This is a genomic window from Mesorhizobium sp. CNPSo 4684, from assembly GCF_057784315.1.
The window spans coordinates 171,638-228,165 of the sequence record NZ_JBWLUX010000002.1; the positions used below are offsets into that span (position 1 = coordinate 171,638).

Below are 56,528 nucleotides of genomic sequence, written 5' to 3' on the forward strand. Positions count from 1 at the left end.
TTCTCGATCTGCTTTTCTGCGTAATAAATGTCGCGCAGCGTGTGCACGAAGAGATCGTCAAGTGTTTTGATGTCCTTCGAAAAAAAGCCCATGGCCTTGCCTTTCATTGCGTTCAATGTGCATTTCGGCGGCGAGTTTTTGCCTGCCACCCGCGAAGGCCGGGACCGGACCCCGGCTTGCCTTGGTCAACGTGCCGATACCGGAGGAGTTCCTGATTTCCGGGGTGGAACCGTCACCCCTTTTTGGAAATCCTGCGATCCCGCCGAGGAGCCTTTGGCTCAATCATACGTTCTGACCGGAGCGCGAACCGGAACGGTGAAAGGTCGGGCAGAATGTATTTCATTGCGTTGGCGACGGACTATGACGGCACATTGGCTCATGACGGAACCGTCACCACGAAAACGCTCGCTGCCCTTGAGCGGTTCAAAAAAACCGGGCGCAAGATGGTTCTCGTCACCGGGCGCGAACTGCCCGATTTGAAGCGCGTCTTTCCCGACATCGGCCTGTTCGACAAGGTCGTCGCCGAGAATGGGGCGCTGATCTACACACCAGCGAGTGAGGAAGAACGGGCCATCGCCCCATCGCCTGAGCCCAAATTCGTCGCTAGGCTGAAGAAGCAGGGCGTCAAGCCGTTATCGGTCGGACAGTCGATTGTCGCGACCTGGGAACCCCATCAGACCAAGGTGCTCGAGGTCATCAAGGAGCTTGGGCTGTAGCTGGAAATCATCTTCAACAAGGGCGCGGTGATGATCCTGCCGAGTGGCATCAACAAGGCTACCGGACTGACTGCCGCACTTCAGGACCTTCGGCTTTCGCCACACAATGTCGTTGGTGTCGGCGACGCCGAGAACGACCATGCCTTCCTGCAGGCATGTGGCTGCAGCGTCGCCGTGGATAATGCAATTCCCGCAGTCAAGACCACAGCCGATCTGGTCATGCGTGGCGCCCGCGGGAAGGGCGTGGAGGAACTGATCGACAAACTGATCAAGCGCGATCATGAGATCGTGCCGAGACGCCATGACGGCATCGTTCTCGGATCAGCCGGCGGCGACGAGATCTATTTGTCGCCGACCGATACGGTCCTCATCGCCGGCAGTTCGGGCATCGGCAAATCCACCTTGGCCACGGCGCTGACGGAACGCTTCGTCGAGAGCGGCTTCCAGTTCTGCGTCTTCGATCCCGAGGGCGACTATGACGGTCTCGAAGGCGCCGTTCGCCTGGGAGACGGCTCAAGCGCGCCGACAAAAGATCAAGTGCTGGATCTGATCGCCAAGGCCGACAGCAATGTCGTCGTCAATGGACTGGCCCTGCGCGTCAATGAGCGACCGGATTTCTTTGCCGACCTGCTGCCTGGCCTCAGTAGTTTCCGCCGTCGCACCGCGAGACCGCATTGGCTCGTCATCGACGAAGCGCACCATCTCCTGCCCAAGCGGCGCGACGATACGCGCGCGGTTCTGTCATTGGAATTGCCAGGCACGATCTTGATCACTGTCCACCCGGAAGCGATCTCGACCGACGTCTTGCGCCTGGTGACGGCTATCATCGCGCTTGGCCCCAAGGCGAAGGACGTCGTGAAGGTCTTCTGCCGCGAGACTGGCATCGAGCCGCCAAAGGAAATTTCCTCACCCAAGGGCGAGCGCGTGTTGTTCTGGCGACCACAGAAACGCAAGAAACTTGCCATGGTCAAAGTCATCGAGCCACGCCAGTCGCTCAAGCGACACAGCCGCAAATATGCCGAGGGGCAGCTCGATGAAGCCGGCAGCTTCTATTTCCACGGTCCTGACGATGCGATGAACCTCAGGGCCCACAATCTGATGATTTTCGCCCAGATGGCTGAAGGCATAGACGACAAGACCTGGGAGTTTCATTTGCGCGCCGGCGACTATTCCAAATGGTTCCGCCATCAGATCAGGGACAAGGACCTGGCACGCGAAACGGCCGAGGCGGAACAGGACCAAACGCTTTCAGCCGAGGAAAGCCGCAAGCGCGTGCTCGACGCGGTTCGGCGGCGATATACGGCACCCGCCACGGCGCCGGAATGAGGTGGAACGACCAGGCCCGGCGCTGCTTCTGCACGTGGAAACTCTTCTCAGTCCGAAGACTGCCCTATTCCATGACATGTGGCGTGTGCCGTTTGTCCTCCAACGGGTCGACGTCGATGCGCGCCTTTTTCGGATCAAAAGCGCCATGGCGTGCGATGGCCCGTGCTGCCGCATCCGGCGTCTCGTATGCCCACATGAAGTCATCGGCCGAGCCACCGACAGCATGGACACGCCAATAGCTCGCTGTCCCCTTCAACGGAGACTTGCTTGTCGTGTTTGTCTTTTCGAAAAGCTCGAAATAGATGTCCTCGAAAGGGATATAGAACACTGGCTCATGTCCCTCTTCCCTGAGTACCTTCGCGCGCTCCGTGGCCGCGACTATGGCGTCGGAGAATCGCACCGTTACCGTGCCGGCAAACGGTTCTATGGTTAGTGGGTGGTGGTGTTCTGGAGTTGCGACTGGAGTTTGCATTAAGATTCTCCCTGGCTGGCGATTGATCGGGACCATGGAGACGAAATGCGCGGCGATGCATCAGGTTCCAGCTTGTCCGATGAAGCCGAATGACTGCCGAGCCAGGCGCTTTATCGCCTGCCGTAACTGTGGAGAAAGCTCGCCAACAGCCCAGAAACCTCTTGTGGGGCCTCACGTGTTGGGAAGTGCCCGACCGCATCCAGGACCACTCGTTTGTAGGGCCCGGTGAAATGCTCCTCCAGCCCTTCCGACGATGCGGTCAACACAACACGGTCATCGCCACCATGAAGCGTCAAGGTCGGCACGGTGATGATGTTGACCGATGCTTGCCGGGCGGCCAGCTCCGCGTAGCGGGGATCGGGCTCCGCCTCCCCCCAGCGAACCCGATAGGAATGCATTGTCACCTCAGGCCAATCCCGATTTTCGAAGGAGGCAGCCACTTCATCGAAAGTGGCATCGTCGAACCAGCCCAATGGGCTCCAGCTGTCCCATTGGAATCTGGCGAATTCCTTGCGGTTCTTTCTCACGAACTCGGCGCCGCGCGCCGTCGCCATGAACCATTGATACCAGAATGCTTTCGCCTGCTCAGGTGCTGGCGTTGCCGGCTTGCCGGGTTGCCAGCCAAGCGATAGCGCAGCACAGCAATTGATGCGATCCGGGAAAACCGACGCCAGGAGGTAGGAGATCCGTGCACCCCAGTCGTGCCCGACGACCGCAAAGCGGCTGAGGCCAAGGGCATCGGCAAAATCCAGTACGTCCTGCGCCATTGCGGCAATCTCGCCTGACCGCATGGTTTCCTTTGACAGGAACGATGTCCGTCCGAAACCTCGCAGCCACGGCGAAAACGTCCGAAAGCCCGCGTCATGAAGGACCGGCGAAATATGCGCGTAAGTGGCCGCATCGTCCGGACAACCGTGGAGCAGGACAACGGGCGGACCGTTTTCTGGCCCGGCTTCGAGATAAGCGATGCGCAGCAGTGGCGTATCGCAAGATGAGACGGGGTTCATTAGTTCTCCGACGCTGTAACCGGCTGAGGAGAACAGCTAGGGCAATCGACACCGTTGAAAAGGTCGTCCGAATTGTGCGGCCAAGCCCGATTTACCCGCAACCCTGTGAGCATAAGCGCCGCAATCACCCAAGGCACAGCGACCACCACATCATTTCCGCAGTCCACCAGTAGGAAGCGTTCCGGCCTCAGGGCACATGCTATTGGGACCTGAGGCTGCCTTGGGTCGACTGTGACGACGACCTGCCGCGTATCGACCGATATTCCAGAAAGCGCGATGCGGAATTCGGCAATCCGCGTGACAGGTAGTGAGTGGCGATGAAAACCGGCTGTCCGCAGTGGAACCGGACAATCCCCAGCGGGTTTTGTCCGAGCGACATCGGGTGCCGACATGCCATCGACTGTAATCCGCAACACGAACTACGACCCGGCGACCAGGATCCTCTCCGTCTGGTTCGTGCCGAGCGGTATTCGCTATGACTATGAGGACGTGGCACCGGCAACCTACGCCGCTTTCAGAAAGGCTTCATCCAAAGGCCGTTTCTTCAATGAATTCATTCGTGATCGTCACAAATATCACCGCTTTGGGGAACGGCAGGCCGTCGGGAAATGAAGTGCTTGGTCGCGGGCCGTGCGGGGTCACTGTCCTGACAGCTTCTGCTTGATTTTCTTTATCACGCCGTCGCGAGATTGATCCATGAAACGGTTCTCGATCCCGGCCTATTCAGACATGCGCACGATGTCCTCGAAGCCCGCGAGGTCGACGCTTGCTTCCGGCACCAGTGGCTTGCCTTGCCGCAAATCGTCGAGCGCCTGCTGCAGGGCATGGACAGCGCGGAACAAAAGCGTCGTCGGATAAAGGATCATGTCGTAGCCCATTTCATGCAACTCGGCAGGCGGTTGCCAGGGCGTGGCAGGTAACGGGCGGCGCTTCACCTCAGTGGAAGATCTTTAGTCGGGTTGCAAGCCGCGCCGGTTCAGCGCAATTCGTCCGAACCGTCAGCGACACCCACGCGATGCCGATAGACCATTTCCCATCCCTTCCAGCCTGTAAACAGCAAGATGAGAACCACTATCAACGAGAGGATCAGGCCAGTGGGAACCACAGCCGCCTCCCCATGTTCGTATCGGGAATACCAGTTGTAGAGTTCGATCAGGACGACGAGTATATTTCCCCCTGCATGAAGCCATGCCGTCGTGAGATTGCGAATCTGAACATCGCCCAGAACGTCGGTCAAGCCGGCAAGAGCGGCCAGGGCCGCCATTATCAGGCCCGCTCCGAGAAGCCACAGTGAACCGGTGACCCATCCCGGATTGCCTGTTCGCCAGAAGATCAAGTCGCAAACGAAGGTAGCTACAAAAAAAGCGATAGGGAATGGAATCAACATGGGATGAATTGGATGGCCGGCGACGCTGGCTGTGCTGTGCGGGTTGTGGGTCATCGTGATGCCTCCAAACAAATGTGGCGCGTGACGATCATAAAGCTCCGCTAAGCAATTGAGGCAAATAGCCTCAAAACCTTGGTAAAACGCTGGTTCCGATGGAATGTTCCATAACCTTGCTCGGACAATGCCGCGCGGATCACCCAAGACCGGGGATCGCCCTCGTCTTGCCGCTCATATGCGCGCCCAGTGTCAGTGCTCGCGGAAAATTCCGGACAGCCGCGCCTATCAATACCGCGCCTCCGGGACGCAGGGCCATTCCGGCGAGAGCCGCGGCCGCGTAGACACGCGTCGAAAACAGTCCTCTCCAGGCGGCCTGGTAGCGTCTGCCGGTACCTTCGCGCCCTGCCCGGTCGCTTGGCGCATCAGCGAGTTCCGTGGCTAGCAGCCAGCTGGACTGAAGTGCCATCGAGATGCCTTCGGCGATGATTGGATGAGACTCCCCGGCGGCATTGCCGACACGGAAGATATCGTTTTCATAACAGGCGCGGATGCCAGGCCGGATCGGTCCCGCTGCAAGCCACGGACCGTCGAGGCGGGCTCCGTCCAGAGCATCGCTCACCCCCCGGCAGGAAGTCATGAGATGGCGAAAGACCGCGTCAGCGGCCGACGGATGGCCATCCTGCCTAGGGTCATCAGGTTCGGAGCCACGGGTCTTGCGCAGCCGCGCGAGCATGTCACGCCTTATGCAGCACGAGATCGACAGCCGGCCATGATCGGCCAGGACCATGCCGCCATAACCGCCGGGAAATATCAGCAGAGACATCAGATCAGGCGCGAGTGATGCCCCGGTGAAGTGCGCCTTGAAGCCGAGCAAGTCCGACGGGTGGCAGACCTTTCCGAGCTGGCTTGGCAGCTGTCCCGGTTCCCAGGAGCCATGCGCGGCGACGACCACCGGAGCCCGCAAGAATGTCGTCCCGCCCCCGGAATTCTCGTCTTTTGCCTGAATTCTCACCGCTTGCATGCCGCCGTCCTGATCAATGGCGACAGCGCGGCAAGGTTGGAAGATTTCGGCGCCCGCCGATCGCGCCGCCTGCAGCAGTAAAAAATCCAGCATGTCCCGGCCCAGCGCCCGGCCGAAGGCGTCTTTTACAGGAGGCTCGTATTTTGCACGCGGCATCGGCGCCTCGATGCAAGTCGCGCCGGAAAAGAAGCCGACGCGGCGGATTTCGGGGCCGGCATTGGCGCGCCACGCCGCGCCGATCTCCAGCCGGTCGAGAAGCGCTAGATTGCTTGCCGAGATGAATTCGCCGCACACCTTGCGGCGCGGGAACATTTTTTTTTCCACAATCGCCACGGCCCACCCGCGTCGGGCCAGCAGCAGCGCCAGTGAGCTGCCCGCCGGCCCGGCGCCGACAACAATCGCATCGTGGGTGGATGGTCGCCTCATCGTCATCCCCAGCCGGCATGGGCGCCGGCGCCGCCGAAGACGTGCGAAAAGGGACCGGCACGCCGCTCCTCGAGTGGCCTGCCGCCGGCCGCAAGCCAGAGGTCGGAAAGCTCCTTGCCACGGAAGCCGGCGCGCACGCTTTGAGCCGCGTCATGTCGCGTGACGTCGTTGGCGCCGATCGCCGGGAGAAGACGGGTCGCGGCCAGCGCGAACCTTGCCCTCAGCGGTTCCGTCGCCAGGAGCAGCGGGGCTTTCCACGTCAGCAGTGAAAACAGACGCACGAGTTCGGCGTCATCGAAATGATGCAGGAACAGATTGACGGTGATCGCGTCGAACCGCTCGCCCCCGGTCCCTTCGGCCCAGTCGAAGACGTCAGCGGTGATGACTTCGGTGCTCCATCCCAGCCTGTTGAATTCGGCGAGGATTCCGGTGCTGGCAAGGCCGACGCGGTCGAGCAAGGTCAGTTCTACCTCGGGCCAGTGCCGTGCCAATCGCCTTCCGAGCTTGAGCATGAAGGTGCCGTCGCCGGCCCCGATCTCCAATATGCGGTGAGGCGGTCTCGGCAGGAATTTCCTGAGCAAAGACGCCATGATCGGCGCCTGAAACATCAACGCGTTGATCCATCGTAGGTCGCGGCGCGAGGCGAGCGCCCGCGGATCGTCGGCCGCAAGCCCGTCAAGGATTTCCGGGACGAGGCTGCGGTGACTGAGCGCGTTCATGACACGGTTCGAAAAAGCATGGTTTCGGCCGTCAGTCCGGGCCCGAACGACATACCGCAGCCGAGCAGTCCGGATGGGGCCTTCAGCATTTCTTCCATCACGAACATGACCGTCGCCGACGACATGTTGCCGTTTCGGCGCAGCACCTCGCGCGACGGCGTGAGCGCGGCGGGCGCGAGTTTCAGCGCCCTCTCGACGGCATCGAGGACCGAACGTCCGCCGGGATGCACGGCCCAGAGGTCGATCGCGTCCGGTGGCCGGTCGCCGAGAAAGGCGTCCTGGTTGCTTCGCAACACATCTTGGATCGCCGTCGGCACCTGGCCGGAGAGAACCATGTCGAAGCCGTGGTCGCGAATATCCCATCTCATCAGGTCGCGCCGCTCATCCGCGACCATGCAATGAAAGCTGTCGAGTTCAATGCCGGGCGGCTCGGCGGTGACAAGAGTTGCCGCGCAGCCATCCCCCCAGAGGCAGAAGGACAGCAGCTTTTCCAGTTCGGGGCTTTCCCTGAGATGCAAGGTACAGAGCTCGATATTGACCAGCAGGACCTTGGCCCGCGGATCCGACCTGACGATGTGGCGGGCAAGCTTGAGGCCGTTGATCGCCGCGTAGCAGCCCATGAACCCGATCATCGTGCGTTCGATGCCGTCCGGCAGGCCGCAGCGTTTGACCAGGTCCAAGTCGATGCCGGGCGCGGAAAATCCGGTGCAGGTGGTGACGATGAGATGGGTGATACGCGACGCCTCGTCGCCAAGGTGCAGCCCGTCGACGGCTTTTTGCGCCAGCACAGGGGCGGCTTCACCGAACATCGCCATTCTCGCGGCCGTTCCTGGAAACGCGCCGCGAATGAAGGTTCCGCTAAGGTCGGCGGATGGCCCTTCCGGGTCGAGAGCAGGTGCAAAGCAGGAATAGCGGCTCTCGATGCCGGCGAGGCCGGCCATGCGTTCGAATACCCTGCGGTGATTGGCGGCGAGCATGGAGGCCGCGAACCGCAGATAGAACCGATGAACCTCATGTTCAGGAACCGCTGTCGCAATCCGGTTGATATAGGCGCTAGCGGGCATTTCCGTCTCCCAGGGCTCCGCGCGCTGCATGGCGGATGCCCGAGTGGTCTTGCTCAATGGCACCAGTGTTAGCGCGCCTGGTTTGAGTTGCCTGTTCCATGAACGCTTCATAGAGCCGATTTCATCCCGGGCGGCCGCACCCGCCGCGGACACCATATTGGTCTCGCAATCGGGGACCGTGCGCTTCCATGTCGGTGTCGCGGCTGGCGAACGCTACTGCGGCCGCGTGTCGCCAGAGTCCGCCATCTCGTCCTTCAAGTTAACTTTCGTGCCCTTCTGCACCATCGCAGCGAGGTCTTCGACATCCCAGTTGGTCAGCCGGATGCAGCCATGCGAGAAGGTCGTGCCGAACTTGCCGGGTTCGGGCGTGCTGTGAATGCCGTAGCTTTCCATAGAGAGATCAATCCAGATCGATCCCACGGGATTGTTAGGCCCCGCAGCGATGGTGAAAGGCCGCTTGGTCCTCACTCCCTTGAAGAACGGCAAGGCTGGTCCCAAGGTGAGCAGAAGCCGGCTCGCTCGCCTTAAGTTGCGGATCCGACCTGCATCACCGCGCGGCTATGGCGCGCGATGACGCTTTCCTCGTCAGTCGCAATCACACGCACTTCCACCTTGCTGTCCGGGCGGCTGACGATCTCGGCGTGGGCGTCGTTGGCCAGCTCGTCGAGCGCCACGCCGAGCCAAGTCAATTTTTCGCACATCGACTTGCGGATGGACGATGACCGTTCGCCGATGCCGGCTGTGAACACGAGGCATTCGAAACCCCCCATGGTGTTTGCGAGCGCTGCTGCTTCCCGCGCGGCGCGGAAGGCGAAAAGCTCGATCGCCTCGCGGGCGCGGGGGTCGCTGCTTGCCTCCAGCATGCGCATGTCGCCCGAAATGCCGGATACCCCGAGCAGTCCGGATCTCTCGTAGAGCATTGTCTGCAACTCGTCTGCCGCCATGCCCCTTTCCAGCAGGAAGTACAACAGCACGCCGGGATCGATGGCGCCGCACCGCGTACCCATGACAAGACCATCCAGTGCCGAAAAGCCCATCGTCGTATCGACGCTTTTTCCCTCGCGCACAGCGCAAAGGCTTGCCCCATTGCCGAGATGAGCGACGATTGTCCGTTTCGCCGCGAGCGCGGGCGATATCTCGCTCAGCCGCCCAGCAATGTATTCATAGGAGAGGCCATGAAATCCGTAGCGCCGCAGCCCCTCCCGTTCATATTTTTGCGGCAGGGCAAAGCGCCGCACAAGCGGATCGATCGTGTGGTGGAACGCGGTATCGAAACATCCGACTTGTGGCAGATCCGGTTGCAATGCAGCTATCGCGCGAACTGGCGCGAGACTGCGAGGCTGATGCAAAGGCGCGAGTGCGGTCAGCCTTTCCAGGGCCTCAATGGTAGCGGGCGTCAGGCGGACAGGTTTGCTGAACTTGTTTCCGCCATGCACGATACGGTGGCCGATGCAGATCAGTTTTCTTCCACCAAGTTCGCCCTTCACCAAACGCAGTATTTCGGCAATCCCCGCGCCATGCGGAGCGTCCGCAGTCAACTGCCTATCACACTGCACTGTTCCATCGGCCGCCCTTGCGGTCAGTCTGGGCGCGTCGCCCAGATCCAGAGTGCCGCGCGAAACGAGCAGCTGGCCATCCGACGAGCCAAGATCGTATAGCGCGAACTTGACGCTCGACGAGCCGGCATTCAGCGCCAGGATCGACTGACTCATCGACCAGCCTTTGCCCTGTTCGCAGCCGGCCAACTCCATTTCTGGATCTCGGGCATGTCTTCGCCGTGCTCGCGGACAAAGGCCTTGTGCTTGGCCAGCCTGCCGTGAAGTTCGGCGGCGAGGCTTTCAGCCCTTTCGGCCAAGCCCGGCACGCGTGTGATCGCTGCAAGTGCGAGGTGGTAGCGATCGAGTTCGTTGAGCACCACCATGTCGAACGGAGTCGTCGTGGTGCCCTCCTCGCGAAAGCCGTGCACATGCATGTTGTCATGATTGGCACGACGGTAGGTAAGACGGTGGATGAGATAGGGATAGCCGTGATAGGCAAAAATCACCGGCCTTGTTTTCGTGAACAGCGCGTCGAAAGCCTGGTCGGTGAGGCCGTGCGGATGCTCGGTATTCGACTGCAACGTCATCAGGTCGACAACGTTGACGACGCGGATTTTCAGATCGGGGATTGCAGAGCGAAGAATGTCCGTCGCAGCCAACGTTTCCAGCGTCGGCACGTCGCCGGCACAGGCCAACACCACATCCGGCTCCTCGCCTTTTGAAACCGTGCCGGCCCATTCCCAAATGCCCGCGCCGGCCTTGCAGTGCGCTTCAGCGTCTTCGATAGACAGCCATTGCGGCGTCGGCTGCTTGCCAGCGGTAATGACATTGATGCGGTTGTAGGTTCTCAGGCAATGGTCGGTGATCCACAGCAGCGTGTTGGCATCCGGCGGAAAATAGAGCCTGACCGTGTCGGCCTTCTTGTTGGCGACAAAGTCGGCAAAGCCCGGGTCCTGATGACTGAAGCCATTGTGATCCTGGCGCCAGACATGAGAGGTCAGCAGGTAATTGAGCGAGGCGATCGGCTTGCGCCAGGCAAGCTCGCCGGAGGTTTTCAACCATTTCGCATGCTGGTTGACCATAGAGTCGACGATGTGGATGAACGCCTCGTAGCATGAGAAGAGACCGTGGCGGCCGGTGAGCAGATAGCCTTCCAGCCAACCCTGGCAAAGATGCTCGCTGAGTACTTCCATGACACGGCCGTCGCGGGAAAGATGGACGTCGTAGGGTTCGATGCGTTCCATCCAGATCCGATCCGTGACCTCGAACACATCGTCAAGGCGATTGGAAGACGTCTCGTCCGGTCCCATCAGCCGGAAATTCCGCGCTTTGGCGTTAAGGCGAAAGACCTCGCGAAGATAGCCACCACAAATCCGTGTCGCTTCGGCAATGACGCCTCCAGGCCTAGGCACTTCGAGCGCCAGACTTTTCCAGTCCGGCAGCGCCAGGTCGCGCTTCAACAACCCGCCATTCGCGTACGGAGTTGCGCCCATGCGCTTTGTTCCAGTTGGAGCAAGGGCCGCGAGTTCGGGCAGCAGATGTCCACCCTTGTCGAACAGCTTTTCCGGTTCGTAGCTTCGCATCCAGGTCTCGAGGATCTTGCGGTGCTCGTCATTGCCGCGGGCATTCGATACCGGCACTTGGTGCGAGCGCCAGAAACCCTCGACTTTTTCGCCATCGACCTCCTTCGGACCAGTCCAGCCCTTGGGGCTGCGCAGGACGATCATCGGCCACTGCGGACGTTCGCCACGCCATCCCGGACCTCGCGCCTGTTCCTGAATGGAACGGATCCGATCGAGCACCCTGTCGAGCGCCTTGGCCATCGCCTGGTGCATGGCGACCGGCTCATGGCCTTCGACAAAGAACGGTTCGTAGCCACAGCCGGTGAAGAGGTTGCGCAGCTCCTGGTCATCCATGCGGCCGAGGATCGTCGGGTTGGCGATCTTGTAGCCGTTGAGATGAAGGATCGGCAGCACCGCGCCGTCCGAGGCTGGGTTCAGGAACTTGTTGGAATGCCAAGCTGTCGCGAGCGGACCGGTTTCGGCCTCGCCGTCGCCAACCACGCAGGCAACCACCAGATCCGGATTGTCGAATGCCGCGCCGAAAGCATGGACCAGGGCATATCCGAGTTCGCCGCCCTCATGAATGGAGCCGGGCGTTTCGGGCGCCACATGACTTGGCACCCCGCCTGGAAAGGAAAATTGCCGGAACAGTTTTCTCAGGCCGTCTTCGCCTTGGCCGATATCGGGGTAGATCTCCCCATAGGTGCCCTCTAGCCAGGTATTGGCGACCATTGCCGGACCGCCATGTCCTGGACCGCAGATAAACAGCACATCGAGATCACGCTCGCGGATAAGTCGGTTCAGATGCAGGTAGAGGAAATTGAGGCCCGGTGTCGTACCCCAATGGCCGAGCAACCGCGGCTTGACGTGCTCGGCTTTCAAGGGTTCGCGCAGCAGCGGATTGTCGAGCAGATAGATCTGGCCAACCGAGATGTAATTCGCGGCGCTCCAGTAGCGGTTCATGAGATCGATCCGTTCGAGGCTGATCGCCTGCGTCGTCGCGGCAGCCTTGTCGTTCATCGCCCAGTCTCCAGTATCAGCTCTCCAGCATCAGTTCGCTGGAGATAACTGGAGCGACTTCGCGCCTTAGCAAGCCCAAATTGGCGATGGCGTACGAAGCAATGGCCCAGCGCCGCTTGGGCAGGAAACCGTCGGCGTCTCCAAAGGGTCCATGGACTTGTCTTGCAATACAGAAGGAACTTTGAGGCCCTCCAGCGGTTAGAGGCATGAACCGCGAGAAAGCCGCTGAAGGCAGAGGACGTGGCTGATCGGCTATTGTCGAAAGATATCCTTGAACGTTGCGGACAAGCGGCCGCCAAAGGGAGCTGAAAATGCTCGATCTTCCTCGTGCTCGCGACCGAATGGTCAATGTTCATATCGGCCGGCGTGGCATCCGCGATCGCGCGATCCTGCAGGCCATGCGCGAAGTTCCGCGCGAGGCTTTCGTCGATCCCGGCTTCGAAGAATTCGCTTATGAAGACGGGCCACTGCCCATCGCTGACGGCCAGACCATATCGCAACCCTACATCGTCGCGCTCATGATCGAGTTGGCGGCTGTCAAGGCTGGTGACCACGTTCTGGAGGTTGGCACCGGCTCGGGCTATGCGGCGGCCGTGATGAGCCGAATCGTCGAACAGGTCTACACGATCGAGCGTCATCCCGGATTGGCCGAAACCGCGAAGCGTCGGTTTGAAAGACTTGGCTACGAGAACATCGCGGTCAGGACTGGCGACGGCACCAAGGGCTGGCCGGAGGCAGCGCCCTATGACGCCATCGTGGTGGCGGCCAGCGGACCCGGCGCGCCGCTCGCCCTGCAAGAGCAACTCGATGTCGGCGGCAGGCTTGTCATTCCGGTCGGCGACGATCTGGATTCGCAACGTCTGCTCAAGGTCACCCGAACAGGCGCCGCGACTTACAGTGAGGAGGATTTCGGCGGCGTGCGGTTCGTCGCTCTCATCGGTGAGCAGGGCTGGGCCGAAAGCGGCGAAATCGCCGAGGTCGATCGTCCTCTGCGACATCCGCCCCCGGTCAGCCTGCCGGATATGATCGCGGCGGCGGCCGAACCGCTTCCGGATTTCGACGATCCAGCCTTCGGCGATATGTTCGATCGGTTCGCCGACCGGCGTGTCGTTCTGCTTGGCGAAGCAAGCCATGGCACATCGGAGTTCTATAGGGCGCGCGCGGCAATCACCCGCAGGCTCATCGAGAAGCACGGTTTCAAATTCGTTGCGGTCGAGGCGGATTGGCCTGATGCCGCAGCGATCGACCGCTACGTTCGCCACCGCAAGCCGCGAGCGGGGGCGGTTGCACCATTCCAGCGGTTCCCGACCTGGATGTGGCGCAACACCGATGTGGCGGCTTTCACCGACTGGATGCGTCACCACAACGAGAAGCTCGAGCCATCCAGGCAAGCAGGGTTCTACGGCCTCGACATCTACAACATGAGCGGGTCCATAGAAGCGGTTCTCGACTATCTTGACCGGGTTGATCCGCAGGCCGCAAAGATCGCCCGCGAGCGCTATGGCTGCCTGACCCCGTGGCAAAACGAACCGTCCACTTACGGCCGGGCGGCGCTGACCTCGGGCTACCAGGAATGCGAGCGGGCCGTTCTCGAGCAATGCCGAGATCTGCTCGCCAGGCAACTGGACTATGCCCGACAGGACGGCAACGACTTCCTCGATGCCGCTCAGAACGCCCGGTTGATAGCCTCCGCCGAACGTTATTACCGGATCATGTACTATGGCGGCGCACAAGCCTGGAACCTGCGCGACACGCATATGTTCGAAACGCTGGAACATCTGCTGGACGCCAACGGGCCGAATTCCAAGGCGGTTGTTTGGGCGCACAATTCGCATATCGGAGATGCCCGCTACACCGAAATGGGCATTGTCCGCGACGAGTTGAATATCGGCCAGCTTTGCCGGCAACGATTCGGCGACAAGGTTGCCCTGGTCGGTCTGGGCACGCATTCCGGCACTGTAGCCGCCGCCTCCGGCTGGGGCGAGGAGATGAAGGTGAAGCAGGTGCGGCCCTCACACGCCGACAGCTACGAGCGGCTTTGCCATGACTGCCGCATTCCGCGTTTTCTGCTCGACCTGAATCGCGACGAGGCGCTGCGCGAGCGGCTCCTGGAACGCAGGCTGGAACGCTTCATCGGGGTGATCTACCGGCCGAAGACCGAACTGCGCAGCCACTATGCCGACGCCTCCCTGCCCCAGCAATTCGACGCCTTCGTATGGTTCGACAAAACCACTGCGGTGACGCCGCTTGGCCCGGAGCATGCAAGAGCTGGTGTTCCGGACACTTATCCGTTCGGACTTTAGCCGTCGGCGAACGGCAAATGGCCCGGAACATTTCAGCCGGCCTGTGGTTTTGAAACCGAACCTGTCGAAGGAGCTGTCTCATGACCACGACCAGACATCCAAAGTGGAAAAAACCGAGCGATGCCGACCTTGCGAACAATCCGGGCATCGGAACCTCCAAGGGCACGATCAAGGAAGGCGACGAGCTCGACCTTGAAGGGGAGAACACGATCGAAGGCGATGTCGAGAACGACACGACGGCCGCCGGCGGGATCAATCCAAGGCAGAAAATGCGAACGAACAAGTAGCGTGCCCAATTGCGCGAAAAGGGAGGCTATCGATGGCCGGAAACAAAACCCACGAGCAAAGGCTTCGCGTAATCGAAAAGCGCGAGAATACCAAGAATGCCGGCAAGGGCTTCGACGCGAAGACGGAGCTGGAAAAGACCGACGCTGAGCGCGCAGCCTCGTGGCAGGACAACCTCAGACCCAAGCTGAGGGATATTGCCGACCCCGATGATCGGAACATCATCCGCGGAAAGAACCAGGAAAGTTCTCACAACAAGCGTCTGGGAGGTCGTTGAGGTCGACCCCATGCACCGACATCGGCGTAGCAACCCTCCCGAAGGAGCAACTCATGCCACTCACGCTCAGCAGTTCCGCCTTTGCCGAAGGCGCAAAAATCCCTGAAAGATATACGCGGGACGGCAAGAATGTGTCTCCACCGCTCAAGTGGTCGGGGGCACCTGATGATACAAGGAGCTTCGTTCTCGTCGTCCAGGATCCGGATGCGCCAAGCGGAACATTCGGCCATTGGGCGGTGTTCAACATGTCCCCGGACACCCAGGAGCTTCCCGAGGCGGCAAGCGGCAAGCCGGGTCCGCAGGCCCTAAGGCAGGCGACGAACGATTTTGGCAACGCCTATTATGATGGCCCTCAACCACCGGTCGGACACGGCGTCCATCACTATCATTTCCAGCTGGCCGCGCTCGACACACCAAACCTTGCCATCCCGGCAAGCGCCGGCATCCAGCGTATCTGGCAGGAAGCGCAAAAACATCTGCTCGAGCAGGCAGAACTCGTCGGAACGTACGAACGGATTCGATGAGTTGCATCCAGGCTATGGTTGGTTCTCGCGGCCGGCGGGCCATTGTTGCTGGTTATATTGACGGCCTATGTCGTGTTAACACGCCGCCGCCCTGGCCCCGCTGAACGTCGGAAAGTGACTGCGTAACTGACCGGCTGTGTCGCCAGAACAGGCGCTGATCCAGAAATGGGGCGGTCGGGAATCGCACGGCTGCGGGCACGCGACAATTCCCAACTCTTGGTCAGTGCATGATCCTTTGCCTCAACCATGCGAGAAACCTGTTCCCGCCGATCACTGCGCGGACCCGAGCGGCGGCCCACCGTGCTGTCATGGTAGCGCCTACATGACAATCGCAGACGATGTCGTGCAGTTGCCGGTCATTCAGTTCGAAGAAGCGCTTGGCCTCGCCATACGTGTCATCCCTTAGGCCCGACGCGCGTAGCACCGTGTCTTCGAAGGCAACAGCAATTGCAGACCCTTCGCCGCGTGCCATGGCACGTGCCTCCGGGTGCAGATGTTCGGTGCCTGTAAATGCGCCAAGGCATCGTTCGGGATTCTGCTCGAGAAGTTCAGCCCAACGCGCGATGCGCTCGTTTCGTGTCATTTCCAAATGTGGCGCCGAGGGCTCAATCCCGGCGATGGCATGCAGTTGGTCGAGTGTCTGATGTTTCATGGTCCGCTCCTGTTGCGATAAGCGCCCACGCCTTCAGGGGAATTACCGCGCGGCGATGCTTCGACAAGAGCGGAAGCTGACAGAATTCATCACTGCCAAATTCAACCGGCTGGATCGTAAACGCGCCGGCCGCGTTCATCGAAAAGAGGTGGCTATCACCAGCCACGGATCCAAAATCAGATTCTGCCCATGCTCGTCCAGCCGATCGACTATTTTCTTGTTGTCTGGTTCACTCTTGCCGCTGCCTCGACGCTCTATGTCGGCATAGATCAGTACCGCAACAATCCCGAACCGGTGGTGATGAAATGGGGGTTCATCCTGGTGACCCTCTACATGGGTCCACTCGGCCTGCTGCTGTATGTGCTCGCCGACAAGGAGCCGCGACAGGGCGAGCACGAGGACTTCACCCGGCCACTGTGGAAGCAAGGCGTCGGCGCTGATCATCGATCCCGCCGATCCCGCCGACGAAGTTCAAGCCGACCACGACTACGTGATCGAGCTGCAGGAGTGGCTGGTGCGCGAAGGGCTGACCTACCCGTCGATGCCGATGGACGGCGGCATGCCAAACTTCTTCACCATCAACGGCAAGGCGTATCCCGCGACCGAGATGATCCGCATGAAGGTCGGCGAGACGTTAAAGGTGCGCTTTATCGGCACCAACAACGGCTTCATCCACCCGATGCATATCCATGGCGGGCCGTTCGAGGTCGTCGCCCGCGACGGCGAGACGATCCCCGGCTCGGCCCGCTTCCTTGCCGACACGATCAATGTCGGGCCGGGGCAGCGCTATGACGTCGTCTGGAAGGCGCAGCGTCCCGGAAAGTGGCTGATCCACTGCCACATCCCGCACCACACGACCAACAACAATGTCGAGGACAAGGGCGGTGGCGGGCTGATGGTCGTCATCGACGTCAACTAGCCGACACTGAGGCCATGGCCTCAATGCCGCGCTCGGCCACAGAGCGTCGGCCCTATATCGACGTTTGCAAATCCGCCGGAGCCTTCCGCAGGTTGCACTTATCGCGCCCTACTTCTTGATGATGTTTCCATTGCACAGGTCGAATGCCTCGGCACCGCGAGCCTGGCGGTAGAAATCGTCCTGCAGTTCACCCCATTCGCCCAGGAAGGCACCGCACTTGCTGCAATGGATTGGCGTCGACCCCGTGGCGTTGTCGGGAATGTCCCGCAAGCCTTGCAATCGAGTTTGTCGCCCAATGGGCGTCCCATTTCCCAATGATCGCGCATTCTCACGCAGGAGCCAATTGTCGGTTTCGTACGAAGTGGTGCCGGCCGCCTTGTGAGCACATCGATAACTGGCCCTGTTCGAGATGGAGATCAGTGATGGTGCGATTCGTACAAAACCGGTTGGCCGATAAGGGGCAACAGATGAAATTGCCCAACACGGCCGACCCACGGAACCATCGCCCGGTATAACGGTTGTGTCTGCAATCGTCCTGGGAGACATGCAAGGAACGATCATGCGAATATTGACGATAGTCGCCGCGCTTTCCGGTGCGGTCATCGCGCAGCCTCTCTACGGGCAAACCATCGGCCCGCAGGCCCCACAGATGACACCGCTGGAGCCGCTGCCGGACCAGATACAGCCCGAGCAAGGGGCTCCTGGCGAGAATTTCACCGATGTTGCCATCGTCGCCGTCGAGGATCTACCTGCGGAAATCAAGGCACAGGCGGAAGCCGTGATTACCCAGACCAGTGCGCAAGATCTGCTGCGTCTGCAGAACTCCATCGATGCATCGCCTCAGGCAACATTGGCGCTGAGGGCGAACGGGCTCAACTCTTCACAGGTCGTGGCCGCCAACATCGATGGCGATGGTACGCTGACGCTGATCATCCAGACGACAACTTGATCGGCCACCCGAACCATACGGCGACGCCGTGAAGCAACGAAACACAGATGTCGCGGAGAGCCGCCATGGCCGAAGCCGCTGTTCGCAACTTCACCATCAATTTCGGACCGCAGCATCCGTCGGCACACGGGGTCCTGCGGTTGGTACTGGAACTGGATGGTGAGATCGTCGACCGTGCCGATCCGCACATCGGTCTGCTCCATCGTGGCACGGAGAAACTCATAGAGCACAAGAATTATCTGCAAGCCCTGCCCTATTTTGACCGGCTCGACTACGTCGCACCGATGAATCAGGAGCATGCCTTCTGCCTCGCCGCCGAAAAATTGCTCGAAATATCGGTGCCAAAGCGCGGGCAACTTATCCGTGTCCTTTTTTGCGAGATCGGCCGGCTCCTATCGCATCTTCTCAATGTCACCACACAGGCCATGGATATCGGCGCGCTGACCCCGCCGCTCTGGGGATTTGCAGAGCGCGAAAAGCTGATGGTCTTCTATGAACGCGCCTCCGGCGCCCGCATGCATGCGAATTATTTCAGGATCGGCGGCGTGCATCAGGACCTGCCTCCGAAGCTTCTCGACGACATCTGGGCCTTCTGCGACCCGTTCCTCAAGGTCTGCGACAACCTCGACGGTTTACTCACTGGCAGCCGCATTTTTAAGCAACGCAATGTCGATATCGGCGCGGTTGGGCTGGATGACGCCTGGGCCTGGGGTTTCTCCGGCGTGATGGTGCGCGGATCAGGCGCGCCATGGGATTTACGCAAGGCGCAGCCATACGAATGTTACTTCGAGATGGATTTCGACATTCCCGTCGGCAAGAACGGGGACTGCTATGACCGCTATCTCGTCCGCATGGAGGAAATGCGCCAGTCGGTGCGGATCATGAAGCAATGCCTGGAAAAATTGCGGTCGCCGGAAGGCCAGGGGCCGGTCGCGATACCGAACCAGAAGATCACGCCGCCACCGCGCGCGACGATGAAACGCTCGATGGAAGCGACCATCCACCATTTCAAACTTTATACCGAAGGGCTTCATGTGCCGGCCGGAGAAGTCTACGCCGCCGTGGAGGCGCCGAAAGGCGAGTTCGGCGTTTATCTGGTTTCGGACGGAGGCAACGTTCCCTATCGATGCAAGATACGCGCGCCTTCCTTCGCCCATCTGCAGGCGATGGATTTCCTGTCCCGGGGGCACATGATCGCCGATGTCGCCGCAATCATCGGCTCACTTGATATCGTGTTCGGCGAGATCGACCGCTGACCGGTGCGCAGATCACAAATCATTGTCAAAATCGGTGGCCTGGCCCGCATGACGAATCATACGGCGAAAGCTCATCGAGATATGCGCGCGCGCGCCTTATATGGGCGATCGATTCCCAGTCTTCGATCTCGGCGGCGGCAAGGAGTTCCATCTCACGGCGGAAGGCGGTGAATTTTTCGACCAGGCACTTGCGGCATCACTTCAGGACGACCCGTTCGACCTGAAAATACAGGCGTTCGCTGATCTCGCGTATGGCTGGTTACCGGTCATCGCAGTCGTGCGCACTCGCCGGGTTGCCGAAGGGCTTAACGCTCCATGGACTAAGGAAGTCGCTTGGCGTTTATCTCGCGGAAGCCGAGGCATCCACCAGGCAGTTCATGGATGTCCTTGACCATGACGACATCGACCACGCCGAGCTCTACTCCCGTGAAGCATCGCAGCTGCGTTTGGCTGTGCAGGGCATGGATCGAGCGGTGCGGTTGGTGACGCGCAAGCCGCTGCTTGGCGAACCTGTTGGCGAACCTCGTGACGAACCGCTCCGTAAGCCATTGATAAATAACGATAATGGTGGGCCCGGAGGACGCATTAAAATCCTTGATTTCATTGGCTTTTTCGTGGGCACTTATCCATGAACCTTCCCGTATCGTTCCGTATGGTTCCGCGAGCCTAATCCGGCTGCGGCCGCGGCAATGAACCGCCACTCCATGAATCCACGCCAAGTCTGCCAGTTGTCTCCTCCAGGCACCACGCCGCGATCGACTGCTGCCTTCCGCGTATCGTTCGAGTCGGTCCCGCCGCAGCCCTTCGATAATGTCGGTTGGCTCGTGGCCGCGCGATTGCACGGCGCGAACCAAGTCGTCGCTGATCATAAGCCTGCTGCCGGTATGACGCGTCAGGCGCTCCAGCCGACTGGCGACGTTGACCGCATCGCCGAGCACAGTGAACTCCAGGCGCTGTGCATGCCCAATATTACCGACGACCACCTCACCGTAATGCAGGCCGATCCCGATCTCGATGGGTCCCTTGCCCTCAGCAGCCCGCTCGAAATTCCACCGCTCAATCTCGGCAATCATGGCGCCGGCACAGGTCAGCGCGCGGACCGGGTCGTCATCGCGCGGACGCGGCGTCCCAAAGTGCAACATGATCGCGTCGCCGATATATTTGTCGACCGTCCCGCCGTTGGAGAAGGCCACTCGCGCCAGACGCCCGTGGAACTCGCGCAGGAAGCCAATCAGGGCTTCGGGCTCCATTCGCTCGGTCAGGCGCGTGAAACCCACCATATCGGCGAACAGTATCGCAGCCTCCTACACGACCGGCCTGTCGAGCGCGCTGGCGTTCGCGGACAGTTCGCGCACGATGTTGGGGGAGAAGTAGCGCGACAGCGACGCCCGCTCGCTCTCGGCAGCCACGGAAGACGCAGGTTGAGCTGAGCCGTCCATCCCTCCACGTAGAAGGTCGGCGGCACGACCAGCACATACGTTAGGATGGCGGCGTCGAGTATCAGGAACGCGGCAAGAACGGACGTGCGTGCGTAGCCTTGGCGCCCAAGCAGGTACGGTGGTGCGCCGAGTAGCGCGAAGGCTGCGATGGCCGAAAGATACCCGGCAGAACGCTCGAAAGGCAGCGTCAGCGCCCAGACCGCAAGCACGGCAAGCGCTGCGAGACGGCCCCAGAACATGTAGGAGAGGCCCTTCAGCTCCTCCTGCGCTATTCCATCGCCGACGCCCTGGCATTCCGCCCCGCCGGCCGGTGGTCCCGGACGCAACGCCGAAAGCAGCTTTTGGATTGAGAACTGCCTCCCTCCCTTCGCCGTCGCTATGTCGACATCCGTGCCTTCACTCACCGACAGGCTCCTTGTGTCCTTGCCCGGCCACAAGCCAAAGCTGCCGAATCCGAATCGATCCGGCAGCTCGAGGCGAGCTCGCGAGACGTGTTACGGGTTGCCAAGAAACTGGATAATCGCGGTTCGGTCATCTGCGTTGTTGAAGCGCTGAACCATCTTCGTGCCGCGCACCATCGCGGTCGGATTGGTGAGATAGGTTCCCAGCGTGTCGGCTGTCCAGGTGATGCCGGAATTGCGCAGGGCCGGCGAGTAGTTGAACCCTTCGATGCTGCCGGCTTTGCGGCCGAGCACGCCCTGCAAATGAGGCCCGACACCGTTGCGGGTCGTCGCAATCTGGTGACAGGCGCCGCAGCGCTGCCGGAACAGCCGCTCTCCTGAAGCGGCATCCGCTTCCTGGGCAACGGACGCGTGCGTTGCCCAGGAAGCTGCGACAAGCGTCAAGGCGGCGAGGATGGCATTCCTCATCCTTCCACTCCCTTCAAGTCGAGCTTCGAAAGCGGCAGGCTGCGGATGCGCTGACCTGTGAGCACCGAGGCGGCGTTGACCACCGCCGGCGGCACGCCCGGCAGGCCGGGCTCGCCGATGCCACCCATCGGCGCTCCGCTCTCCACGATGCGAACATGCACGCGCGGCATGCGGTCAGGCGGCAGGATCGGATAGCCGTCAAAATTGCGCGCCTGGGGCATGCCGTCGACATAGACGACTTCCTCCAGCAGCGCCGACGACAGGCCGAGGGCGACCGCCGAGTTCACCTGCGCCTCGATGATCGCCGGGTTGACGATGCTGCCTGGATCGATCGCAACCCAGACGTCGTGGACCACGACCCCGCCATCCCTAAGCGACACTTCGGCAATCGTCGCAACCTCGCTGCCGAAGGGCGAGGCCATAGCCACGCCGCGTGCACGCCGTGTGCCGTCCTCCGCAGTGAATGGACCGCGCTTCCACCCGCCGGACAGATCGGCGACCGCCTGCAGGAGATTGTTATGCCGCGGACTGCCCGCCAGGAGTCGCAGCCGCAGTTCATAGGGATCCTGCTGGCCGGCATCGGCCATCTCGTCGAAGAACGTCTCGTAGAAGAAGTCGTTCATCGAATGGCCGACCGATCGCCAGAAGCCGATGATCGCCGGGTCGTCCACGTGGATCTGCGCGACACGTCTGTTGTTGATCGCATAGACCTTTCCGGCAATGCCCTCGACGGCAGAACTGTCCACCTTGTCCGGCTGGCGGCCGAACCAGCGGCCGACTGGTCCTTCGCAGACGGCGACCGCATCCAGCGCCACCGGCAGACCGTTCGCATCGAGGCCGGCTCGGAAGCGCACCGCACTCATCGGCCGCAGCGTGTCGCGGAGGAATTCCTCTTCGCGACTCCAGACGAGCTTCACGGGCCGGCCTGCCGCTCGCGCAAGCAGTATGGCCTGCGGATACGGATTGGCCGACTGATAGAGAAAATGCCTGCCGAAGAAGCCGCCCAGCATAGGGGAGTGGATGATGACCTTGTCCGGCTCGATGCCCGCGACCTTCGCCGCATCTGCCTGGAACATTTCCGGCGCCTGGTTTGGGATCCAGAGTTCCAGCGTGCCGTCCCCGTTCCAGCGCGCAATCGCCGATGGCGGCTCAAGCTGTCCATGCACGAGATACGGCGCGTCATAGGTGCCGTCCACAACGCGCGCTGCGCTCGCAAGCGCACCCGCTGCATCGCCTTCCTGCTCAAAGGCGATACCCTCGCCCGACATCGTCCTCAGTATCTCCTTGTGCGCGTCCGACGAGAAATCGGCCGGCATGGCGTGAGGCGTTCCGGCAGCAGGCTCCGCCCACGTCACCCGAAGGGCTTCGACGGCCCGGCGCGCCCGCCACCAGCTATCGGCCAGAACCGCGACCGCGCCGGGCAGCCGGTGGATGGAATGCACGCCCGGCATGGCCTGGACTTCGGCCTCATTGGCGAGCGCCCCCGGTTCGCCACCGAGGCGCGGGCTGTGTTGGACGGCGGCATAAAGCATGTCGTCGATCTTGAGGTCGATCGCATACTGCGCGCGTCCGGTGGACTTCTCGCGCACGTCGAGCCTCGGAACAGGCTTGCCGATCCAGCGGAAGTCGGCAGGATTGCGCAGCACGACATCGGTTGGCACCGGTAGCCCGGCAGCGGCGTTGGCGAGCTCTCCGTAGGGAACTGCCTGCCCGGACGCAGCATGAACCACGCGACCGGGTTCGGTTGAGAGTTCCGAGATCGGCACGCCGAGCCGTTCGGCCGCAGCCTGCAACAGCATCTGTCGCGCCGAGGCGCCGAGCTTGCGCATGGCCTCATAGCTCATGCGCACGGACATGCTGCCGCCGGTGAAGCGGCCGCCTCCGGTCAGGAGATAGTCGGGGCCGGGAGGAGCGCCTTCGACCGTGAAGTTCGCCGGATCGACATCCAGCTCTTCGCCGACAATCTGCGCCATGGCGGTGAACACGCCTTGCCCGCCTTCGATGAAGGCGCTGCGGAACAACACGGTGCTGTCGGGGCGGATTTCCAAAAAGGCGCTGACGCGCGTGCCGGGCGCCACGGCAGCCGCGGCCAGCGCCCGGGCCCGCCCGACGGGCACCGCGACCGAAAGAACCAGTGCTGCAGCACCGCCGAGGAAGCCGCGACGCGAAACGTTGAGCGGTCTATCTCCGCCGCGGGTCGACAAACGGCCGTGAATGGGAGCCATGTCGTTCATCGAAACCTCCTCAAGCCTGCGCGGCCTGCCGGACGGCAGCCGAGATCGCGTTGTAGGTGCCGCAGCGGCAGAGATTCACCATCGCGCCGGCGATGTCGTCCTCGGTCGGCTGCGGGGTCTGCTTGAGGAGCGCGGTGGCGGCCATGACCTGACCGGACTGACAGTAGCCGCATTGCGGCACCTGGTTGGCGACCCAGGCCTCGACCACCTTGCTGCCCTCGGCATCCTGTTCGATCGCCTCGATCGTCGTGATCGCCATCCCGACGACGCTGTCTACTGTTGTTACGCAGGAGCGCGTGGCCTGTCCGTCGATCAGCACCGTGCATGCGCCGCACTGAGACACGCCGCAGCCGTATTTGGTGCCGGTCATGCCAAGCGTGTCGCGAAGCACCCAGAGCAGTGGAGTATCGGGTTCGACGTCGACCTGATGCCTCGACCCATTGACAGTCAGTTCCATGGCCTTCTCCTCGTGCTTCGCAGAAAGCCAACGCGACTGGCTGTTGGCTCGTCGAAACCGAAGAGTAGGTGTCCCGGATCATCTCGATTAGACCGCGTAATTCACTTGCGTCTATCGACAAGAGGCATAAATCTTGATCCGATCGGTGGACGGCGGCATGGCCAAGGAAAACTTCAACGACCTGTTATGGTTCCTGGCCGTGGCTGAGGAAAAAAGCTTCACGCGCGCGGCGGCGAAGCTCGGCGTCACGCAGTCCACGCTCAGCCACACGATCAAGCGCCTCGAAACGGCGATGGGCATCAGGCTGCTCATGCGTACCACGCGAAGCGTGGCGACCACCGAGGCGGGCGAACGCCTGCGGCAGTCTCTCGCACCGCGCGTCGCGGAGATCGAGGCGGAGATCGCCGCGCTGATGGAATTCCGCGACAAACCTGCCGGCACTATCAGGCTGACCCTTTCGGATCATGCATTCGAAAGCGTCGTCTGGCCGAAGTTGAGCCCGATGCTCGCCGCCTATCCCGATATCAAGCTGGAGCTCAGCATCGACAACGGGCTCCGCAACATCGTCGAGGACGGCTTCGACGCCGGCGTCCGGTTGGGAGAAAGCGTTGAGAAGGATATGATCGCGATTCGCATCGGCCCGGACTGGCGCATGATCGCCGTCGCCTCGCCTGACTATTTCGCCGCACAACCTGCGCCCCGGCATCCGCAGGAGCTGATCGGGCACAACTGCATGAACATGCGTCAGGCGCGCGGCGGCGGACTCTATGCCTGGGAGTTCGAGAAGGACGGTCAGGAGCTTCGCGTCCGCGTCGACGGGCAGCTCACCTTCAACACTTCATACGCGATGGTGGATGCAGCTCTGAAAGGATACGGCATCGCCTTCGTCCCAGAAAGCCTTGTGGAGCGGCATATCGCGTCGGGCGATCTCGTGCAGGTGCTGGACGACTGGTGCCCGAAGTTCCCAGGCTATTACATTTATTACCCAAGCCGCAGGCAGGGCCTGCCGGCGTTCAAGGTAATCGTCGATGCGTTGCGGTTGCGGGAGGTATAAACAGCAGCTACATCACCCTCGCCGCCCTGGGCTCCGTTCTCAGACCCGGAGGATCACTTTGATCGCGCGCCGCTCGTCCATGGCGCGGTAGCCGTCAGCGACTTGCGCCAGGGGCAGCTCGAGGTCGAAGACCTTGCCGGGCTTAATCTTGCCGTTGAGCACGCGGTCCATGAGGTCGGGCAGGAAGCGGCGGACTGGAGCCGGGCCGCCTAGCATGCGCTTCTGGCCGAAGAAGAGCTGCTGGCCGTCGAAGCTGACGCCGTGCGGAACGCCGACATAGCCGATCGTGCCGCCCGGACGCGAGCACGCTAGCGCCTGATCGAACGATTCCGCCGTGCCGACGCACTCGAGCACCGAGTCGGCGCCGACCCCCTTGGTGAGTTCCTTGATGCGCGCGACACCTTCTTCGCCGCGTTCCGCCACGATGTCGGTTGCGCCAAACTCCCGGGCCAGCTTCTGTCGGCTTTCGTGGCGGCTCATGGCGATGATGCGCTCCGCGCCCATTTCCTTGGCCGCGAGAACGCCCATCAGCCCGACCGCGCCGTCGCCGACCACGACGACGCTCGAGCCTTCGCGGACCTCCGCGGCATCCGCCGCATACCACCCGGTGCCTAGAACATCGGACACGGCAAGCAGATCCGGCACCATATCGTCGGAAGGAACTTCCGCCGTGGCCACCAGCGTGCCGTCCGCCAACGGCACACGGGCGTAGGGCGCCTGCGCCCCGCTCATGAATTCGCGTTGCACGCAGGACGACTGGAAGCCGAACCGGCAGTGCGGGCAGGTGTTATCCGAGATGCAGAACGAGCCGACGACGAACTGGCCGGGACGCACCGTGCGCACCGCGCTGCCGACTTCGACCACGACGCCGCAATATTCATGGCCCATATGCATCGGACGATCGACCGCCTGCAGTCCGCGATAGGGCCACAGATCCGACCCGCAGATGCAGCTCGCCGACAGCTTGATGATGGCATCGGACGGCTTGAGGATCTTGGGATCGGCAATCTCCTCGCAGCGGATGTCGCCCGGCTTGTGAAGAACGGTTACGAGCATGAGCGTGCGCCTTTCTTGCGTTGCGTCAGGAGATGGCTTCGATGCGTAGCGGGAATTCGCCACGCACGTGCAAAGCCTCATAACCTTCGTCGAAACGGCCGAGCCTGATCAGACCGGGGTGTTTGTAGTCGGCATAGAACATGGCCAGATTACCCCAGGGCACGAAGTAGCAGAGGTCGTAGGGGCGCTCGTTACCGAAAGGACCGCTGCCTTCCTCGGTGAGCTTGCGCGGCAGGTGGGCGATCTTTTCGTTATTGCTGAAATCCTCGATCTTGAGATCGAGCGCCAGCATAGAGAAAAAATCGCGCGCAGCCGGGTTGTCGTAAAGCGTGGCAGTCATGGTCCGACCGCCGAACGTCATTCTGATCCGCATGTTGGTAGGCTCCTGGCTGGCTGGGTCCCTGCCTTGCTGGCCGTGGGCGAGATTCGGCAGGACCGCCGTTGCGAGTGCGGCAGCGAGCAACGTCCGGCGGTTGAAGGCTGGCTGCTTGATGATCACGGCAGAGAACTCCGAGCTGCGCGCCGTGCGGCGACTGCGAAGACCGACGATCCGCAGAGAAGCGCTGCGCCGAACGCGAAGGCGCTCCACCAGCCGATCGCATCGAAGAGCATACCGCCGATTGCCGCGCCGCCGGTAATCGCCAACTGGATGACGGCGACCTGCAGCCCACCGCCGGCCTCGGCATCTTCGGGAAGCGTGCGGCTCAGCCACGTGCCCCATCCTACAGGCGCGGCGGTGCCGAAAAAGCCCCAGGCAACGAGCAGCAGGGAAACCGGCACGGGTATCGTTCCGAGCGCAATCAGCGCGACGGCAAGAACCGACATGACGAGCGGGATGGCGATCAGGATGCCGAACAGGCGGGTTCGCAGCAGCCGTCCGATCCACCAGGTACCCGCGACACCCGCCAGACCCATGACGAGCAGCATCGCCGAAAGCGCGGGGATGGCGAGACCCGTCACGTTCTCCAGGAACGGGCGGAGATAGGTGAAGAGCGCGAACTGCCCCATGAAGAGCATCAGGATCGAAGCCATGCCGAGAGCGACCGGGCGGCGGCGAAGCAGCAACAGCACGTTGCCGGACGCTCGCCTTCCGCGCGGCGGAAGCGGCGGCAGGCTGATCCACTGCCAGACCAGCGCCAGAAGGCCGAGCGGCACGACGAGGAAGAAGGCGCCGCGCCATCCGACATAGGCTCCGAGAAAGCTACCCAGCGGTGCGGCGATTGTCGCCGCGATCGCGTTGCCCGCGTTCAGCATGGCGAGCCCTTTCGGGACAAGGTCTTCGGACATCAGGCGCATGACGATCGACGTCGACATTGACCAGAAGCCGCCGATCGCGATGCCGAGCAGTGCCCGACCGACCATGAGGAATGCGTAATTCGGCGCGAAGGTGACGGCGAGCCCTGACACGATCAGGAGCATTGTTAAGCCTATAACGACAAGCTTGCGGTCGATCCGGCGCATGAGGCTGGCGACTAGCAGACTGGTGATCACTGCAAAGACGCCCGAGATCGAGATGGCTTGGCCGGTCCTGCCCTCGGCGATGCCGAGATCGGCCGCGATCGGCGAGAGCAGGCTGACGGGCATGAACTCCGACGCAATCAGCACGGCGACGCATAGCGCCATCGAAAGCACCGCGGCCCATGCGGCGCGGTCACCGACAAGTCTGGTGTCGTAGGTGGTTTCCATGAACGCATCCGGATAAGGCGGCGGCAACGCGTCACGCCGCCGGTCCACCGCTATGCCCTGCTAAATAGCGTCCCTACGCCAATCGCATTAGACGGACCAATCCACTTGGACTTATCGATGCTGGACATAAATCTTGCCGGGGGCCGCGCCTGCCTGGCGGGCCGTGAAGCTGTCAGGCTTGGCCCGAAGCCAAACTGAACGTTACGCTGGAGGGGACGGATTGGGCGCCGAACAGACCTGACGCGGGGCTCTCGGAAACCTCCGAGAAGGGTCAAACCCGCCTATTCGTACGTCGTGCCGCCGATCACCGCACGCATCGCAGGGAGGTATTTCGAAGTTAGAATTCCTGAGGTAGGTGTGCGTTCGCCATTGTCCTCGATCCGCCCTCCTCTACCTTCTTCGGCAGAGGGGATCGGCAATTGACGGCCGCGCGCAGCCGATGAAATTCAGCGTACCGGACTTGATCATCTTCACCATCACGTCTGGCGAGGTAAAATCATCAGCAAGCCGACGTTCCGCTGGCAAGAAGAATTTCGCCTTGGTGGCGGACAAAAAAATAGCGACGGCGTGCAGATCCTGGCCGTGCCAGAGAGAGCCAACATTTGAAAACATCAATTGCCGGGGTGAAAATCTCGATTGCGCCCGGTATCATCTATGAAAATGCGCAAATCGGAAGGACGCCGGTGCAAACCAAGAAGATCATCAATGACGGCAATCGTGCTGTCGACGAGATGCTGGAAGGCATCCTGGCAGCGCATCCCCGCCATCTCAAAAGCGTGGACGGCAGCCCACGTTCGATCATCGCCCGCGACGGACCGCGCCGGGGTAAGATAGGCCTCGTCATTGGTGGCGGCTCGGGCCACGAGCCGAGTTTTCTCGGCTTTGTCGGCAAGGGGCTGGCAGACGCGGCGGCCATCGGCAACGTCTTCGCCTCGCCGCCGCCCGACCCGATCCTTGAATGCGCAAAGGCAGCAGATGGCGGCGCCGGTGTGCTGTTTATGTACGGCAACTATGCCGGCGACGTAATGAATTTCGACATGGCGGCCGAGATGGCTGGGATGGACGATATTGAGGTGCGCACGGTGCTGAGCACCGACGACGTCGCGTCCGCGCCCGTTGGCGACAGGCACAAGAGACGGGGTGTCGCGGGCAATTTCTTCATCTTCAAGGCGGCAGGTGCCGCCTGCGACCGCATGTTGTCCTTCGATGAATGCGAGCGCATCGCTCGGAAAGCCAACGACCAAACATTCACCATGGGTGTGGCGTTGGCGCCTTGTTCGTTGCCGCAAACCCGCAGGCCGAATTTTGAGATCGGACCCGACGAGATGGAGATCGGCATGGGCATCCATGGCGAACCCGGCATCGCGCGCGGAAAGCTTAAAACGGCCGACGAGATCACCGACGAGATGCTGGACAGGATCCTCGCCGAGATGGCGCCGGCACGCGGCGAGAAGGTCGCCGTGCTGGTCAATTCGCTCGGTTCGACACCGCTGATGGAACTCTACATCATGAACCGGCGCGTGAAGCAGAGGCTTGACGATATCGGTGTGTCCATTCACGCAAGCTGGGTCGGCAATTACTGCACCTCGCTCGAAATGGCCGGCGCTTCGATCACGCTGCACCACCTCGACGAGGAGTTGCAGACAATGCTCGACCACCCTTGCGACTGCGCCATGTTTCGCGCCGGCTAAAACCTGTCAGAGCAGCAAGGGACAAAGACATGACAACGATCGACACTGCCCACCTTGCCGCAATGTTCGTTGCCATTGCGGACGCCATGTCAGCCGACCGGGACCGGCTGTGCTCGCTTGACGGCGTGATTGGCGACGCCGACCACGGCATTGCGATGGAGCTTGGATTTTCCGCGGCACGCGACGCGGTTGCCGCATTGGACGCCGGGACCACCGAACCGACCACTTTGCTGAACACGGCGGCGAGGTCGTTCCTGAATGCCGTCGGCGCATCCTCCGGTCCGCTCTATGCCACCGCGTTCATGCGCGGCGCGGCAGCCGTGAAAGGCAAGACCACGCTCGATGAGGCGGACATGGTCGCCATGTTCCAGGCCATGGCCAAAGGCATCCAGGATCGCGGCAAGGCTGAAACAGGCGAAAAGACGATGATGGATGCCTGGGCGCCGGCTGCGACGGCGGCGGGCGAGGCGCTGGCCGCCGGCACGGGCCTGGCCGGCAGCCTTGCAGCTGCGGCCGAGGCGGCAAAGACGGGCGCGGAGGCGACCAAGGCGATGATCGCCACCAAGGGACGGGCCGCCCGCCTCGGCGAACGCTCGCTTGGCCACATGGATCCGGGAGCGGCGTCTGCCGTAACCGTGATCGAGGCGATGCGGATCGCCTTGACCGGCTAGACCATCTCCATTTTGGAAAAGATCATGTTCACGCAATAGGATAGAGGCTTGACTTGACTCTACCCGGCATCTTCAGCGCTTCGCGTCGAGCTTGTCGACGGCCTGCACATTTGCTGCAGACGGGCCGTTCGGATCGAACTCCGAGGCCAGCCACGCGTCGGCGATCGATTTCGCCAGTTCCGGACCGATCACGCGGGCACCCATGGTGATGATCTGGGCGTTGTTCGATTTTGCGGCGCGCTCCGCCGAATAGGTGTCGTGGGTCAAGGCTGCACGAATGCCCGGCACCTTGTTGGCGGAGATGCTGACGCCGATGCCGGTGCCGCAAAACAGGATGGCGCGATCGTAGTTGCCGTCGATAATTTCGTGGCCAACTGCGGCGGCGATATCGGCGTAGAATCCGGCCTGGCTGAGATCGACGATCTGCAGCTCGGGTTTGGTGGCGAGATGCTTGGCGATGACGTCGAGCAGCGGCTTGCCGGCGCTGTCGGCTCCAAGTGCGATCTTCATAACATGAACTCCTTTTGCTTCGCGGTCAGCGCTCGATTGCGGCCGACGCCTTTTTTAGAATGTCGATGTAACCTTCCGGTTGCCACGCCGAGCGGCCGATGAACAGCCCGTCGATATGGGGCTGGCCGATCAGTTCGGCCGTGTTGCCTGGATTGACGCTGCCGCCGTAAAGCACAAGCGGGGCGTCCGGCAAACGGCTTTGGGCGACCTGCTTGATCAGGGCCTGCTGCTTGTCGGCATAATCCGCGCTTGCTGGAATGCCTTTCTCGCCGATCGCCCAGACCGGCTCATAGGCAAAGAGGATTTCGGCCGACAGTTCGTCCTCCTTCAAGCCCTGCAGTGCACCGAGAACCTGCGCGGTCAGGACATGATCGGCGCGGCCCCCTTCGCGCTCGGCCAACGTCTCGCCAACGCAGATCAGCGGCACCAGGCCATGCCTGACCGCCGCCGCCGTCTTCAATCCCACCGTCGCATCCGTTTCGCCGAAATGCTCGCGACGCTCGCTATGGCCAAGCTCGATCAGGTCCAGCCCGCAATCCCTCAGCATCACCGGCGAAATCTCTCCCGTCCAGGCGCCGGCATCGGCCCAATGCATGTTCTGGGCACCGACCTTCACGTGGGTGTTGGCGAGCGCCGCCTTCACCTGCCGCACCGCGGTGAACGGCGGAATGACGAAAGGCTGTATCGCCGGATCGAAACCGGGCACGAAGGCCGCCAGTGCATCGGCGAACTGCAATGCCTCCGCCAGCGTCTTGTTCATCTTCCAGCTCGTGCCGACCCAATATGGGGTCATTCTTTTCTCCTTCGATCCGAAATTCGGACGACGCGTGTTTTCCCGGCCAGCATCGGCGCCGGCTTTCGAGCCGGCGTTTTCCCTCAGGCCCGAGGCTTGAGATCGTCGCGGCCGCTGTCGATGTAAGGCGCCCAGAAATCCACCGACTCGCGGATCATTGCAATCACCTGATGATCGACCGGTTCCCTCTCCCGGAACGAAAGTTCAAGGCAAATCTCATTGTCGGTTCCGCCGCCCTGTCGCACGGTGTCGAGCAACTTCTGTGGAAGGATGCGACCATCCTTGTTGTAGGCGGCCGTGAACGGCCAGTGGCCACCCTTGTTCATGGACGACTGCTTGATATGGATGATCGGCGATTGCAGCGGAAAGGCTTTCGCCCAGGCATAGGGATCGGTGTCGGCGGGGTTGGGCGAGGTGACGTCGCCATGGTCGATGTCGACCATCATTTTCATCGGGATCGGCAGCTTGGCCGCGTCGATGGCGCCCTGCAGGTCAACGCAGCTTTCGATCGTATGGCCAAACTCCCGCCCCACCGACATCGGCTCCCAGAACAGATAGGTCAGGCCGGCTGCCTTGGCATGCTCGGCCACTTCGCGCCAGCATTCGAGCGCGACGTCGAGAAGCGCTGCCCGCCGGTGCGGATCGTCATAATCCTGATAGGTGAAGATGGCGAACTGTGTGCCCATGCCCGAAGCGCCGAGTTCGGCGGAGATGTCGGCAAAGGTCTTGAACCAGTCGACATAGTAGCGGCGCACATCTGCGTCCGGATGGCCGAAATGGTTGAGCCTGCCATAAGGCCCGGTCATCCCTGAGGTGACACGCACGCCGGTCCGCGCCAGGGCGCTGTTAAACAGGCGCAGGAATTTGGCAATCGTTGCCGCCGGCCAGCCCGGATTGACGAATTCATGCGTCAGCTGCACGTCGCGGATGCCGATGCCATAGGCAATGGCGTCGATCAAATCGTCGGGATCAGCGAAACGATTAACCAGCGGATTGGTGTTGAGAGAAAGCGTGAAGGCCATCAGTTTGCCGCCGCCATGATGTTAGCACACCAGTCTTCAAATGTTTTCCGCTCGGCCGCATTGATGTGCAACCCGTGCTTGGTGCGGCGTTCGAGAACATCGGCAGCAGTCATCGCCCATTCGGTCTCGAACAGGAAGGCAGCTTCACGCTCAAAGAAATCCGGGCCAAAACGACGGCCGAGATCGGCTTCGTTTTTCACCCCTTTCAGCAAAGCGCGCGTGCGCGTGCCGTAGCTTCGCGCATAGTGCTTCACCAGCGACGGGCTAAGCGAGGAAAACTCGGCGTGCAGATCGCTCAAAAACTGCTCGAAATCCACGTTGGGCAGGTCGCCCCCCGGCAAGGGAATTTTGGCGGTCCAGGCTTTCTTCATCGTCGGGAAGAATGGCTGGATTTTTTCCAGCGCATGTTCGGACAACTTGCGGAAGGTGGTGATCTTGCCGCCGAACACCGAAAGCAGCGGCGCGCCGCCATTCGGGGCGTCGAGTTCGAAGATGTAGTCGCGTGTCACCGCGCTTGGGTTGTCGGCATTGTCGTCATAGAGCGGTCGCACACCTGAGAAACTGTAGACCACGTCCTGCGCAGTCAGCTGGCGCTTGAAGTAGCGATTGACCACCTTGATCAGGTAATCGACTTCGCTGGCCTCGGCGGCCACTTCCTCGGGCTTGCCTTCATAGGGAATGTCGGTGGTGCCGATCAGCGCCAGATCGTTCTCATACGGGTTGACGAAAATCACCCGCTTGTCGCTGTTCTGGATGAGGTAGGCCTGCCGTCCTTCCCAGAATTTGGGCACGACGATATGGCTGCCTTTCACCAGGCGAACGTTGCGGGTGGAATTCTGCCCGGCAACTCGGCTGATAATGTCGTTGACCCACGGCCCTGCCGCGTTGGCCAGCCCGCGTGCGCGGACCCTCGTCACAGCACCGGTGCGGCCGTCCTGCATGTCGATCGACCACAGGCCGCCTTCGCGCCTGGCAGCAATACAGGCAGTGCGAGTGAAGACTTTTGCGCCGCGCTGACTGGCGTCAAGCGCATTGAGCAGCACCAGCCTGGCGTCATCGACCCAGCAGTCGGAATATTCGAAGCCGAGCTTGAATTCGTCCTTGATCGGCGCCCCTTCCGGTGCCGTTCTTAGGTTCAGCGTCCTCGTTCCCGGCAGTCGCTTGCGGCCGCCAAGATGGTCATAGAGAAACAGCCCGAGCCGGACAAGCCATGCCGGCCTGTCCTCGGGGCTATGCGGCAGCACGAAGCGCATCGGCCATATAATGTGCGGCGCCGCCTCAAGCAGCACCTCGCGTTCGATCAGCGCTTCGCGCACCAACCGGAACTCGTAATATTCGAGATAGCGCAGGCCGCCATGCACCAGCTTGCCGGAACGCGAACTGGTGCCTTGCGCCAGATCATCCTTCTCGCACAGGATGACCGACAGCCCTCGACCGGCCGCATCGCGCGCTATCCCGGCGCCGTTGACGCCGCCGCCAATCACAAAGAGATCGACAACATCTGACGTATCACTCAAGACTTTGCTCCTGTGCGGTGCGCCATGCCTTTCCACACCGGCCGCAGCGCCTGGCGCGCCGCGACGAAGGATGGAAACAGCGCATCGTAGGTTTGGGAAAGCGCCACGTCATAGGTGTCGCATTCGCCCAGAAGTGGTGTCACCCATTCGGCGCAGCAATCATCCATGGAGCGATAAACGCCAAGCCCGACCGCGGCCATCATCGCCGCACCCGCCGCACCGGCTTCCTGGCGGCTGCTCGTCCTGACTTGCGCGCGGGTCACTGCGGCGATGATGCCGCGCAGCGAAGGGCTGCGCGCCGCGCCGCCCGACAGGCGGATTTCGCCCGGCACCGCGCCCATTGCCTGGTAGCAATCGCGCGCCGCGAAGGCCAATCCCTCAAGAACCGCGCGCGCCAGATCGCCAAAACCGTGCTTGACCGAAAGGCCGATGAAGCCTGCCCGCGCATCGGGATCGACAAACGGTCCGCGTTCGCCGGCGAGGGAGATATAGGGCTGATAGACCAGCGATCCCGGCTCCGATCCTTCGACCCAGGCATCGAGTGCTTTCAGCAATTCGTCGCGCGAAGGCCTGGCACCGCTGGCAGTCAGCACGTCGCGCGCCAGGCCAAGCAGCCAGTCTATGTTGAGCGTCGCCGCCATGTTGGATTGCAGTTGCGCATAGGCGCCGGGAACCGGCATGGCGATCGTATAGCCAGACGCATTGTCGTTGAGCACGACATCGTCGGCGGTGCGCGCCAGGCGCGTGTGAATGCCGGTGGAGCCGATGATCGTGCAGCCGACATTGCCGCTTGGATCGTAGAGGCCGGCTCCGAGCGCGGTGCTGACCATATCCACGTAACCCAGCACCACCGGCGTGCATTCGAGCAGGCCGGTCTCTCTCGCCGCCGATGGCGACAGCGGGTGATGGTCGGTCGTGCCTTCGAGCATGGGCGGCAACAAGCGCTGATGTGTCGTCAGATCCAGAATGTCGAGCACCGCGTCGGAATAGCTGCGCGAGCGGAAATCGCCGAAAGTGAATGTGCCTTCCGACGGATCGGTGGCGCGCTCGCCGGTCATTTTGAAATAGAGCCAGTCCTTGCAATGAAAGGCGGTGGCGGCCCGCTCCAGAATTTCCGGGCTGTTCCTTTTCAGCCAGCTGAGCTGAGCGCCCTGCTGGCAGGCGTTGAGCCCGGTGCCGGTGATCTCGAACCGTGTGCGATCTCGGGCATCGCAGCGCATCTCGTCCACCAGATGGCCGGCGCGGGCATCGAGCCAGAGCCAGGCGCGCCCGACCGGCATGCCGTCGCCATCGATAAGCCAGGTACCGTCGCCCTGCCCTGTGATCGCCACCGCCGCAATTCGCCGCGCGAGATCGGGAATTTTCGTCGCCAGTTCGCGAACCGTCTGAACCATATCGCGCCAGGTTTGATCGAGATCCTGCTCGGCGCCGCCGCCTTCCAGCGTGACGAAGCTGTTGGTCACCGACGCCATGGCAAGCTGCCGCCCCGAAAGATCGAAAGCGACCGATTTGATCACGGAGGTTCCCGCGTCGATCCCGATCAGCAGGTCTTTCATGCGGCAAGTTCCGGATGGTTATGAAGGCAATTCACAAGCACGGTCTTTGTTTGTCTAAGGCCAAAAAGAGGCAGGGAGTGTCCGCAAGGACACCCCCTGTGCAGGTTTCATTCCGACAGCACGAAGGGTGCGGTGTACTTGTCCACATTGTCCTTGGTGATGAGCAGGCAGTCGAACAGCTGCTTCTCGCTGGTGGCACCGGTGGCGCCCGTCTTGATGAACGAGTCCGCCTGCTGCACGGCCTTCGCCGAGAAGATGGCCACCGGCTGAAGCACGGTGTACTGCAGTTCGCCGGACTTGATGGCCGCAACCGCATCCGGCGAGCCATCAAAGCCGCCGACCTTGATGCCGGCGAGCTTGCCGGCTTCCTTCAGCGCCGCAACCGCACCAAGCGCCATTTCGTCATTGCCGCTGATCACGGCGATGATGTCGGGATTGGCCTGCAGCATGCTCTGCATCTTGTCGTGGCCCTGGGTACGATCCCAGTTGGCGACCTGCGAAGCAGCCTTTTCGAGATCCGGATACTGGCTCAGCACGGTCGCGTAGCCGTTCGAGCGCGTGGCGGCGTTGTTGTCCGACGGGGCGCCGAGCAATTCGACATACTTGCCCTTTTCACCGACCGCCTGCACCCACTGCTGGGCACCGAGAGCCGCACCCTGCGCGTTGTTGGAGACGAGCTGTCCCTTGGCGAGGCCCTCTTGGTTGATCTCGGCATTGACGAGGAAAACCGGGATGTTGGCGGCAATCGCCTTCTTCACCGCGCCGACCGAACCATCGGCATTGGCCGGGTCGAGGATGATCGCCACCGACTTGTTGGTGATGGCGGTGTCGATCAGATTGCTTTCCGTGTTGGTGTCACCCTTGTGGGCAGCGACATTGGCCGTATAGCCGAGCTTTTCGGCCTCAGCCTTGGCGACGTTGCCTTCGGTCAGCCAGTAGGGATTGGCCGGATCGTTGACGATGATCGAGATCAGGCCCGCGGCCGATGCGGCCGCGCTAAACCCAACCACCATTGCGGCAGCAAGCAAACTTCTAAGCACGATTTTCATGTACATTCCTCCAATGATTTACGCGGTGTTGCTGCCGGTCACCCGGCAGTCTTCCCTTGGGCAGGATTGGCCGGTTCGGCCTTCCCCCGTTTCTGAGAAGTCGGTTGGCCGCCCGTGGAAGCTGGAAGCTTGCTACGGCGGCGATACTGAACGGCATTGAGGAGCACGGCGAGCACGATGACGGCGCCGGTGAACACTGTCTGCCAGTAGGATGAGATGCCGATGATCACCAGACCGTCGGACAGGAAGCCGATGACGAAGGCCCCGAGCAAGGTGCCGCGGATGTTGCCGCGCCCGCCGGTCAGCGCCGCGCCGCCGATGACGACGGCCGCGATGGCCGTCAATTCGTAGGTGGTGCCCGCGGTCGGTCCGGCCGAGGTCAGCTGCGAGGACAGGATCAGGCCGGCAATGGCGGCGCAGATGCCTGAAAGCACATAGACGGAAATCTGCACCGTCTTGACCGGAACGCCGGAGAGTTCGGCGGCGCGCTCATTGCCGCCCGAGGCGTAGAGCCAGCGGCCGAAAGCGGTGCGGTTCAAGACGATGCTGCCGATCAGCGCGATGACCACCAGCACCACCACGCCGGTCGGCACGCCGAACAGCCGGTTGAAGCCGAGCGCGTCGAAGCCGGTGTTGCCCAGCTCCGGCTTGCCGCCAAGATTGTTGTAGGTCAGGCCACTGGTCATCAGCAGCGCCAGGCCGCGCGCCATGTACATGACGCCGAGCGTGGCGACGAAGGCCGGAACCTTGAACCGCGCGATCAGCACGCCGTTGACCAGACCCACAGCGGCGCCCAGCATGCAGGCCAGCACCGCCACCACCCAGACCGGAGGGTAGAGAACGACGCCCAGCCAGGTCAGCGTCACGCCCTGCATCAGAAATCCGGCAACGACGCCGGCAAGCCCAAGCGTCGAGCCCACCGACAGGTCGATGCCGCCATTGAGGATGACAAGCAGCATGCCGACGGCGAGAATCCCGAAGATGGCGACATGCGAGGCCATGGTCAGGAAGTTCGCCACCGAGAGGTAGTAGGGCGACAGGATCGAGAAGACGACGATGATGACGATCAGGGCAAAGAAAGCCCGACCCTCGAGCAGCAGCTTGGCCACGTCGAAGCCCTCGCCGCCCGCGCTGGGGCTGGATTGTTTGCTGGCCTGGCTGACATCGGTCATGATCGGGGCTCCGAAATTCTGGGATCAGGCGACCACGGCTTCGCCGGAGGCGGCCATGATCTGCTCTTTGGTGGCGTTCGCGCCGAACTCGGCTGAAATCTTGCCGCGCCGCATGACGACGATGCGGTGGGCGATGCTGAGGCACTCATTGACCTCCGAGGTCGAGAAGATGACCGCCAGGCCTTGCGCAGCGCGCTCACTGAGCAGACGGAAGACTTCGGCCTTGGCGCCAACATCGATGCCGCGGCTCGGCTCGTCGAGAAGGATGACCTTGGGATTGGTCGTCAGCATCTTGCCGATGACGACCTTCTGCTGATTGCCGCCGGACAGCGATCCGATCATGGCGTGGCCGCCGGCGGTCTTGATGGTCACCTTGCGAATCGAGTCGTCGATCAGGGCGCGTTCCCTGGGCCGGGAGAGGAACAAGCCTTTGGCGAACGCTTCGATGCTGGCAAGCGACAGATTGCGGCCGACGGTCATGGTCTGGACCAGGCCGTCGCGCTGGCGGTCCTCGGGCACCAGCACCAGGCCCCTGGCGATGCGCTGGGCAATGGTCAGCCCCGAGACGTCCTCGCCTTCCAGCAGCGCCCGCCCGCCCGCCATCGGCACGCGTCCGGCAACAGCTTCCAGCAATTCCGTGCGCCCGGCGCCCATCAGCCCATAGATGCAGACGATCTCGCCCGCTTTGACGTCCAGCGACAGGTGATCGACGACCGAGTAGCCTGAACCCGAAGTGTCGGTGACGCTGACATCCTTGATCGAAAGCGCGACCTCGCCAAACGCATGGCCGGTCGGCGGCGAGCCGAGGTCAAAATTCTCGCCTACCATGTTGCGGACGATCCATTCGAGATCGATGTCCTTGGCCTCGGCCGTCGCCGTGATCGATCCGTCGCGCAGCACGACGGCATAGTCGGTGATCTGCAGCGCCTCTTCGAGGTGATGCGATATGTAGACGATCGAGACGCCGCGGCTGGTCAGGTCGCGGATCACCTTGAACAGCACCTCCACCTCTGCGGCACTGAGTGCGGAGGTCGGCTCGTCCATGATCAGGATGCGGGAATCGACCGACAATGCGCGAGCGATCTCGACGATCTGCTGCTGCCCAAGGCGCAGATCCTCGACCAGGGTCATCGGATCGATGTCTTCTTCGAGGTCGGCCATCAGCGCCCGCGCCTGGCGCGACTCCTCGGCGAAGTCGAGGCCGGTTCTGGTGCGCAGTTCGCGGCCCATGAAGATGTTGTCGCGAACGCTCAGATTCGGCGCCAGGCTGAGCTCCTGGTGGATGATCGAAATGCCGCGATCGCGCGCATCCGAAGACGAGGAAAAGCTGACGAGATTGCCATCGAGCACGATGTCGCCGGATGTCGGCGTCACCACGCCGGACAGGATCTTCATCAGCGTCGACTTGCCGGCGCCATTCTCTCCAAACAGGGTGGTGACCTTGCCGCGATGGATGTCGAAGTTGACGCCTTTGAGCGCGTGAACGCCTCCATACGACATGACGACATTGCGCGCCGAAAGCACGGCGTCGCCAGTCGCGGGTTCTGTGCCGGAAGCCGTTGTCATTTGACGTCCAGCCTCACCGGCGTGACCAGCCAGCTCTTCGGATTGACCAGCTTGAAGGCGCCGACCACCGCTATGGTCTTGCCGGTCAAGGCGCCGGTATCGACTTTCGTCAGCACCTCTTTTTTCATCTCGTTGTTCAGCGCCGAGCCGGCGTCTTGGTATTCGATCTGGTTAGTGAACTGACCGAAGGTGATCTTGCCGGTGGCGTCGCGAAGCTCGGTGCCGTTGATCGCCGGCCCTGTCTGTACGCGGACCGTCAACGTGTCCGGCAAACCGTCGATGGCGACCTTGTAGATGCCCGACTTTCCCTCGCCGACGACGCCGGTGAACTTGACCGAGATGACCGGCCCGACACCCGCGGGCACGCCGTATTCTTTCTCGGCCGTCGCCCTGTCCTTGGCGATCGCCGTCGCCACCGTCACCGCATCGGCGGCACGCGTCTCGACGTCGGCCTGCACCTTGGGAAATTCCGACTTGCCGTAGTCGGCTGCGGAGAACATGGCGTTGCGAACATCGCCGGCAGAGCCGATCTTGACGATTTTGGTATCGAGCGCCATAGCGCCGAGCAGAATCAGGACTGCGGCGCCGGCAAGTGCGCGGCGCAAGCCGGGCGAAGTCTGCCGGGGCGATGCGGTGGCAGCCTTGGCGCTCATGATACAACCACCAGCGAAGCGGATTTTCCGTTGTCACGCATTCGACGATCCTCCGTTCACGCGGCGTTTCGTTGCACCGGATGCACTCTCGAGCCGGCCCTGTTCGATCAGTGCCCTGGCGGTGCATTCGTCAGTGATCAGGCCGCTCAGATAACGGCTTTCGAGCACCGCCTTGATGGCCCGTACTTTCACCTTGCCGCCGGCCACCGCGACGATCCTGCGGCCCTTCAGCTGGTCGCGGGACAGCGCCAGGATTCTTTCCGACAGCGCCGTTTCGACCGGGCGGCCCTTGTCGTCGAAGAAATGCGCAAGCAATTCGCCGACGCCACCGTCACGTTTGACATCGTCGATTTCGGACGGCTCGATCATGCCTGTGGCGACCAGCGACGCTTCCCGCTCGGCCGTGCCTATTCCGACGAACATCAGGTCGGACCGGCTGGCGAGCGCAAAGACATCGCTGATGCCACGCTGGCCAAGCAGCACCTCACGGTCCTCGGCGGTGTTGGCGACAAAAGGCACCGGCATGACAAAAGCCTGCGCGCCGGTCCGCTCAGCCAGGCGATGCATGACGTCGTGCGGGTTGGCGGCGAATTTGCGCGTTACCCCGCCAAGCAACGAGACAAAACGGATGTGCGCAGCAGTGGTGCGTGTCAGATATTCGACGCTGGCCGCAAGCGTGCGGCCATGGCCGACGCCGATCAGCATGTCTTCGCCGCGATCGATTTCGCGCTTGAGGAACTGGGCGCCGGCAATGCCTAGACCTTTGAGCGGCAGTTCGCCCTGATCGAGATCGGGAACCACCTCGCAATAGTCGAGCCCATAGGCGGCGGTCAGGCGCTGCTCCAGGTCGACGCATTCGGCGACATCTCCGTCGATGAACACTCTGACCAGGCCGTCCTGGTTGGCCTTAGTGATCAGCCGATGCGCCTTGAGGCTGGTCAGGCCAAGCCGCTTGGCCACCTGAGCCTGTGTGAGACCTCCGGCATAGTGGAGCCAGGCCGCGCGCGTGGCGAGGCTGGACTCGTGGTCGCGGTTCGCGGTTCCGCCGGATTTCAAGCCATCCCCTCCCCAGGGTGATAATATTATCTTTGTATGCAAAAATTTTCACACCTTTGCATCGCTGTCAATCCTCCGCAGATGGTTGCCTCAGCCGACGGATCGGCAGCCGACGCAGCATATTAGGAGGTCAACATATCCAGGCGATCATACGGCGTCGTTAATTTAACGTCAATTTGCGTTATATCATGTTCAACGACGACATGGACCCTTGAGCGTCGGCAGCCGAAACAGCGAATAAGCATTTGTTTTTGTTTAAATGTTCGGTGACGATGAAAATCCCAATCTGGGTGTAAGATGGGAAGTTTGATGCACAAGGGGCGCAACGAGGGCAAACCGATCGGATTGCCCCAGAATACTGTCGGCGTCGGCGATGGCGCGATCAGTCCAGCCGCATCAGGTTCCTGCCCTCGAGCTCGACAACCGCGGCTTCGACTTCCCGCGCGAGGCGCTCCGTGCTCCACGCCGACGCCCGCCCGACGATCGCGGCAATCTCCTCCAGGTCGCGGTGCGTCAGCGAACCGCCTATCGCCAAAGTGCTGCGACGCATGACGACATCGGCCAAATGTTCGACGAATTCGTTGCGCGCGATGTAGTCGATTTCAGCCTTGCTATAGCCGTTCGAGTCCGGCAGGCGACTCTCATCATTCGACCTGTGCCTGGCGATCTGCGCGGCTCTGGTCCCGTAGCGCGACAGCAATTGGTCAAGGCGCCCTTGCTCGACGCCCGTTGCCTGCTGCGCCTCAGCCAACCAGTCCGCGCGCGCCGCGGCATTGGCCGGAAAATCCCTCCCACCCCCGATCGGCATCGACTGAGTCGACACTTTGCGGCTGCGCTGCAAGCGCCCGAGTACGGTGTCAGCGACTTCCTCGGCAAAGCCGCGGAACGTCGTCCATTTGCCGCCGACCAGCGAAATGACTGCAAAGGGCCGGTTGCCTTCCGGCTCGGCAACCGGTGCCGAATGATCGCGGCTGATCAGTCCGGGCGTCGCTGCTTCAGACGTCGGCAGGGGTCGGATGCCGCTATAGGCATAGACGATCTGGTCGCGCTCGAACGCCATGCCCGGCAGCAGCGTTCGCAGGCTGTCGAGCAGATAGTCGACTTCTTCGGGTTCGCAGCGCACCGCGTCCGGATTGTCGGCCTTGATGTCGGTCGAGCCGACCAGCGCCAGGCCGAGATAGTCGTAAACCAGGCAGATGCGGCCGTCATCGGCTTCGAAATAGAGCATGCGCCCCGCGAGGCTTTTGACCAGTTCGTCATGCTTTAACAGGATATGCGAGCCCTTGGTGCCGCCGATCATCTTCGACGACGCGCCAAGCAACGCATTGACGTCATCGATCCACGGACCGGCGGCGTTCACCACCAGCTTCGGCCGCACCGAAAAAGCGGTGCCGTTTTCCGGCTGGAAGGTGAGCACGCCATTGGCTGAAGCCGCCAGTGTCGTGTAGTTGGCACTGGCAGACGCGGCGTGGGCCTGCAAGCCGTCGAGGATCAGCTCCAGCACCAGCCTCTCGGGGTGGCTGATCTTGGCATCGTAGTAGGTGCCGGTGGCGACGATCGCCGGATTGAGCGCCGGCATCTCGCTGAGCGTCTGCCGCCGTCCGACCATGCGGTGGCGCGGCATGACCTGGTTTCGCGAACCGTAGAAATCGTAGATCATCAAGCCGATCTTGATCAGTATGGCGCCGCGGCTGCGCGGCGCGCTGGTCGAGCCGAACAGCGTTCGCAACGCCGCCAGCATGCCCTTGCTCCATGAGAAGATCGGGATGACGGTCGGCAGCGGGCTGACATAGTGCGGGGCGTTTTGCAGAAGCAGATTGCGTTCGAGCGTCGACTGCGCCACCAGCCCGAACTCGCCGGTCTCGAGATATTTCAGGCCACCGTGGATGAGCCTCGACGGCGCGGCACTGGTGCCCGAGCCGAAATCCGCTTTGTCGACGATCAGGCAGCTGACACCTTGCGCGCACAGATCGCGAAACAGCCCTGCCCCGTTTACGCCGGCGCCAAGAATGACGACGTCGACCTCGCCGGTCCCGGCCATCGCGACGAGGTGTCCGGCGCGATTTTTCGCCCCTGCTCCTTCGGCTGGGCTCATGACGCTTTCGTCTTGACGATGCGCAGCTTCACCCCTGCCCGTTCGAGGCTCTGCGCCTGCGCATCGCCCAGGCCCTCGGTCACCAGCACGGCGTCGAAACTGGTCAGATCGTCGAAGACATGCAGCGCGATCCGGTCGAATTTTGCGTGGTCGACCAAAAGGATGCGCTTGACCGATGCGGCCATCATCGCCTGCTTGACCCGCACGACATTCGGATCCTGGATGAAAGCAGTGGTTCCGGTGACGGCCGAAGCCGAACAGATCAGCACATTGGCGCGCAACTGCGCCACGGCGTTCTCGCAGACGATGCCGATATAGGCATTGTAGGTGCCGTGATACTGGCCGCCGAGACAGATGAAGTCGAGGTCGTCGACATTGATCAGCAGCGCAGCCGTCGACACGCTGTTGGTGACAACCGTCAGCGGCTTGACATCGAGCAGCAGCGTCGCGACCGCGTTTGCCGTCGATGAATCGTCGAGCATCACCACCTGGCCGGCCTCGACATAATCCAGTGCTGCCCGCGCAAGGGCATCCTTCTCGGCTCGATTGACCGTCACCCGGTAGCGGAAGGCGCTCTCATAGAGACCCGAGGGCTGAACTGTCACCGCGCCATGCAGCTTGCGCAGCACGCCCTGCTGCGCAAGCCGGTCGATGTGCCGGTGGATGGTCATGCGCGACACGCCGAAATGCTCGACCAGATCGTCGATGCGCACCTGGCCGAGCTTGATCACATAATCGGCGATCTCTTCGCGTCGTTCGTCGGCCTTGATCATGCGTTTTCCCCCGGCCGTGCCAGCCTTTCGATTTCCGGCCAATGCGACTTCATCTGCTCGGCTATGCGGCAGTAGAGCGAAAATCGCTCATTGAATACGGCACTGGAGGCGGGCACAGGCTGGTATTTCCGCTCCGTCATGCCGACCTGCCTGGCGCCCTGTTGCGGCGTCGCGAAGATCCCGACCGCGGCCCCCGCGCAAAGGGCGGCGCCCAGGGCCGCGGCCTCGTCGGTCGAGGTGATGGTGACCGGAGTGTTCAGCACGTCGGCAAACATCTGGACGAAGGCAGGATTGCGCGAACCGCCACCGGTCAGGCGGATCTCGCGAACGGCAAAGCCTTCGCGCAAGGCCTCGACATGGGTGCGGTGATTAAAGACAATGCCTTCCAGAACCGCCTTCAGCATGTCGCCGCGATTGTGCCAGCCATGCAGGCCGATAAAGCTGCCGCTGGCCACGTCGCCATAAGGAGAGCCGAACAGATAGGGATGAAACAGGATGGTCGAGGGCTTCTTCAACGCCGCGTCGATCTCTCCCGCCAGCAATTCGTGGAGGGAGCCGCCATCCGCGTTTGTTCTGTCTTGCTCCAAGCAGCAGAAAGTGTCGAGAAACCAGTCGTAGTTCGCAGTCGAGGCCGGCGAGATCGCCATGTTGTTCCAGCGGCCCGCGTCGATTGCGTTGCGGCAGAACCAACGCTGATCGACGCGCGGTTGCGAAGAGACGACTTCGTTGATGGAATAGGTACCTGCGACGACGGCAAGTACGCCGTCCTCATGGCCACCCATGCCAAGCGCCGAGGCGGCCACGTCGTGTAGGCCGCAGGCGACCGGTGTTCCCTTGCGAAGCCCAGTCCTTTCGGCGGCATCGGCGGTGACTTGACCGGCGATGTCAGCCGAATGCGCCACCGACGGCAGCGCGTCAAACAGATCGTCCATCCCGAAGATGCGCAGTGCTTCGGGCGAATAGGCTTGCGTGCGAAAATCCGTGAATGAGGTGCTGGCCTCCGTACGGTCGGTCCCTATCGTGCCGGTCAGGCAAAAGCGCAGCCAGTCTTTGCAGGCCAGCACATGGCCGATGCGGCCATAGCGATCAGGATCGTTCTGCTTGAGCCATGCCAGCAGCGCCGACGGCGCCGAAACATGCGGCGTCTGGCCTGTCGTCGCCAGCGCATCGGTGAAAACGGTACCGGCGGACCACCTGTCGACAATGTCGCCGGCGCGGCTGTCGAGCGATAGGATGCCTGGTCCCAAAGGCTGACGGTCATGATCGAGCAGATAGAGACCATCGCCATGCGCAGTCGCCGCTACCGCCTTGATGTCCTCCGCCGGCCTGCCGGAAAGCGCGATCGCCTCCTTGATGGCGTCGGCGGTCGCTTGCCACAGGCCCGCCATGTCGCGTTCCACCGAACGCGCAAGGGGCATAGATTGCGGCACCCGGCGACGCGCCACAGACAATTGCGTGCCGTCGGCATCGAAGATGACCGCCTTGGTGACCGTGAGACCGTTATCGATTCCGAGCAGGCTGGGCATGATCACCGCCTCTTTCAGCAACTGGCGATTGCTACAGCGCGATCCTGCAGTCTGATGCAAGGGCGAAACACATAGCGACAACCCCGATAGAGCAAGGCAGACGAACGATAAAAGCACCTTGCCGCGAGAAAGAACCCATATCTTTATGTGAATTTAACGTCAACATGCGCGACAATTTCGATGCCGTTCAAGCCATTGCGTTTCAGGTTGTCGACCAGGCTTTCACTAAGGCCTCGGTGCCAGTCGAGGCACGGATGGATCTCGCGGTTGATGGCGCCGACGCGTTGTCAACTGCGAAGGCCGTCACGGATGGCGCTGAAATAGCGATCGGTTCCGACCTGCCCGCCCTTGAGTGCCACCTCCAGCCCATCGATGGCCTTGATGCGCGAGTGAGCGACGCAAAGCGGCGAGCCCGGCGACGCCGGCAGCGGCATCCGCACCGTCAGCGCATCGACACCCATCTGGCCCAGCGCGTGGCTCGACGTGTCGCCGCCGGCAATGACCACGCGTTGCAAATTCTGCTCGATCGTCAGCGCGCGAAGCAGTTCGCCAAGGCCGCGACCAAGCTTGTGGCGGGCACCTTCCTGCCGGTCGATTTCGGCGCCGCGGTCCGCCGCGGGACCAAGGGCGGTGTAGAGAACCACACTGCGGCCGGCTTCCAGACTGAAGCGGCCGGCAGAAACTGCGCGCGCGATTGCATCTCCGGACGCTTCGGAGATCAGTTCGACAGGATCGACCTCGATGCCGTCGAAGCCGTCGGTCAAAGCGTGCCGGATCTGTCGTTCGGTCGTCGGCGAACAACTGCCCGAGACCACCGCGACCCGGTCGGCCGCCCCCGGCGGCGAAAATTTCGGTTCAGCACTGACCGTCCCGTTCGACACCCATTCGGCCAGCAGCGCATATTCGATCCCGGACGAGCCGACGACGAAAGAGCCGCCCGGCTTGCGGACACGCCAAATCTCCTTGCCGGCAAGCGCCTGCGTCTCCCGGCTGTCGACATCGACAACCACGATGTCGGTGCCCTCGGCGAACAAGCGATCGAACGCTTCAGACCGGCCCGCCGACTGCAGCGTCGCGAGATCGACCAGCCCCGACGTCAGCTCCGTCTGCCGCGACAGATGGATCAGCAGGTCGGATTCATCCATCGGCGTGGTCGGGTGGCGGCTCATCACCGGATGGCGGTCGATGCGGAAATACTTTTCGCGATAGGCGGCGAACAAATGGCCAAAGGCGGTGTAGCGCTTGAGCTGCGGCGCCCCGACCAGCAGTGGCACGCTGTCCTGCGCGAAGACCGAGCGACCGATCTCGATGGCGCGGCCGATGCTGCCGATCGTCGGGCTGGAGTCGAAGGTCGAGCAGACCTTGTAGTGGCAGAGCGCGGCGTTCAGCGTCTTCAGCCAGGCGAAGGCTTCGCGCAGGTTCGTGTCCATCCAGAGCGGAGCCTCGCTGCGGCTGGTGCCGGCCAGTCCGATGGCTCGGCAATGGCTGAACTGCGCAAGCATGGCCGCGTTCGGCCGGCGCATGAACAGCACGGTCGGCACGCCGCCGAGCTCGAGCGCCTCCATCACATCGGTCGAACCGGTGAGGTCGTCGCCATAATAGCTGAGCAGTAGGTTTTGCATCGATTCAGGCTGCCTTGCCGTCGCCGAATTTTTCGATCGACCGCGCCAGCTCAGGATGGCCCAAGGCGAACTCCGCCAGCGAAATGCCGTCGACCGCAGCTTGCCAGGCCTGCTGCACGGCGCGCACGCCGGCGCCCGGCCCGTCCGGATGGCTGACGATGCCCCCGCCGCACAGATAGAGCAGGTCGACCGTGCGGCCGGTTCGTGCATAGGTCTCGGGCGCCTGCCCGCCCCACTGGCCGGAGCCGGCCACTGGCAGCGCGCAGTCCTCAGGCAAAAAGATCGGTGTCGTCACCGCCTTGAAGGATTCGACGAAAGACGCGTCCGGCTCCCAGTATTTCGACTGGATACCGTTGATCTGGAACTGGTCGACGCCGAGCAGCCGCCAGAATTGCTGCCAGACCTTGAAGTCCATGCCGAGGCCGGGATGGCGGGTGAGGATATCCCAGCCGTTGCGATGGGCGTGCAGCACCAGGCTGGAGCGCTTCCTGAGAAAGGCCATGCCGCCGAAGCCGATGGAATTGATGTTGACCACCGCGCAATTGCCACCGGCCTTGGCGACAAAGTCGTGATTGCGCATCATCTCGTCCGGATCGGCATGCGAAATGCCGAAGGCATACATCACCTTCTTGCCGGTCTTCTGCTCATGGTCGAGGATCAGCGGCATGATCGCCCTCACCCGTTCCGCCAAGGGCGAATAGGCCGGGCTCATCAGCTTCTCGTCATCCTTGATGAAATCGACGCCGGCGGCGATCAGCTCACCCACCATTGCGGCGGTCTCGTGCGGCCGCAGCCCCAGCGCCGGCTTGACGATGGTGCCGATGATCGGCCGATCCGTGACGCCGGTCAGCCGGCGGCTGCCGGCGACGCCGAACTGCGGACCTGGATGAGCGCCGCGATATTGCTCCGGCAGCTTCATGTCGACGACGCGAATGCCGGACGGGCCCTTGATCGAATAGGCGCCGCCAATGGCAATCGTCATCAGCGCTGACAGGTCGGTGCCGATGGCATCGAACGGAAAGGCGATGTCGACATCCGCGCGCTTGAACGGCCCGTCACCGGCCTCGGGAATGGAGGGCCTGTCAGCCTCAGGCAGATGGCGTATGGCGAGAACGCGCGCCGCCACTCTGGCCTTGAGTTCCTCGGTCTCACCGGGCAGCGCAACGAAGGTTCCGGTCGACTGGTCGCTGGCGATCTTGGCCGCCAGCGCCTCGATGCTGCCTGATGTCTCGATGCGGTAGGTGAGCGTGATCATGGTTCGTTGTCTGAGGCCGAAGGAGGTTCGAAAAGAGTTCCTTGATCGTCGAAATCTGGTATAATGAGTACATAAGCTTTGCAAGCAATATCCTGCTCGCAAGATATGGGCTGATTGGCTGGCAGGCATTCTGGAAATCGTGACGGCAGTGCTAGATAGACACCGGTCAAGGGAGTGATTCGCGACGATGAACCGTTCGGAGCCGATCGTCCGGCGCAAGCTTTCCGATGAAGTGTTTTTGCGGCTGAAGCGCCTGATCACCAGCGGCGAACTGACGCCGGGCGACGATATGCCTTCGGAGCGCGAACTGATGGAGCGCTTCGAGGTCGGCCGTCCCGCGATCCGCGAGGCGATGCAGGCGCTGAGCAATATGGGCCTGGTCGCGATCTCGCATGGCGAGCGCGCCAAGGTGCTGCAGCTGACCGCCAAGTCGATCATCAAACAGGTCGATGGCGCGGCCAAGATCATCCTGTCGTCGTCGAAGGACACGCTGGAACACCTGAAAACCGCGCGCATCTTCTTCGAGCGCGGTATGGTCAGGGAAGCTGCCGAAAACGCCACCGCCGAGGACGTTGAGCGACTGCGGGCCACAATTGCCGAACAGCGCGGCTATCGCGGCGATTCCGAAGCCTTCATCTCCGCCGACATGAAGTTTCACACCCAGATCGCGGCGATTTCAGGCAACCCGATCTATGTCGCCGTCAGCGAGGCGATGCTCGGTTGGCTGAAGGAATATCATACGGAAATGCTGATCTGGACCGGCAAGGAAAAGTTCACGCTGACCGAGCACGAAGAGATCATCGACCGCATCGAGAAGAAGGATGCCGACGGCGCCGAGAAGGCGATGATCAAGCATCTCGAGCGCTCCCGCGCGCTCTATGTGATGAATTCCGAAAAATAGCTTAGCTGATCCGCGCGATCGCGTAAGGCGCCATCAAGAATTGCTCCCGACCAAGCGCTGAGATGTCGACCGGCACGTCGCCCGCTGTCAGGTTCACCAGCCACAAGATGATCTTGCCCGAGGCGGCGCGGCCAGCCAGCGCCAGCACCTTGGTCTCATCGCTCGTCGTTGCCGACACATGCGAAAGGCCGGCCATTTCGCAAAGCCCCTTGATGGCATCGAAGATCGGCCGGGGTGATCCTTCCGCGACGGATTCTCCGGACGCCGCCAGCACGCCGAACGGTCCAGTGAAGCCGGAGAGCGTGAGTTGCTCCAGTCCAACCGGCGCGACGCGCGCGGCATAGCCGATCGTCCACGCGGCGGCGAACAGTCCGGCATGGCGCGGGTCACGGTCGGCCATGGCGATGCGCTGTCCCCCGGGATTGGCCTTGGTCGCGCCGCCATAGGGGTTCTGGCGCATGGCAATCGTCGACGGGCCGATGCGGTAGGGTTTTTCTCCGAAGATCGCCCGCGCAGATCGCGTGATGAAGGGCAGCGCCTCCAGTGACTGCATGACGCTGAGATCGTCGGCGGCGTGCACGATCGGGCAGGTGCAGTGGGTGACGAAATCCAGCAAGCCGGCCGGCACGCGCTTACGGTTGAGTTCGGTGAAATAGCTGAACATGCCACCGCCAAGCCGGATACCAGGAAAGGCGCGACGAGCAGCGGCATAAACGTCTTCGAGCGGCGGACAGTCCGGCCACGCGCTGCCCGGCGGCGTCGACTGCCGGTCGACGGAAGGCGAGACGGCGATGGCCGAGAGTTTCAGCCCTGCCTGGCGCGCCATGCCGGCGACGCCTGAAAGCTCGGCGTCGAGATCGCCCGCGCAGGCAACGACGCATTCCAGCGTCGTCTGCACTGGATAGGCGGCGGCAAGTTTTGCAAAGGACTGCAACGCACCCAGCCCATGGCCACGTGTCGGGTCGTAGTGGAAGACAAGTTGCTGCGGGCCCAGCGCGGCCAATGTCGGAAGGTTTGCAAGCGCGGCCTCCACGTCATCCGGGTAGATGATCACGCCGATATCCGGCAGCCTCTGCCCGGGCTCGCCGAGTTCGATGCGCACCGGTTCGGTGCTTGCCGCGACAGCCGGTATTTTCCCCCCGCCGATGATGCGCAGGCTGATCGTCTGCCTGACGGGTCGACCGGCAGGCAACACGTAGGGCCATGGCAGCGCCAGCGGCCGGACATAGGTCTTGTAGGACGCATCCGACCAGTTGCGCTGGTCTTCCATCTCGAAAGTGTCGCCCTCCATCCGGCATTCGGCGGTGACGCCGGGCCGAACCTCATGAGAAATGGCGCGCAAATCCTTGAAGGGCTGCCAGGGATCGATCAACAGCGGCAGCTTCGTCGCCACCACGCTGCCATCGGTATGCTCGACCGTGACCGGGCTGCCGGCCAGGCCGGCGATCGGATGCAGGATGCAGAAGCCGCAGCGATTGGTCTCGAAATCGCTCTCGGGCAGAGCGCTGACGTCGAACACCAGTTCGCCGCTGGCGGAGCCCTTGATGGTGGCGCGAAAGCCGAGCCGGCCTGCGTCCGGCCCCGTGCAGCTTGCCGAATAGCTGACCGAAAAGGCGTCTGAGTCCTGGTCGATGACAAGGTCGGTCAGTTCAGGCTCGTAAGTGCCCCAGTCGCGGTCGCGCACAATATAGGCGATGGCGCGGAGCACTTCGGCGCCGCCATGGCGGATGGTGCGCAGATTGCCATTGACGAAGTCGGCGCTGAGCGGGCCCGCACTCAGCCTGACTGGCTCGGCCTCGACCACGCGTGTGCCGTAGAGGAGAAAGGCGTCGGCTGTCATTTCAGCAAGGCATCGAGGTGGACAGGTTCGTGGCTCTGGGCGCCCAGATAGGCCGCCTCGACAAGCGCAAAGGTTTGGAGATTGTCCGCGCCCGAGGTCGCCGGCTCAGTCCCCTTTGCCAGGCAGTCGACCCAGTGCTGTTGAATCGCGACGACGCTCTCCTGGATGTTGTGCCAGGGCCGCGACGCCCAGGGCAGCAGCGGCGGCGAAACGTCTATGATCTTCGTGCCGCTCTTGCCGGTGACGGTGAGCCGGTATCCTTGCGCCAGGCGGATCGTGCCGTCGCTGCCGTCGATCTCGATCAGCGTTTCGGGAAACGGCTCGACGGCAAGCTTTGTCGCGTAGCTGCAGTCGACGACCGACGTCGCGCCGTTCTTGTGGTCCATCAACATCGTCGCGACATCTTCGCCGGCGATATCAGGGTTGATGCGCACGGTTCGTGTCGTGATCGTCGACACATCGCCCAGCAGGAACCGGGCAATGTCAAGGCTGTGGATGCCGAGATCCTCGATGATGAAGCGCTTTCCCTTGGCGAGATAGGGCTGGCCGGAAAACACGTCATAGGCGGAGCGGAAGGAGATGCGGCCGAAGAAGGGCGTGCCGATCTTGCCGCTGTCGAGCACGGCGCGCACTGCCTGGATCGGCGATTGCCACCGAAAATTCTCATGCACCATCAGCGGTACGCCAGCATCAGCGCAGGCCTTCACCATCGCCTTGGCGTCGGCCAACGTCGGCGCGAACGGCTTTTGGCAGATCACCGGTACACGGTAACGCGCCGCCATCTCCACCAGCGGACGATGGCTGGGCGTCGTGGTGGCGATATCGACGAAATCCAGGCTTTCGTCGGCAAAAAGTTCGGCGGCATCGATATAGCGCTTCGTAATACCGAACTGGTCGCCGACGATCCGCAGCCGGTCCGGATCGCGGTCGCAAATGGCGACGATCGAGGCGCCTTCAATGTCACGCCAGGCATGCATCTGGTTGACGGCAAAGAAGCCGCAACCGATCAGCGCTCCCCGCAACTCCGCCATACTCACCCTGCCTTTGCCATCTGCATCAGTGTCACGCGGCTCTGCAGCCGGCGCTGTGCCTGGTCGACGACGACGGCGACGATGATGACGAGGCCCTTGATCACCATCTGCCAGAACGAGCTGACCCCCATCATCACCAGCCCGTCGGAGAGGATGCCGATGACGAAGGCGCCGACGATGGTGCCGCCGATCGTGCCGCGTCCACCCGACATCGACGTGCCGCCGAGCACGGCAGCCGCGATGGCGTTCAACTCGAAGCTCTCGCCCGTCGCCGGATGCGAGGCCATCAGCTCGGACGAGATGATGAGGCCGACGATCGCCGCGCAGAAACCGGAGAACATGTAGACGAACATTTTTACCATGTTGACACGGACGCCCGAAATTCGCGACGCCCGCTCGTTGCCGCCGACGGCGAAGATGTGGCGGCCGAGCGGCGTATATCTGGCGAGATAGGCTGCCGCCAGTGCAACGACGATCAGTATCCAGATCGCCACCGGCAGGCCGAGCACCCGGCCGGCGCCGAGAAAACCGAAGCCGGTGGTGCCGAGTTCCGGCTTGCCGACCAGATTGGGGAAGGTGCGGCCATCCGACGACAGCAGCGCCAGGCCGCGCGCGACGTAGAGCACGCCAAGCGTGGCGATGAACGGCGCGACGTTCAGCCTGGTGATCAGCAATCCGTTGACGGCGCCGATCAATATGCCGACCGCCAGCGTGATCAGCGCAATCTCGAAGACGTTGAAATAGATCGTGTAGCCGAATTGCAGGTCGATGCCGTTGAGCACGAGATAGCCAGCGACCATGCCGCACAGGCCGACGATCGAGCCGACCGACAGGTCGATGCCGCCGGTGATGATGACAAAGGTCATGCCCATGGCCAGGAATGCGTTCAGCGCCACATGTTTCGACATCAGGATCAGATTCGCGGTCGACAGGAAGTTCGGTGCCGCGAACGAAAAGAAGATCAGCACGGCGATCAGCGCGATGAAAGTCCTCGCCTTCATCAGCGTGAGCAACAGCGAGCCGCTCGAGACGGAGGGGACAGCCGCCTTGGCCGGGATATCAGTCATGGGTTCTCCGTGTGCGGGGCCGGTCCGTGGCCAAGTGCGGAGGCGGCGACAAGGGCCGCCTCCGTCGCCTCGGCGCGCTCGAACATGCCCGTCAGTTTTCCATTGCTCATCACCGCGATCCGGTCGGACAGCGCCATCACCTCATCGAGATCGGAGGTAGCGAAGAGAATGCCCAGTCCGTCGCGCGACAGCTTGCGCATGGTGCGGAAGACATCCGCCTTGGCGCCGACGTCGATGCCACGGCTGGGCTCATCCATCAGCAGCACTTTGGGGCCGGTGAGCAGCGCCTTGCCGATCACCACCTTCTGCTGGTTGCCGCCGGACAGCGACGAGACGTCCTGCGCCGGGTCGGCAACCTTGATCGCCAGTTCCCGCACCATCTGCGTCACCGCCTGCCTTTCGGGGCCGCCGCGAATATGAAACAGCCGGACAAAGCGCGACAGGCTGGCCAGCGTCAGATTGCTGGCGACCGAGAGGATCGACACCAGCCCTTCGCGCTGGCGGTCTTCGGGGATCAGCGCCAGCCCGCGCCGGATGCGCCGCGTCGTGTCGCGCTCCTTGACCCTTTTGCCAGCAATGAAGATCGCGCCGGTGGCCTGGCCGTGGCGGCCCATGATGCAGTCGAACAATTCGCTGCGCCCGGCGCCCATCAGGCCGTAGATACCGAGGATTTCGCCGGCGCGCAGCGACAGCGAGACGTGGTCGACTGCAAGCCCGCCGGTCGCGCGCGGTAGGCAGATGTCCTCGGCGCGGAATATCTCTTCGCCGGGAACATGGCCGTCGGCCTTGGCAAAATCCTTGGCGTCGGAGCCGATCATCTGCCGCACGATCCACCGCGTGTCGACGTTTCTCATCTCCTCCTGGCCGGTGATGTGCCCATCGCGCAGCACGGTGATGTAGTCGCCGATGCGGGTCAGTTCTTCCAGCCGGTGCGAGATGTAGACGATGGCAACGCCACGCGCCTTGAGGTCGGCGATCACCTTGAACAGGATCTCGACTTCCGCCGCACTCAGCGCCGAGGTCGGCTCGTCCATGATCAGGATACGCGCATCGAGCGAAACCGCCTTGGCAATCTCGACCAACTGCTGCTGGCCGATGCGCAGATCCTCGACCAGCATATCGGGCCTTATGCCGGCCTGCAGGCGTTCGAGAAATTGTGCGGCACGGCGCTCCTGCTCCTTGCGGTCTATCTTGCGGAACCGGTTGGTGATCTCGCGCGTGGCAAAGATGTTTTCGGCGACGGTCAGATTGCCGAACAGGTTCAGCTCCTGGAACACCATGCCGATGCCGCGGTTCACCGCATCTCCCGACGATGAGAAGGAGACCTCCTCCCCTTCCAGAAGGATCCGGCCGAGCGTCGGCTGTTCGACGCCGGCGATGATCTTCATCAGCGTCGATTTGCCGGCGCCATTTTCACCGACCAGCACATTGACCGCGCCCTTGCGCACCTCGAAATTCGCCCGCTTGACCGCGACGGTGCCGGAATAGACCTTGGAGACGTCTTCCAGCTTCAGGATGACATCGTGAGCAACCACAGCGCTCATCGCTTCGGCCCGATTTCTGCCTCCGCCGGCGTCACCAGCGGCAGGTCCTGGCCGCTTTCGAGCGTATAGGCGCCAAGAACCTTGGCGGTCCGGCCCTCCAGCGCCTCGCGCGGCAGTTTGGAAAGCACGGCCTTGTCCGCATAGGCGTTGAACGCCTTGCCGAACTGGGCAAAATCGATCTGGTTGGTAAAATCGTTGAACTGGATGAAATCGAGGCTGTCGCGCAGCGCGGTTCCCCGCATCGCCGGTCCGATCTGCACCCTCGCATCTGCCTTGCCGTCGCCGTCGACATCGATATCCATCGTCGCCGCGCGCGACGCCGTGTTGGCGGCAATGATCTTGCCCTCAACGCGAACCGCGAAGGTCCAAGGCGAATTTGCCTGCTTGTTTGGATTGCCATATTTGGCGCCGGCAGAAGCGGGATCGGTTTTCGCCAGCGCGTGAACCTCGGCAAACGGCCCGGCTTTCCGCTGGAGATAGGGCACGACCTTCGCCACCCAGATCTCCTCGACCATCTTGTCGGGGTTGAACGCGGTGCTGCTGCCGCTGTCTCCCGAGGGAGTCGGAAGAATCTTGCAGGCGGTAAGGCTGATGCCGAGTGTCGCGGCAAGGATCGGCCAGATCGGCTTGTTGTTCAGCATGATGGCCTGTTGTTCAGCACGGCGGTCGGCCCCCACGGAAAATGGCGGCGAGGGACGACCCATGGGTCGTCCCTCGCTATTCATATCGCCGGCTCAGTTGGTCAGCGCAAAAGTTTCCAGCTTGGGAGCATTGTCGCCATTGACTAGGACGCAGTCCATCAACTGCTTTTCCTTGGCCGGCGACTTCTTGTTCTTGATGAAGTCGTTGGCCTGCTCTACCGCCATCTGCGCCTGCGCATAGGCCGGCTGCAGCACGGTTGCCTTGATGCCGCCCGCGGTGATCGAGTCGCGCACGTCGTTCGATCCGTCGAAGCCGACGACGATGACGTCCTTCCGGTTCGCCGCGACCAGCGCCGCATAGGCGCCCATCGCCATCGTATCGTTGCCGGAGATGACGCCCTTGATGTCGGGGTTGGCCTGCAGGATCGATTCCATCTTGGTGTAGGCTTCGGTCTGGCTCCAGTTGGCCGATTGCTGGGCGACCATCTTCAGGTCCAGATAGTCGTCGATGACGTCGTGATAGCCCTTGGAGCGGATGCCGGCATTGGTGTCGGATTCCTTGCCGACCAGTTCGACGAAATTGCCCTTCTCGCCCATCAGCTTGACGAATTCCTGCGCGCCGAGCTGGGCGCCCTGGTAGTTGTTGGAGACGATCTGCGCGACGGCGACTCCGGTGGCGTTGATCTCGCGGTCGATCAGGAACGAAGGCACGCCCGCGTCCTTGGCCTTCTGCACGGCGGCGACGGTGGCGTCGGCGCCGGC

53 protein-coding genes and 5 pseudogenes (2 of these 58 running past the window's edge) are annotated in these 56,528 nt (G+C 62.2%); 14 read left to right on the forward strand and 44 right to left on the reverse strand.

Features of this window, described 5'->3' with window-relative positions; translation table 11 throughout:
• Window positions 1-92, reverse strand: partial view of a YciE/YciF ferroxidase family protein gene (locus AC04SG_RS02325; protein WP_488549757.1) — the start only. The gene continues 415 nt to the left of window position 1, outside the view; 92 of the gene's 507 nt are visible here — the first part of the coding sequence; the start codon lies at window positions 90-92; its stop codon lies off the left edge, out of view.
• A gap of 240 nt (window positions 93-332) precedes the next feature.
• Between AC04SG_RS02325 and AC04SG_RS02330 the strand changes: the two are divergent.
• Window positions 333-2,042 (forward strand): annotated as a pseudogene (locus tag AC04SG_RS02330) (HAD family hydrolase).
• A gap of 64 nt (window positions 2,043-2,106) precedes the next feature.
• Here the strand turns inward: AC04SG_RS02330 and AC04SG_RS02335 are convergent.
• A complete protein-coding gene (locus tag AC04SG_RS02335) occupies window positions 2,107-2,514 on the reverse strand; it encodes a DUF427 domain-containing protein (protein ID WP_488549758.1) in 408 nt (135 codons plus the stop codon).
• 110 nt (window positions 2,515-2,624) lie between these two features.
• Window positions 2,625-3,521, reverse strand: a complete 897-nt coding sequence (locus tag AC04SG_RS02340; RefSeq protein WP_488549759.1) for an alpha/beta fold hydrolase — start codon at window positions 3,519-3,521, stop codon at window positions 2,625-2,627.
• Between the two features lie 390 nt (window positions 3,522-3,911).
• Here AC04SG_RS02340 and AC04SG_RS02345 point away from each other — a divergent pair, with 390 nt between their 5' ends.
• On the forward strand, window positions 3,912-4,133 hold the full coding sequence (locus AC04SG_RS02345) for a KTSC domain-containing protein (RefSeq protein WP_352558252.1): 222 nt from the start codon (window positions 3,912-3,914) through the stop codon (window positions 4,131-4,133).
• A gap of 107 nt (window positions 4,134-4,240) precedes the next feature.
• Here AC04SG_RS02345 and AC04SG_RS02350 read toward each other — a convergent pair whose 3' ends face one another.
• The 8 genes and pseudogenes from AC04SG_RS02350 to AC04SG_RS02385 form a co-directional block, all read right to left on the reverse strand.
• A complete protein-coding gene (locus tag AC04SG_RS02350) occupies window positions 4,241-4,399 on the reverse strand; it encodes a hypothetical protein (protein ID WP_488549760.1) in 159 nt (52 codons plus the stop codon).
• A gap of 98 nt (window positions 4,400-4,497) precedes the next feature.
• Complete coding sequence (locus AC04SG_RS02355; protein WP_192259672.1) at window positions 4,498-4,962, reverse strand: DUF2231 domain-containing protein; 465 nt, start codon at window positions 4,960-4,962, stop codon at window positions 4,498-4,500.
• Window positions 4,963-5,101: 139 nt separating this feature from the next.
• Window positions 5,102-6,352 (reverse strand): NAD(P)/FAD-dependent oxidoreductase, encoded by a 1,251-nt coding sequence (locus AC04SG_RS02360; RefSeq protein WP_488549761.1) that lies wholly within the window; start codon window positions 6,350-6,352, stop codon window positions 5,102-5,104.
• Window positions 6,353-6,354: 2 nt separating this feature from the next.
• Window positions 6,355-7,071 (reverse strand): methyltransferase domain-containing protein, encoded by a 717-nt coding sequence (locus tag AC04SG_RS02365; RefSeq protein ID WP_488549762.1) that lies wholly within the window; start codon window positions 7,069-7,071, stop codon window positions 6,355-6,357.
• Window positions 7,068-8,135, reverse strand: a complete 1,068-nt coding sequence (locus AC04SG_RS02370) for a type III polyketide synthase (protein ID WP_488549763.1) — start codon at window positions 8,133-8,135, stop codon at window positions 7,068-7,070. The genes AC04SG_RS02365 and AC04SG_RS02370 overlap by 4 nt, the downstream gene beginning before the upstream one ends.
• A gap of 213 nt (window positions 8,136-8,348) precedes the next feature.
• Window positions 8,349-8,612: pseudogene (locus tag AC04SG_RS02375) on the reverse strand (L,D-transpeptidase); the annotation flags it as partial.
• 47 nt (window positions 8,613-8,659) lie between these two features.
• A complete protein-coding gene (locus AC04SG_RS02380; RefSeq protein WP_488549873.1) occupies window positions 8,660-9,847 on the reverse strand; it encodes an acetate/propionate family kinase in 1,188 nt (395 codons plus the stop codon).
• Window positions 9,844-12,255, reverse strand: a complete 2,412-nt coding sequence (locus AC04SG_RS02385; protein ID WP_488549764.1) for a phosphoketolase family protein — start codon at window positions 12,253-12,255, stop codon at window positions 9,844-9,846. The genes AC04SG_RS02380 and AC04SG_RS02385 overlap by 4 nt, the downstream gene beginning before the upstream one ends.
• 311 nt (window positions 12,256-12,566) lie before the next feature.
• Between AC04SG_RS02385 and AC04SG_RS02390 the strand changes: the two genes are divergently transcribed.
• The 4 genes from AC04SG_RS02390 (at window position 12,567) to AC04SG_RS02405 (ending at window position 15,644) form a co-directional block, all read left to right on the forward strand.
• On the forward strand, window positions 12,567-14,558 hold the full coding sequence (locus tag AC04SG_RS02390) for a protein-L-isoaspartate(D-aspartate) O-methyltransferase (protein ID WP_488549765.1): 1,992 nt from the start codon (window positions 12,567-12,569) through the stop codon (window positions 14,556-14,558).
• 80 nt (window positions 14,559-14,638) lie between these two features.
• Entirely contained in the window at window positions 14,639-14,845 is a 207-nt protein-coding gene (locus tag AC04SG_RS02395; protein ID WP_488549766.1) for a hypothetical protein, read from the forward strand.
• A 32-nt stretch (window positions 14,846-14,877) separates the two neighbouring features.
• Complete coding sequence (locus AC04SG_RS02400; protein WP_488549767.1) at window positions 14,878-15,120, forward strand: hypothetical protein; 243 nt, start codon at window positions 14,878-14,880, stop codon at window positions 15,118-15,120.
• A gap of 53 nt (window positions 15,121-15,173) precedes the next feature.
• Window positions 15,174-15,644 carry a YbhB/YbcL family Raf kinase inhibitor-like protein gene (locus AC04SG_RS02405; RefSeq protein WP_192259690.1) on the forward strand — a complete coding sequence of 157 codons (471 nt, stop codon included), beginning with the start codon at window positions 15,174-15,176 and terminating at the stop codon, window positions 15,642-15,644.
• Between the two features lie 220 nt (window positions 15,645-15,864).
• Here AC04SG_RS02405 and AC04SG_RS02410 read toward each other — a convergent pair whose 3' ends face one another.
• Together AC04SG_RS02410 and AC04SG_RS02415 are read right to left on the reverse strand one after the other, a co-directional pair.
• On the reverse strand, window positions 15,865-16,296 hold the full coding sequence (locus AC04SG_RS02410; RefSeq protein WP_488549768.1) for a hypothetical protein: 432 nt from the start codon (window positions 16,294-16,296) through the stop codon (window positions 15,865-15,867).
• A 135-nt stretch (window positions 16,297-16,431) separates the two neighbouring features.
• On the reverse strand, window positions 16,432-16,740 hold the full coding sequence (locus AC04SG_RS02415; RefSeq protein WP_488549877.1) for a hypothetical protein: 309 nt from the start codon (window positions 16,738-16,740) through the stop codon (window positions 16,432-16,434).
• Between AC04SG_RS02415 and AC04SG_RS02420 the strand changes: the two are divergent.
• Window positions 16,730-17,215: pseudogene (locus AC04SG_RS02420) on the forward strand (multicopper oxidase domain-containing protein); the annotation flags it as partial. The gene AC04SG_RS02415 and the pseudogene AC04SG_RS02420 overlap by 11 nt on opposite strands.
• A gap of 108 nt (window positions 17,216-17,323) precedes the next feature.
• On the opposite strand, the gene AC04SG_RS02425 reads toward AC04SG_RS02420, so the two are convergent.
• On the reverse strand, window positions 17,324-17,494 hold the full coding sequence (locus AC04SG_RS02425) for a hypothetical protein (protein WP_488549769.1): 171 nt from the start codon (window positions 17,492-17,494) through the stop codon (window positions 17,324-17,326).
• Window positions 17,495-17,774: 280 nt separating this feature from the next.
• On the opposite strand from AC04SG_RS02425, the gene AC04SG_RS02430 reads away from it, so the two are divergent.
• From AC04SG_RS02430 to AC04SG_RS02440, 3 genes and pseudogenes are all read left to right on the forward strand, one after another.
• Window positions 17,775-18,164, forward strand: coding sequence for a hypothetical protein (locus tag AC04SG_RS02430; RefSeq protein ID WP_488549770.1), 390 nt, complete (start codon window positions 17,775-17,777; stop codon window positions 18,162-18,164).
• A gap of 65 nt (window positions 18,165-18,229) precedes the next feature.
• Complete coding sequence (locus AC04SG_RS02435; RefSeq protein WP_488549771.1) at window positions 18,230-19,420, forward strand: NADH-quinone oxidoreductase subunit D; 1,191 nt, start codon at window positions 18,230-18,232, stop codon at window positions 19,418-19,420.
• Window positions 19,421-19,653: 233 nt separating this feature from the next.
• A pseudogene (locus AC04SG_RS02440) lies at window positions 19,654-19,902 on the forward strand (tyrosine-type recombinase/integrase); the annotation flags it as partial.
• Between the two features lie 414 nt (window positions 19,903-20,316).
• On the opposite strand, the pseudogene AC04SG_RS02445 reads toward AC04SG_RS02440, so the two are convergent.
• The 5 genes and pseudogenes from AC04SG_RS02445 to AC04SG_RS02465 all read right to left on the reverse strand — a co-directional run.
• Window positions 20,317-20,700: pseudogene (locus AC04SG_RS02445) on the reverse strand (adenylate/guanylate cyclase domain-containing protein); the annotation flags it as partial.
• A 24-nt stretch (window positions 20,701-20,724) separates the two neighbouring features.
• Window positions 20,725-20,859 (reverse strand): hypothetical protein, encoded by a 135-nt coding sequence (locus AC04SG_RS02450; protein ID WP_488549772.1) that lies wholly within the window; start codon window positions 20,857-20,859, stop codon window positions 20,725-20,727.
• A gap of 494 nt (window positions 20,860-21,353) precedes the next feature.
• The gene (locus AC04SG_RS02455) at window positions 21,354-21,728 is read right to left on the reverse strand and encodes a c-type cytochrome (protein ID WP_488549773.1); all 375 of its coding nucleotides are present in this window, start codon (window positions 21,726-21,728) and stop codon (window positions 21,354-21,356) included.
• Window positions 21,725-23,962, reverse strand: a complete 2,238-nt coding sequence (locus AC04SG_RS02460) for a xanthine dehydrogenase family protein molybdopterin-binding subunit (RefSeq protein ID WP_488549774.1) — start codon at window positions 23,960-23,962, stop codon at window positions 21,725-21,727. The genes AC04SG_RS02455 and AC04SG_RS02460 overlap by 4 nt, the downstream gene beginning before the upstream one ends.
• A gap of 10 nt (window positions 23,963-23,972) precedes the next feature.
• A complete protein-coding gene (locus tag AC04SG_RS02465; RefSeq protein WP_488549775.1) occupies window positions 23,973-24,419 on the reverse strand; it encodes a (2Fe-2S)-binding protein in 447 nt (148 codons plus the stop codon).
• Window positions 24,420-24,576: 157 nt separating this feature from the next.
• Here AC04SG_RS02465 and AC04SG_RS02470 point away from each other — a divergent pair, with 157 nt between their 5' ends.
• The gene (locus AC04SG_RS02470) at window positions 24,577-25,473 is read left to right on the forward strand and encodes a LysR family transcriptional regulator (protein ID WP_488549776.1); all 897 of its coding nucleotides are present in this window, start codon (window positions 24,577-24,579) and stop codon (window positions 25,471-25,473) included.
• A gap of 39 nt (window positions 25,474-25,512) precedes the next feature.
• On the opposite strand, the gene AC04SG_RS02475 is transcribed toward AC04SG_RS02470, so the two are convergent.
• From AC04SG_RS02475 to AC04SG_RS02490, 4 genes are all read right to left on the reverse strand, one after another.
• Window positions 25,513-26,529, reverse strand: coding sequence for a zinc-dependent alcohol dehydrogenase family protein (locus AC04SG_RS02475; RefSeq protein ID WP_488549777.1), 1,017 nt, complete (start codon window positions 26,527-26,529; stop codon window positions 25,513-25,515).
• 25 nt (window positions 26,530-26,554) lie between these two features.
• Window positions 26,555-27,028: a cyclophilin-like fold protein gene (locus AC04SG_RS02480; protein WP_488549778.1), complete on the reverse strand. Its 474-nt coding sequence runs from the start codon at window positions 27,026-27,028 to the stop codon at window positions 26,555-26,557.
• Window positions 27,025-28,215, reverse strand: coding sequence for an MFS transporter (locus AC04SG_RS02485; protein ID WP_488549779.1), 1,191 nt, complete (start codon window positions 28,213-28,215; stop codon window positions 27,025-27,027). Before AC04SG_RS02485 ends, AC04SG_RS02480 begins: the two co-directional genes overlap by 4 nt.
• Before the next feature lie 390 nt (window positions 28,216-28,605).
• Entirely contained in the window at window positions 28,606-28,827 is a 222-nt protein-coding gene (locus tag AC04SG_RS02490; RefSeq protein ID WP_488549878.1) for a hypothetical protein, read from the reverse strand.
• 71 nt (window positions 28,828-28,898) lie between these two features.
• On the opposite strand from AC04SG_RS02490, the gene AC04SG_RS02495 reads away from it, so the two are divergent.
• Window positions 28,899-29,906, forward strand: coding sequence for a dihydroxyacetone kinase subunit DhaK (locus AC04SG_RS02495; RefSeq protein WP_192259700.1), 1,008 nt, complete (start codon window positions 28,899-28,901; stop codon window positions 29,904-29,906).
• A 29-nt stretch (window positions 29,907-29,935) separates the two neighbouring features.
• Entirely contained in the window at window positions 29,936-30,577 is a 642-nt protein-coding gene (dhaL, locus tag AC04SG_RS02500; RefSeq protein WP_488549780.1) for a dihydroxyacetone kinase subunit DhaL, read from the forward strand.
• A 72-nt stretch (window positions 30,578-30,649) separates the two neighbouring features.
• Here dhaL and derI read toward each other — a convergent pair whose 3' ends face one another.
• The 15 genes from derI to oiaX form a co-directional block, all read right to left on the reverse strand.
• A complete protein-coding gene (gene derI / locus AC04SG_RS02505; RefSeq protein ID WP_488549781.1) occupies window positions 30,650-31,087 on the reverse strand; it encodes a D-erythrulose-4-phosphate isomerase in 438 nt (145 codons plus the stop codon).
• A 25-nt stretch (window positions 31,088-31,112) separates the two neighbouring features.
• Complete coding sequence (locus AC04SG_RS02510) at window positions 31,113-31,880, reverse strand: triose-phosphate isomerase (RefSeq protein ID WP_488549782.1); 768 nt, start codon at window positions 31,878-31,880, stop codon at window positions 31,113-31,115.
• An 83-nt stretch (window positions 31,881-31,963) separates the two neighbouring features.
• A complete protein-coding gene (locus tag AC04SG_RS02515) occupies window positions 31,964-32,902 on the reverse strand; it encodes a sugar phosphate isomerase/epimerase family protein (RefSeq protein WP_488549783.1) in 939 nt (312 codons plus the stop codon).
• The gene (locus tag AC04SG_RS02520; RefSeq protein ID WP_488549784.1) at window positions 32,902-34,419 is read right to left on the reverse strand and encodes a glycerol-3-phosphate dehydrogenase; all 1,518 of its coding nucleotides are present in this window, start codon (window positions 34,417-34,419) and stop codon (window positions 32,902-32,904) included. Before AC04SG_RS02520 ends, AC04SG_RS02515 begins: the two co-directional genes overlap by 1 nt.
• Complete coding sequence (locus AC04SG_RS02525; protein WP_488549785.1) at window positions 34,416-35,975, reverse strand: FGGY family carbohydrate kinase; 1,560 nt, start codon at window positions 35,973-35,975, stop codon at window positions 34,416-34,418. Before AC04SG_RS02525 ends, AC04SG_RS02520 begins: the two co-directional genes overlap by 4 nt.
• A 107-nt stretch (window positions 35,976-36,082) precedes the next feature.
• A complete protein-coding gene (locus AC04SG_RS02530) occupies window positions 36,083-37,024 on the reverse strand; it encodes a D-ribose ABC transporter substrate-binding protein (protein ID WP_081726801.1) in 942 nt (313 codons plus the stop codon).
• A 38-nt stretch (window positions 37,025-37,062) separates the two neighbouring features.
• Window positions 37,063-38,196, reverse strand: a complete 1,134-nt coding sequence (locus AC04SG_RS02535; protein ID WP_192259713.1) for an ABC transporter permease — start codon at window positions 38,194-38,196, stop codon at window positions 37,063-37,065.
• Between the two features lie 24 nt (window positions 38,197-38,220).
• A complete protein-coding gene (locus AC04SG_RS02540) occupies window positions 38,221-39,762 on the reverse strand; it encodes a sugar ABC transporter ATP-binding protein (RefSeq protein WP_488549786.1) in 1,542 nt (513 codons plus the stop codon).
• Window positions 39,759-40,415, reverse strand: a complete 657-nt coding sequence (locus AC04SG_RS02545; RefSeq protein WP_488549787.1) for a DUF2291 family protein — start codon at window positions 40,413-40,415, stop codon at window positions 39,759-39,761. The genes AC04SG_RS02540 and AC04SG_RS02545 overlap by 4 nt, the downstream gene beginning before the upstream one ends.
• Window positions 40,416-40,448: 33 nt before the next feature.
• Window positions 40,449-41,471: a sugar-binding transcriptional regulator gene (locus AC04SG_RS02550; protein ID WP_488549788.1), complete on the reverse strand. Its 1,023-nt coding sequence runs from the start codon at window positions 41,469-41,471 to the stop codon at window positions 40,449-40,451.
• Window positions 41,472-41,853: 382 nt separating this feature from the next.
• The gene (locus AC04SG_RS02555; RefSeq protein ID WP_488549789.1) at window positions 41,854-43,566 is read right to left on the reverse strand and encodes a glycerol-3-phosphate dehydrogenase/oxidase; all 1,713 of its coding nucleotides are present in this window, start codon (window positions 43,564-43,566) and stop codon (window positions 41,854-41,856) included.
• Window positions 43,563-44,339 (reverse strand): DeoR/GlpR family DNA-binding transcription regulator, encoded by a 777-nt coding sequence (locus tag AC04SG_RS02560; protein WP_192259721.1) that lies wholly within the window; start codon window positions 44,337-44,339, stop codon window positions 43,563-43,565. Before AC04SG_RS02560 ends, AC04SG_RS02555 begins: the two co-directional genes overlap by 4 nt.
• Window positions 44,336-45,865: an FGGY-family carbohydrate kinase gene (locus AC04SG_RS02565; protein WP_488549790.1), complete on the reverse strand. Its 1,530-nt coding sequence runs from the start codon at window positions 45,863-45,865 to the stop codon at window positions 44,336-44,338. The genes AC04SG_RS02560 and AC04SG_RS02565 overlap by 4 nt, the downstream gene beginning before the upstream one ends.
• Before the next feature lie 287 nt (window positions 45,866-46,152).
• Window positions 46,153-47,487 (reverse strand): four-carbon acid sugar kinase family protein, encoded by a 1,335-nt coding sequence (locus AC04SG_RS02570; RefSeq protein WP_488549791.1) that lies wholly within the window; start codon window positions 47,485-47,487, stop codon window positions 46,153-46,155.
• A gap of 4 nt (window positions 47,488-47,491) precedes the next feature.
• The gene (oiaX, locus tag AC04SG_RS02575) at window positions 47,492-48,742 is read right to left on the reverse strand and encodes a 3-oxo-isoapionate-4-phosphate decarboxylase OiaX (RefSeq protein WP_488549792.1); all 1,251 of its coding nucleotides are present in this window, start codon (window positions 48,740-48,742) and stop codon (window positions 47,492-47,494) included.
• 187 nt (window positions 48,743-48,929) lie between these two features.
• Between oiaX and AC04SG_RS02580 the strand changes: the two genes are divergently transcribed.
• Window positions 48,930-49,643, forward strand: a complete 714-nt coding sequence (locus AC04SG_RS02580; protein WP_488549793.1) for a transcriptional regulator NanR — start codon at window positions 48,930-48,932, stop codon at window positions 49,641-49,643.
• 1 nt (window position 49,644) lies between these two features.
• Here the strand turns inward: AC04SG_RS02580 and apnL are convergent, their stop codons facing one another.
• The 6 genes from apnL to AC04SG_RS02610 all read right to left on the reverse strand — a co-directional run.
• Window positions 49,645-51,483, reverse strand: coding sequence for a D-apionate lactonase (gene apnL, locus AC04SG_RS02585; RefSeq protein WP_488549794.1), 1,839 nt, complete (start codon window positions 51,481-51,483; stop codon window positions 49,645-49,647).
• The gene (locus tag AC04SG_RS02590) at window positions 51,480-52,514 is read right to left on the reverse strand and encodes a Gfo/Idh/MocA family protein (protein WP_488549795.1); all 1,035 of its coding nucleotides are present in this window, start codon (window positions 52,512-52,514) and stop codon (window positions 51,480-51,482) included. Before AC04SG_RS02590 ends, apnL begins: the two co-directional genes overlap by 4 nt.
• Before the next feature lie 2 nt (window positions 52,515-52,516).
• Window positions 52,517-53,581, reverse strand: coding sequence for an ABC transporter permease (locus AC04SG_RS02595; protein ID WP_488549796.1), 1,065 nt, complete (start codon window positions 53,579-53,581; stop codon window positions 52,517-52,519).
• Window positions 53,578-55,125 carry a sugar ABC transporter ATP-binding protein gene (locus AC04SG_RS02600; protein ID WP_488549797.1) on the reverse strand — a complete coding sequence of 516 codons (1,548 nt, stop codon included), beginning with the start codon at window positions 55,123-55,125 and terminating at the stop codon, window positions 53,578-53,580. Before AC04SG_RS02600 ends, AC04SG_RS02595 begins: the two co-directional genes overlap by 4 nt.
• Window positions 55,122-55,766, reverse strand: a complete 645-nt coding sequence (locus tag AC04SG_RS02605; protein ID WP_436262040.1) for a DUF2291 family protein — start codon at window positions 55,764-55,766, stop codon at window positions 55,122-55,124. Before AC04SG_RS02605 ends, AC04SG_RS02600 begins: the two co-directional genes overlap by 4 nt.
• Before the next feature lie 93 nt (window positions 55,767-55,859).
• Window positions 55,860-56,528: the 3' portion of a substrate-binding domain-containing protein gene (locus AC04SG_RS02610; RefSeq protein ID WP_488549798.1), read on the reverse strand. The gene runs 273 nt beyond the window's last position; only the last 669 of its 942 coding nucleotides appear in the window; its start codon lies off the right edge, out of view; its stop codon occupies window positions 55,860-55,862.

Coding starts and splice junctions, on each gene's coding strand:
- AC04SG_RS02335 (WP_488549758.1), bottom strand. CDS start 2,514: ATGCAAACTCCAGTCGCAACTCCAGAACACCACCACCCACTAACCATA.
- AC04SG_RS02340 (WP_488549759.1), bottom strand. CDS start 3,521: ATGAACCCCGTCTCATCTTGCGATACGCCACTGCTGCGCATCGCTTAT.
- AC04SG_RS02345 (WP_352558252.1), top strand. CDS start 3,912: ATGCCATCGACTGTAATCCGCAACACGAACTACGACCCGGCGACCAGG.
- AC04SG_RS02350 (WP_488549760.1), bottom strand. CDS start 4,399: ATGGGCTACGACATGATCCTTTATCCGACGACGCTTTTGTTCCGCGCT.
- AC04SG_RS02355 (WP_192259672.1), bottom strand. CDS start 4,962: ATGACCCACAACCCGCACAGCACAGCCAGCGTCGCCGGCCATCCAATT.
- AC04SG_RS02360 (WP_488549761.1), bottom strand. CDS start 6,352: ATGAGGCGACCATCCACCCACGATGCGATTGTTGTCGGCGCCGGGCCG.
- AC04SG_RS02365 (WP_488549762.1), bottom strand. CDS start 7,071: ATGAACGCGCTCAGTCACCGCAGCCTCGTCCCGGAAATCCTTGACGGG.
- AC04SG_RS02370 (WP_488549763.1), bottom strand. CDS start 8,135: ATGCCCGCTAGCGCCTATATCAACCGGATTGCGACAGCGGTTCCTGAA.
- AC04SG_RS02380 (WP_488549873.1), bottom strand. CDS start 9,847: ATGAGTCAGTCGATCCTGGCGCTGAATGCCGGCTCGTCGAGCGTCAAG.
- AC04SG_RS02385 (WP_488549764.1), bottom strand. CDS start 12,255: ATGAACGACAAGGCTGCCGCGACGACGCAGGCGATCAGCCTCGAACGG.
- AC04SG_RS02390 (WP_488549765.1), top strand. CDS start 12,567: ATGCTCGATCTTCCTCGTGCTCGCGACCGAATGGTCAATGTTCATATC.
- AC04SG_RS02395 (WP_488549766.1), top strand. CDS start 14,639: ATGACCACGACCAGACATCCAAAGTGGAAAAAACCGAGCGATGCCGAC.
- AC04SG_RS02400 (WP_488549767.1), top strand. CDS start 14,878: ATGGCCGGAAACAAAACCCACGAGCAAAGGCTTCGCGTAATCGAAAAG.
- AC04SG_RS02405 (WP_192259690.1), top strand. CDS start 15,174: ATGCCACTCACGCTCAGCAGTTCCGCCTTTGCCGAAGGCGCAAAAATC.
- AC04SG_RS02410 (WP_488549768.1), bottom strand. CDS start 16,296: ATGAAACATCAGACACTCGACCAACTGCATGCCATCGCCGGGATTGAG.
- AC04SG_RS02415 (WP_488549877.1), bottom strand. CDS start 16,740: ATGATCAGCGCCGACGCCTTGCTTCCACAGTGGCCGGGTGAAGTCCTC.
- AC04SG_RS02430 (WP_488549770.1), top strand. CDS start 17,775: ATGCGAATATTGACGATAGTCGCCGCGCTTTCCGGTGCGGTCATCGCG.
- AC04SG_RS02435 (WP_488549771.1), top strand. CDS start 18,230: ATGGCCGAAGCCGCTGTTCGCAACTTCACCATCAATTTCGGACCGCAG.
- AC04SG_RS02450 (WP_488549772.1), bottom strand. CDS start 20,859: ATGGACGGCTCAGCTCAACCTGCGTCTTCCGTGGCTGCCGAGAGCGAG.
- AC04SG_RS02455 (WP_488549773.1), bottom strand. CDS start 21,728: ATGAGGAATGCCATCCTCGCCGCCTTGACGCTTGTCGCAGCTTCCTGG.
- AC04SG_RS02460 (WP_488549774.1), bottom strand. CDS start 23,962: ATGAACGACATGGCTCCCATTCACGGCCGTTTGTCGACCCGCGGCGGA.
- AC04SG_RS02465 (WP_488549775.1), bottom strand. CDS start 24,419: ATGGAACTGACTGTCAATGGGTCGAGGCATCAGGTCGACGTCGAACCC.
- AC04SG_RS02470 (WP_488549776.1), top strand. CDS start 24,577: ATGGCCAAGGAAAACTTCAACGACCTGTTATGGTTCCTGGCCGTGGCT.
- AC04SG_RS02475 (WP_488549777.1), bottom strand. CDS start 26,529: ATGCTCGTAACCGTTCTTCACAAGCCGGGCGACATCCGCTGCGAGGAG.
- AC04SG_RS02485 (WP_488549779.1), bottom strand. CDS start 28,215: ATGGAAACCACCTACGACACCAGACTTGTCGGTGACCGCGCCGCATGG.
- AC04SG_RS02490 (WP_488549878.1), bottom strand. CDS start 28,827: ATGTTTTCAAATGTTGGCTCTCTCTGGCACGGCCAGGATCTGCACGCC.
- dhaL (WP_488549780.1), top strand. CDS start 29,936: ATGACAACGATCGACACTGCCCACCTTGCCGCAATGTTCGTTGCCATT.
- derI (WP_488549781.1), bottom strand. CDS start 31,087: ATGAAGATCGCACTTGGAGCCGACAGCGCCGGCAAGCCGCTGCTCGAC.
- AC04SG_RS02510 (WP_488549782.1), bottom strand. CDS start 31,880: ATGACCCCATATTGGGTCGGCACGAGCTGGAAGATGAACAAGACGCTG.
- AC04SG_RS02515 (WP_488549783.1), bottom strand. CDS start 32,902: ATGGCCTTCACGCTTTCTCTCAACACCAATCCGCTGGTTAATCGTTTC.
- AC04SG_RS02525 (WP_488549785.1), bottom strand. CDS start 35,975: ATGAAAGACCTGCTGATCGGGATCGACGCGGGAACCTCCGTGATCAAA.
- AC04SG_RS02530 (WP_081726801.1), bottom strand. CDS start 37,024: ATGAAAATCGTGCTTAGAAGTTTGCTTGCTGCCGCAATGGTGGTTGGG.
- AC04SG_RS02535 (WP_192259713.1), bottom strand. CDS start 38,196: ATGACCGATGTCAGCCAGGCCAGCAAACAATCCAGCCCCAGCGCGGGC.
- AC04SG_RS02540 (WP_488549786.1), bottom strand. CDS start 39,762: ATGACAACGGCTTCCGGCACAGAACCCGCGACTGGCGACGCCGTGCTT.
- AC04SG_RS02545 (WP_488549787.1), bottom strand. CDS start 40,415: ATGAGCGCCAAGGCTGCCACCGCATCGCCCCGGCAGACTTCGCCCGGC.
- AC04SG_RS02555 (WP_488549789.1), bottom strand. CDS start 43,566: ATGAGCCCAGCCGAAGGAGCAGGGGCGAAAAATCGCGCCGGACACCTC.
- AC04SG_RS02560 (WP_192259721.1), bottom strand. CDS start 44,339: ATGATCAAGGCCGACGAACGACGCGAAGAGATCGCCGATTATGTGATC.
- AC04SG_RS02565 (WP_488549790.1), bottom strand. CDS start 45,865: ATGCCCAGCCTGCTCGGAATCGATAACGGTCTCACGGTCACCAAGGCG.
- AC04SG_RS02570 (WP_488549791.1), bottom strand. CDS start 47,487: ATGCAAAACCTACTGCTCAGCTATTATGGCGACGACCTCACCGGTTCG.
- oiaX (WP_488549792.1), bottom strand. CDS start 48,742: ATGATCACGCTCACCTACCGCATCGAGACATCAGGCAGCATCGAGGCG.
- AC04SG_RS02580 (WP_488549793.1), top strand. CDS start 48,930: ATGAACCGTTCGGAGCCGATCGTCCGGCGCAAGCTTTCCGATGAAGTG.
- apnL (WP_488549794.1), bottom strand. CDS start 51,483: ATGACAGCCGACGCCTTTCTCCTCTACGGCACACGCGTGGTCGAGGCC.
- AC04SG_RS02590 (WP_488549795.1), bottom strand. CDS start 52,514: ATGGCGGAGTTGCGGGGAGCGCTGATCGGTTGCGGCTTCTTTGCCGTC.
- AC04SG_RS02595 (WP_488549796.1), bottom strand. CDS start 53,581: ATGACTGATATCCCGGCCAAGGCGGCTGTCCCCTCCGTCTCGAGCGGC.
- AC04SG_RS02600 (WP_488549797.1), bottom strand. CDS start 55,125: ATGAGCGCTGTGGTTGCTCACGATGTCATCCTGAAGCTGGAAGACGTC.
- AC04SG_RS02605 (WP_436262040.1), bottom strand. CDS start 55,766: ATGCTGAACAACAAGCCGATCTGGCCGATCCTTGCCGCGACACTCGGC.